This window comes from Pseudactinotalea terrae, assembly GCF_009733845.1.
GTDB classification, from domain to species: Bacteria; Actinomycetota; Actinomycetes; order Actinomycetales; family Beutenbergiaceae; genus Pseudactinotalea; species Pseudactinotalea terrae.
Window position 1 is genome coordinate 282,386 of sequence record NZ_WNXZ01000003.1, and the last position, 57,671, is coordinate 340,056.

Annotated in this window: 49 protein-coding genes and 2 riboswitches (2 of these 51 running past the window's edge); of the genes, 37 read left to right on the top strand and 12 right to left on the bottom strand. The window is 70.8% G+C overall.

The annotated features are described in order from the left end of the window. From GPA03_RS12130 to GPA03_RS12165, 8 genes are all read left to right on the top strand, one after another. Positions 1 to 595, top strand: the 3' portion of a protein-coding gene (locus GPA03_RS12130) for an EamA family transporter (RefSeq protein ID WP_206673534.1). Its footprint begins 257 nt before the window's first position; only the last 595 of its 852 coding nucleotides appear in the window; its start codon lies off the left edge, out of view; the stop codon is at positions 593 to 595. Positions 596 to 769: 174 nt separating this feature from the next. Continuing rightward, entirely contained in the window at positions 770 to 1,546 is a 777-nt protein-coding gene (locus tag GPA03_RS12135) for a CPBP family intramembrane glutamic endopeptidase (RefSeq protein ID WP_241681262.1), read from the top strand. An 82-nt stretch (positions 1,547 to 1,628) separates the two neighbouring features. Further along, entirely contained in the window at positions 1,629 to 2,576 is a 948-nt protein-coding gene (locus GPA03_RS12140; protein ID WP_241681263.1) for a helix-turn-helix domain-containing protein, read from the top strand. Next, positions 2,573 to 3,112, top strand: coding sequence for a dihydrofolate reductase family protein (locus GPA03_RS12145; protein WP_156252275.1), 540 nt, complete (start codon positions 2,573 to 2,575; stop codon positions 3,110 to 3,112). Before GPA03_RS12140 ends, GPA03_RS12145 begins: the two co-directional genes overlap by 4 nt. 503 nt (positions 3,113 to 3,615) lie before the next feature. Then, entirely contained in the window at positions 3,616 to 5,583 is a 1,968-nt protein-coding gene (locus GPA03_RS12150) for an acyltransferase family protein (protein WP_241681264.1), read from the top strand. A gap of 103 nt (positions 5,584 to 5,686) precedes the next feature. Then, a complete protein-coding gene (gene sucC / locus GPA03_RS12155; protein WP_156252277.1) occupies positions 5,687 to 6,865 on the top strand; it encodes an ADP-forming succinate--CoA ligase subunit beta in 1,179 nt (392 codons plus the stop codon). A gap of 20 nt (positions 6,866 to 6,885) precedes the next feature. Further along, entirely contained in the window at positions 6,886 to 7,779 is an 894-nt protein-coding gene (gene sucD, locus GPA03_RS12160; protein WP_156252278.1) for a succinate--CoA ligase subunit alpha, read from the top strand. A 150-nt stretch (positions 7,780 to 7,929) separates the two neighbouring features. Next, positions 7,930 to 9,171, top strand: coding sequence for a cell division protein PerM (locus GPA03_RS12165; protein WP_156252279.1), 1,242 nt, complete (start codon positions 7,930 to 7,932; stop codon positions 9,169 to 9,171). 3 nt (positions 9,172 to 9,174) lie between these two features. On the opposite strand, the gene GPA03_RS12170 is transcribed toward GPA03_RS12165, so the two are convergent. Beyond that, the gene (locus GPA03_RS12170; protein WP_156252280.1) at positions 9,175 to 9,669 is read right to left on the bottom strand and encodes a hypothetical protein; all 495 of its coding nucleotides are present in this window, start codon (positions 9,667 to 9,669) and stop codon (positions 9,175 to 9,177) included. A 71-nt stretch (positions 9,670 to 9,740) separates the two neighbouring features. Here GPA03_RS12170 and purN point away from each other — a divergent pair, with 71 nt between their 5' ends. Beyond that, positions 9,741 to 10,352, top strand: a complete 612-nt coding sequence (gene purN / locus GPA03_RS12175; protein WP_338325732.1) for a phosphoribosylglycinamide formyltransferase — start codon at positions 9,741 to 9,743, stop codon at positions 10,350 to 10,352. Between the two features lie 62 nt (positions 10,353 to 10,414). Beyond that, positions 10,415 to 10,505: riboswitch (ZMP/ZTP riboswitch) on the top strand. 29 nt (positions 10,506 to 10,534) lie between these two features. Continuing rightward, complete coding sequence (gene purH, locus GPA03_RS12180) at positions 10,535 to 12,097, top strand: bifunctional phosphoribosylaminoimidazolecarboxamide formyltransferase/IMP cyclohydrolase (RefSeq protein WP_156252282.1); 1,563 nt, start codon at positions 10,535 to 10,537, stop codon at positions 12,095 to 12,097. 81 nt (positions 12,098 to 12,178) lie between these two features. Here the strand turns inward: purH and GPA03_RS12185 are convergent, their stop codons facing one another. Next, entirely contained in the window at positions 12,179 to 13,411 is a 1,233-nt protein-coding gene (locus tag GPA03_RS12185; protein WP_241681265.1) for an NAD(P)/FAD-dependent oxidoreductase, read from the bottom strand. Between the two features lie 35 nt (positions 13,412 to 13,446). On the opposite strand from GPA03_RS12185, the gene GPA03_RS12190 reads away from it, so the two are divergent. Next, positions 13,447 to 13,746 carry a DUF3017 domain-containing protein gene (locus GPA03_RS12190; RefSeq protein WP_156252283.1) on the top strand — a complete coding sequence of 100 codons (300 nt, stop codon included), beginning with the start codon at positions 13,447 to 13,449 and terminating at the stop codon, positions 13,744 to 13,746. Here GPA03_RS12190 and GPA03_RS12195 read toward each other — a convergent pair. Then, positions 13,718 to 16,279: a glycosyl hydrolase gene (locus GPA03_RS12195; protein WP_156252284.1), complete on the bottom strand. Its 2,562-nt coding sequence runs from the start codon at positions 16,277 to 16,279 to the stop codon at positions 13,718 to 13,720. The genes GPA03_RS12190 and GPA03_RS12195 overlap by 29 nt on opposite strands. A gap of 78 nt (positions 16,280 to 16,357) precedes the next feature. Here GPA03_RS12195 and GPA03_RS12200 point away from each other — a divergent pair, with 78 nt between their 5' ends. Then, the gene (locus GPA03_RS12200; RefSeq protein ID WP_156252285.1) at positions 16,358 to 16,996 is read left to right on the top strand and encodes an HAD-IA family hydrolase; all 639 of its coding nucleotides are present in this window, start codon (positions 16,358 to 16,360) and stop codon (positions 16,994 to 16,996) included. Between the two features lie 15 nt (positions 16,997 to 17,011). On the opposite strand, the gene GPA03_RS12205 is transcribed toward GPA03_RS12200, so the two are convergent. Continuing rightward, positions 17,012 to 18,037 (bottom strand): aquaporin, encoded by a 1,026-nt coding sequence (locus GPA03_RS12205; protein ID WP_162458354.1) that lies wholly within the window; start codon positions 18,035 to 18,037, stop codon positions 17,012 to 17,014. Between the two features lie 151 nt (positions 18,038 to 18,188). Further along, on the bottom strand, positions 18,189 to 20,408 hold the full coding sequence (locus tag GPA03_RS12210) for an NADP-dependent isocitrate dehydrogenase (RefSeq protein ID WP_156252287.1): 2,220 nt from the start codon (positions 20,406 to 20,408) through the stop codon (positions 18,189 to 18,191). A gap of 302 nt (positions 20,409 to 20,710) precedes the next feature. On the opposite strand from GPA03_RS12210, the gene GPA03_RS12215 reads away from it, so the two are divergent. From GPA03_RS12215 to GPA03_RS12230, 4 genes are all read left to right on the top strand, one after another. After that, entirely contained in the window at positions 20,711 to 21,583 is an 873-nt protein-coding gene (locus GPA03_RS12215) for an endonuclease domain-containing protein (RefSeq protein ID WP_162458355.1), read from the top strand. A 187-nt stretch (positions 21,584 to 21,770) separates the two neighbouring features. Next, positions 21,771 to 22,760 (top strand): malate dehydrogenase, encoded by a 990-nt coding sequence (locus GPA03_RS12220; protein WP_156252289.1) that lies wholly within the window; start codon positions 21,771 to 21,773, stop codon positions 22,758 to 22,760. Between the two features lie 164 nt (positions 22,761 to 22,924). After that, positions 22,925 to 23,536: a hypothetical protein gene (locus GPA03_RS12225; protein ID WP_156252290.1), complete on the top strand. Its 612-nt coding sequence runs from the start codon at positions 22,925 to 22,927 to the stop codon at positions 23,534 to 23,536. Positions 23,537 to 23,573: 37 nt separating this feature from the next. Further along, positions 23,574 to 25,037, top strand: coding sequence for an aldehyde dehydrogenase (NADP(+)) (locus GPA03_RS12230; protein WP_241681266.1), 1,464 nt, complete (start codon positions 23,574 to 23,576; stop codon positions 25,035 to 25,037). A 47-nt stretch (positions 25,038 to 25,084) separates the two neighbouring features. On the opposite strand, the gene purU is transcribed toward GPA03_RS12230, so the two are convergent. Beyond that, positions 25,085 to 25,942, bottom strand: a complete 858-nt coding sequence (gene purU / locus GPA03_RS12235) for a formyltetrahydrofolate deformylase (RefSeq protein ID WP_241681267.1) — start codon at positions 25,940 to 25,942, stop codon at positions 25,085 to 25,087. A gap of 76 nt (positions 25,943 to 26,018) precedes the next feature. Between purU and GPA03_RS12240 the strand changes: the two genes are divergently transcribed. From GPA03_RS12240 to GPA03_RS12250, 3 genes are all read left to right on the top strand, one after another. Then, positions 26,019 to 26,558, top strand: coding sequence for a GNAT family N-acetyltransferase (locus tag GPA03_RS12240; RefSeq protein WP_156252292.1), 540 nt, complete (start codon positions 26,019 to 26,021; stop codon positions 26,556 to 26,558). Positions 26,559 to 26,654: 96 nt separating this feature from the next. Then, positions 26,655 to 26,742: riboswitch (ZMP/ZTP riboswitch) on the top strand. Positions 26,743 to 26,780: 38 nt separating this feature from the next. Beyond that, positions 26,781 to 28,064, top strand: coding sequence for a serine hydroxymethyltransferase (gene glyA, locus GPA03_RS12245; RefSeq protein WP_156252293.1), 1,284 nt, complete (start codon positions 26,781 to 26,783; stop codon positions 28,062 to 28,064). Then, a complete protein-coding gene (locus GPA03_RS12250) occupies positions 28,061 to 28,921 on the top strand; it encodes a bifunctional 5,10-methylenetetrahydrofolate dehydrogenase/5,10-methenyltetrahydrofolate cyclohydrolase (protein ID WP_156252294.1) in 861 nt (286 codons plus the stop codon). The genes glyA and GPA03_RS12250 overlap by 4 nt, the downstream gene beginning before the upstream one ends. Before the next feature lie 276 nt (positions 28,922 to 29,197). Here GPA03_RS12250 and GPA03_RS12255 read toward each other — a convergent pair whose 3' ends face one another. Further along, complete coding sequence (locus GPA03_RS12255) at positions 29,198 to 29,974, bottom strand: DinB family protein (RefSeq protein WP_241681268.1); 777 nt, start codon at positions 29,972 to 29,974, stop codon at positions 29,198 to 29,200. 33 nt (positions 29,975 to 30,007) lie between these two features. After that, on the bottom strand, positions 30,008 to 30,451 hold the full coding sequence (locus GPA03_RS12260; RefSeq protein WP_241681269.1) for a MarR family winged helix-turn-helix transcriptional regulator: 444 nt from the start codon (positions 30,449 to 30,451) through the stop codon (positions 30,008 to 30,010). Between the two features lie 56 nt (positions 30,452 to 30,507). Here GPA03_RS12260 and GPA03_RS12265 point away from each other — a divergent pair, with 56 nt between their 5' ends. From GPA03_RS12265 to GPA03_RS12275, 3 genes are read left to right on the top strand one after another with little or no spacing between them, the layout of a single operon-like run. Further along, complete coding sequence (locus GPA03_RS12265) at positions 30,508 to 32,739, top strand: MMPL family transporter (protein WP_338325733.1); 2,232 nt, start codon at positions 30,508 to 30,510, stop codon at positions 32,737 to 32,739. Between the two features lie 56 nt (positions 32,740 to 32,795). Next, entirely contained in the window at positions 32,796 to 33,338 is a 543-nt protein-coding gene (locus GPA03_RS12270) for a TetR/AcrR family transcriptional regulator (RefSeq protein WP_156252296.1), read from the top strand. After that, positions 33,328 to 34,155 carry an exodeoxyribonuclease III gene (locus GPA03_RS12275; protein WP_156252297.1) on the top strand — a complete coding sequence of 276 codons (828 nt, stop codon included), beginning with the start codon at positions 33,328 to 33,330 and terminating at the stop codon, positions 34,153 to 34,155. The genes GPA03_RS12270 and GPA03_RS12275 overlap by 11 nt, the downstream gene beginning before the upstream one ends. Here the strand turns inward: GPA03_RS12275 and galK are convergent. Further along, positions 34,115 to 35,338 (bottom strand): galactokinase, encoded by a 1,224-nt coding sequence (gene galK, locus GPA03_RS12280; RefSeq protein ID WP_241681270.1) that lies wholly within the window; start codon positions 35,336 to 35,338, stop codon positions 34,115 to 34,117. The two genes, GPA03_RS12275 and galK, sit on opposite strands and share 41 nt — an antisense overlap. A gap of 160 nt (positions 35,339 to 35,498) precedes the next feature. Here galK and GPA03_RS12285 point away from each other — a divergent pair, with 160 nt between their 5' ends. The 9 genes from GPA03_RS12285 to GPA03_RS12325 all read left to right on the top strand — a co-directional run bounded on the left by GPA03_RS12285 (position 35,499) and on the right by GPA03_RS12325 (position 46,315). Further along, positions 35,499 to 36,038 carry a 2'-5' RNA ligase family protein gene (locus GPA03_RS12285; RefSeq protein WP_241681271.1) on the top strand — a complete coding sequence of 180 codons (540 nt, stop codon included), beginning with the start codon at positions 35,499 to 35,501 and terminating at the stop codon, positions 36,036 to 36,038. Between the two features lies 1 nt (position 36,039). Continuing rightward, the gene (locus tag GPA03_RS12290) at positions 36,040 to 37,176 is read left to right on the top strand and encodes a YihY/virulence factor BrkB family protein (protein ID WP_156252300.1); all 1,137 of its coding nucleotides are present in this window, start codon (positions 36,040 to 36,042) and stop codon (positions 37,174 to 37,176) included. An 846-nt stretch (positions 37,177 to 38,022) separates the two neighbouring features. Continuing rightward, positions 38,023 to 39,060 (top strand): LacI family DNA-binding transcriptional regulator, encoded by a 1,038-nt coding sequence (locus GPA03_RS12295; RefSeq protein ID WP_156252301.1) that lies wholly within the window; start codon positions 38,023 to 38,025, stop codon positions 39,058 to 39,060. Next, positions 39,057 to 40,337, top strand: a complete 1,281-nt coding sequence (locus tag GPA03_RS12300; protein WP_156252302.1) for an extracellular solute-binding protein — start codon at positions 39,057 to 39,059, stop codon at positions 40,335 to 40,337. Before GPA03_RS12295 ends, GPA03_RS12300 begins: the two co-directional genes overlap by 4 nt. A gap of 2 nt (positions 40,338 to 40,339) precedes the next feature. Continuing rightward, positions 40,340 to 41,260, top strand: a complete 921-nt coding sequence (locus tag GPA03_RS12305) for a carbohydrate ABC transporter permease (RefSeq protein WP_156252303.1) — start codon at positions 40,340 to 40,342, stop codon at positions 41,258 to 41,260. Between the two features lie 68 nt (positions 41,261 to 41,328). Continuing rightward, positions 41,329 to 42,162: a carbohydrate ABC transporter permease gene (locus tag GPA03_RS12310; protein ID WP_156252609.1), complete on the top strand. Its 834-nt coding sequence runs from the start codon at positions 41,329 to 41,331 to the stop codon at positions 42,160 to 42,162. A 3-nt stretch (positions 42,163 to 42,165) separates the two neighbouring features. Next, complete coding sequence (locus GPA03_RS12315) at positions 42,166 to 43,152, top strand: glycoside hydrolase family 130 protein (protein ID WP_241681272.1); 987 nt, start codon at positions 42,166 to 42,168, stop codon at positions 43,150 to 43,152. 32 nt (positions 43,153 to 43,184) lie between these two features. Continuing rightward, entirely contained in the window at positions 43,185 to 45,203 is a 2,019-nt protein-coding gene (locus GPA03_RS12320; RefSeq protein ID WP_156252304.1) for a hypothetical protein, read from the top strand. Positions 45,204 to 45,406: 203 nt separating this feature from the next. Further along, a complete protein-coding gene (locus GPA03_RS12325; RefSeq protein WP_156252305.1) occupies positions 45,407 to 46,315 on the top strand; it encodes a hypothetical protein in 909 nt (302 codons plus the stop codon). Positions 46,316 to 46,633: 318 nt separating this feature from the next. Here GPA03_RS12325 and GPA03_RS12330 read toward each other — a convergent pair whose 3' ends face one another. Genes GPA03_RS12330 through GPA03_RS12340 form a run of 3 tightly spaced genes read right to left on the bottom strand, consistent with a single transcriptional unit; the run spans position 46,634 to position 50,228 of the window. Continuing rightward, positions 46,634 to 47,377, bottom strand: coding sequence for a succinate dehydrogenase/fumarate reductase iron-sulfur subunit (locus GPA03_RS12330; RefSeq protein ID WP_156252306.1), 744 nt, complete (start codon positions 47,375 to 47,377; stop codon positions 46,634 to 46,636). After that, positions 47,374 to 49,536: a fumarate reductase/succinate dehydrogenase flavoprotein subunit gene (locus GPA03_RS12335; RefSeq protein ID WP_241681273.1), complete on the bottom strand. Its 2,163-nt coding sequence runs from the start codon at positions 49,534 to 49,536 to the stop codon at positions 47,374 to 47,376. Before GPA03_RS12335 ends, GPA03_RS12330 begins: the two co-directional genes overlap by 4 nt. Next, on the bottom strand, positions 49,533 to 50,228 hold the full coding sequence (locus tag GPA03_RS12340; protein WP_241681274.1) for a succinate dehydrogenase cytochrome b subunit: 696 nt from the start codon (positions 50,226 to 50,228) through the stop codon (positions 49,533 to 49,535). Before GPA03_RS12340 ends, GPA03_RS12335 begins: the two co-directional genes overlap by 4 nt. 109 nt (positions 50,229 to 50,337) lie before the next feature. Between GPA03_RS12340 and GPA03_RS12345 the strand changes: the two genes are divergently transcribed. The 6 genes from GPA03_RS12345 to GPA03_RS12370 all read left to right on the top strand — a co-directional run. Beyond that, entirely contained in the window at positions 50,338 to 51,441 is a 1,104-nt protein-coding gene (locus GPA03_RS12345) for a mannose-1-phosphate guanylyltransferase (protein WP_156252308.1), read from the top strand. Between the two features lie 59 nt (positions 51,442 to 51,500). Next, positions 51,501 to 52,718 (top strand): amidohydrolase, encoded by a 1,218-nt coding sequence (locus GPA03_RS12350; RefSeq protein WP_156252309.1) that lies wholly within the window; start codon positions 51,501 to 51,503, stop codon positions 52,716 to 52,718. A 177-nt stretch (positions 52,719 to 52,895) separates the two neighbouring features. Beyond that, entirely contained in the window at positions 52,896 to 54,008 is a 1,113-nt protein-coding gene (locus GPA03_RS12355) for a BMP family lipoprotein (protein ID WP_156252310.1), read from the top strand. Positions 54,009 to 54,120: 112 nt separating this feature from the next. After that, on the top strand, positions 54,121 to 55,743 hold the full coding sequence (locus tag GPA03_RS12360) for an ABC transporter ATP-binding protein (protein ID WP_156252311.1): 1,623 nt from the start codon (positions 54,121 to 54,123) through the stop codon (positions 55,741 to 55,743). Beyond that, positions 55,740 to 57,068 (top strand): ABC transporter permease, encoded by a 1,329-nt coding sequence (locus GPA03_RS12365; protein ID WP_156252312.1) that lies wholly within the window; start codon positions 55,740 to 55,742, stop codon positions 57,066 to 57,068. Before GPA03_RS12360 ends, GPA03_RS12365 begins: the two co-directional genes overlap by 4 nt. After that, positions 57,065 to 57,671 carry the beginning of an ABC transporter permease gene (locus tag GPA03_RS12370; RefSeq protein WP_241681275.1) on the top strand. It continues 674 nt past the right edge of the window, so the window shows 607 of its 1,281 coding nt (coding positions 1-607); the start codon lies at positions 57,065 to 57,067; its stop codon lies off the right edge, out of view. The genes GPA03_RS12365 and GPA03_RS12370 overlap by 4 nt, the downstream gene beginning before the upstream one ends.

The following is a 57,671-nucleotide window of genomic DNA, read 5'->3' on the forward strand; positions in this document are numbered from 1 at the left end:
CGGGCTCGCCAGCGGACGCATGATGGTGGTCGCTCCGGTCGCCGCCCTCACCTCGACAGCTGTGCCGGTGGTGGCGGAGCTGTTGAGCGGCCGACCGCCGAGCTCAGCGGCTGCCGTAGGAGTCCTCGCCGCGGCGACGGCGGTCTGGCTGGTCTCCGGCGGCAGTCTGCGCACCATGAAGAAGGGCGAGGGCCGCGACCTCGCGCTCGGCCTGCTCGCAGGTGCGGGCTTCGGCACCCAGTTCACCGCCCTCGGTCAGGTGCCTCCCGAGGCCGGCCTCACCCCGGTGGCCCTCAGTCAGATCGTCTCGGTGATCGGCATCGTCGCGATCGCCCAGGTCCGCCGTGCCCGGTGGTTGCCACGGCGACGATCGGCGGTACCGATGGTCGCCGGGGCGCTCGCCGGCGCTGCGACGCTGCTCTTCCAGCTCTCGGCGCAGTCCGGCGCGCTCACGGTCGCGGCCGTCGTGACCTCCTTGTACCCGGCCGTGACCGTGATCCTCGCGGTCGCCGTGCTGCGTGAGCACATCACTCGGAACCAAGGCATCGGCCTGGCGCTTGCCGCCACGGCTGTCGTGCTCATCAGGTCCGGTTGACGATCTGTGCCTCGGAGGCGTCGGGTCCGGGCAGCATTGCCCACCCGGCAACCATCGGGCACGATAGGGCGCATCGAACAGCGACCAGAGGTACCGGCGAAGAGCCGGGGCGACGGCGAGCCCATCGCGGCTGAGCAGCAGCCCGCCACGTCACCTGTGGCGGCGCGGTGGAGCGTGAAGCTCGTCCCCGCAGCCATGCTGTCGATCTCGGCGTTCTTCCTGTTCGCGCTGCCGATCTGGTACATCGCCTACCCGCTGCTGGTCGGGGCGCTGGTGACGGCCTTCGTCGTCGATCGGGGCCTCGCCAAGGACCTGTTCCTCATCGGGGTGGGCGTCGGCATCGTCTCCTGGACCTCGGTCGAGGCTGACGTCGGCTGGCCATCCTTCATCCGGATCGGCGCCACCCTCGTGCTGGCGGTGTCGGTGCCGTTGCTGATCGACCGCTTCGTCTTCAAGCGCAAGGCGTACGGGTTTCCCTGGCGGAGTCGGGAGAAGAAGACCCGCGGTGAGATCGCCTACCTGTTCGCCGTGCCGTTCCTCGGCTGGGCGCTGCTGCCCTTCTACTTCATCCGGTCAGGTGCGTACCTGAACTGGCCGAACATCACCGACACATCGGAGCTGGTGCGCTTCTTCATCGGCGTCAACGCGGTCGGCACCTGGGACGAGCTCTTCTTTGTCTGCACGTGCTTCGCACTGCTCCGGCGACACTTTCCGGTCTGGCAGGCCAACGTGCTCCAGGCGACGATCTTCGTCTCGTTCCTCTGGGAGCTGGGGTACCGGGAGTGGGCCCCTCTGTTCACCATCCCCTTCGCGCTGCTGCAGGGGTACCTGTTCTCCAAGACCCGCTCGCTCGGGTACGTGCTGATCGTGCACCTGCTCTTCGACGCGATCGTCTTCCTTGCGATCGTGCACGCCCACAACCGCGACTGGTGGCCGATCTTCGTGTACTGACGCCGGGGATGTCGGAGCAGCACCGAGTGCTTGCGCAAGAACTGTCGGGCGCATGATCGCCGTCCAGCTCCATACTCGAACTGTGAACGAGCCAGGCCGTGACCGCATCCGTGAGCTGCTCGACGCCGTTCTCGCCGGCGACGGTGGCGACCGGCTCCAGGACCTGGCGGCCACGGCCTACGCCTCACCGTTCCACTTCAGCCGGCAGGTGAGCCGGGCGGCGGGGGAGCCGCCGGTGGCGATGCGGCGGCGGGTGATGCTCGAGCGTGCCGCGTGGCGGATCCAGCGTGGCGGGTCGGTCACCGACGCCGCCTTCGAGGCCGGGTACGACTCCGTCGACGGGTTCTCGCGAGCCTTCTCGCGCGGCTTCGGCTGCGCGCCGAGCGCGATGCCCGCACGCGGTGAGCGCGGGCACTGGCTGCCGGCGCCCAACGGCATCCACTTCCACTCGCCGACCGTGCTGTACGTCGACGCCGGCGGAGTGCACGAGCAGCCGGCCGGTGAGGTGGTGGCGCTCATGGTGCGGCACGACCTCGACGACACCGACGCTCTGCTCGGCGCCGCCGGGTCGCTGAGCGAGGAGGAGTACCGCCGCGAGCGGATGCCGGGTCACCAGGTGCTGACCTGGTCGGGCGCCGAGACCTCGCTCGCCCACGTGCTGCGACACCTCGCGCTCGACAAGCTCCCGTGGCTCGCGAGCATCGAGGGTGCGGACGAGCCGGATCTGGGTGGGCCGGACGATGCCACCACACTGCGGGCCCGGCACGCCGACATCGCCGCGCGGTGGCTGGCGATGACACGCGACGTCGAGCGCCGCAGCGCCTGGAACGACCGCGTCATCGATGCGATCTGCGACCCTCCCGAGTCGTTCCTGCTCTCCCAGATCGTCGCGCACGCGCTGACGTTTGCGGCGCACCGCCGTCAGCTCGCCCGGTGGATGCTGCAGCAGGCCGGCGCCGACCTGACCGACCCAGTCTTGGACCCCGACCCGATCAACTGGCACCGCCGTGCCGGAGGAGGACCCACGTGACCCGCTACCGCTACAACACCGCCACCACGCTCGACGGCTTTCTCGCCGACGACACCGACTCCCTCGACTGGCTGCTCAAGCAGGACTTCGACGAGAACGGACCCGGGAATTTCGGCGCGTTCATGGCCGGCGTCGGCGCCCAGGTGATGGGCGCCACCACCTACGAGTGGATCCTCGACCACGAGAAGGGCGCCTGGACCTACACGGCTCCCACGTTCGTCTTCACCCATCGCGACCTGCAGCCGGTGGCTGAGAACATCACCATGGTCTCCGGCGAGCCGGCCGACCACCGCCAGGCGATCGAGGCCGCTGCGGGTGAGAAGGACGTGTGGATGGTCGGCGGCGGTGACCTCGCCGCGGCGTTCCAGGCAGCAGGCATGCTCGACGAGGTGATCGTCTCGATCGCGCCCGTCACGCTCGGATCCGGCCGACCGCTGCTCAGCGCCCCGCTGGACCTGCGGCTGGAGGAGTGCGACCGAAACGGCGAGTTCCTCGTGGCGAGGTACGCCGTCGTGGGTCCGCTGGGCAGTCGATGACGACGGATCTCTCACCTCGGTGCGGCCGCTCTGGTGGGGCTGGTGGCTGGGCGTCCATGCGGGGCGGTGTGATGGACGCGGAGTGACCTGTCGGGTGAGGGGTGGTGGCTGGGCGTCCACGCGCCGTGCTGCCGTGGACGCTGAATGACCTGACGCCCGCCCGGCGATCTGACCGGGCATTCATCCTGTTCGGCCGATCTCACATCTCCGGGTCCCCGGACGTCTACAGCGTGTGTCACCGCATCGGTGACCTCTGCTCCGCAGACCGCTGTGAAAGGACGTTCGCCCATGCCTCAGCGCCGCCGGCTCCCGCGACGAGGACTCTGGGATCGAGTGCGACGCGCTCGGCGCCCTGCACCCCTGCGTGAGGTGCTCTGCGCGTTCCCGCGCGTCTTCTCATGAGGTGGTGGCTCAGCCACGGCGTGCGGGTCTCGCGTGTCGGCGCCCCCGGTTGTCGGTCCACCCACCTAGCCTGAGCGCGGGAGGTAACGTCGGTGGCCGTGGTGACCGAAGTGCAGGGAGCCGTCCGCGAGCCTGCGCGCCCACGCACCGCACCACGCCGCCACGGTCGCCGGTTCCCGAGCGGCACCGCCTCCGCGAAGCGCGGTCGCATCCTGGGGCTCGACGGGCTCCGCGCCCTCGCGGTGCTCGGTGTGCTGATCTTCCACCTGCGACCCTCGACCCTGCCCGGCGGCTATCTCGGCGTCGACATCTTCTTCGTGCTCTCCGGTTTCCTCATCACCACCCTGCTCGTCCGCGAGGTGAACGAGCACGGCCGCATCGATCTCAAGGGCTTCTGGACCCGGCGCGCTCGCAGGCTGCTGCCCGCGCTGGTGCTGGTGGTCGTGGTCTCGACCGTGATCGGGCTCGCGGTCGGCGACGACCTGCTGGTCGACATCCGGCGTCAGGTGCTCGGCGCCCTCACGTTCTCCAACAACTGGCTCGAGATCGGCGCCGGGTCCTCCTACTTCACCCACACGGCGCCGCAGCTGTTCGTCAACTTCTGGTCGCTCGCCGTCGAGGAGCAGTTCTACCTCGTCTGGCCGGTCCTGCTCGCCGTGATCCTGGCGGTCACCCGCACGGCGAAGCAGCGGATCGGCCTGGTGCTGGGCCTGGCAGGCATCTCCGCGACCCTGATGGCCCTGCTCGCGGTCGGCGGCGTCACCCGCGTCTACTACGGCACCGACACCCACGCCTTCGGCCTGATGATCGGGGCTGCCCTCGCCCTCGCGCTGTCGAACCCCGAGACCGACCTGCGCCGATTCGCCGCGTGGGCACGGCTCAGGATCCCGCTTGCGATCGGGGCAGGCGTCGGTCTTCTCGCCCTTCTCCTCACGCTCGACGGCGAAGGTGCCTTCGCGTACCGCGGCGGCATCCTGCTCGCTGCCATCCTCACGGCCACGCTCGTGGCCAGCCTCGCCACTGCGCCGGGCGCGCACGACGGGCTGATCCGGGCGTTCTCCGCCCGACCGATGGTCTGGCTCGGCGAGCGCTCCTACGGGATCTACCTGTGGCACTGGCCCGTGCTGCTCATCGTCACCGCGGTGCTTCCCAGCGCTCTCCCCGACTCCCCGACGAGCTGGCTGGTGCGAGCGCTGGCCCTCGTGCTCACCCTGGCGGCGTCAGCCGCCTCCTACCGCTGGCTCGAGCAGCCGGTCCGCAAGCACGGCTTCCGGCAGAGCGTCCGACAGGCGCGCGTCGCACTTCTCGGAGCAGCGCCGCTGCGGCCTCGCATCCTTGCCGGTGCCGCCGCTGTGCTCGTGGTGGTCTTCGGCCTCGCGCTCGCCGTCGCTCCCGACAAGTCCCAGGTCGAGATCCAGCTGGAGCAGGCGGCCCAGGCTCTGGAGAACGAGTCGGCCGCCGTCAACCCGCCCACCGAGCCAGGCGAGGGCGCGGCCACGGGCGAGGCTGCGCCGTCGGGCGAGGCTGCGCCGTCGGGCGAGGTCGTCCAGGAGGCGACAGAGCAACCGAGCGGAGCCACCGTGCCCGCGGGAGAGGAGATCACCGCGTTCGGTGACTCGATGCTCTACGTGGCCTCACCCGCGCTCAAGGCCGATTTCCCCGGCATCGCGATCGATGCGAAGTCGAACCGGCAGTGGCCCGATATCGTCGCTGCGATCGAGACCGCGCTCGCTGCGGGCACGGTACGTGACGTCGTCATCATCGCCGCCGGCACCAACGCGGGCCTGCGGGACCCGGCCCCGCTGGAGCAGGCGCTCGAGCTCCTCGGCCCCGACCGGCGTGTGGTGCTGGTCACGATCTACCACTCCAGCAGCTGGATCGGCGAGAGCAACGAGAACATGGCCGCCGTGGCTGCGAACCACCCGAACGTGGTCGTGGCCGACTGGTACGGGACCATCACGCAGAACCTGGATCAGCTGCAACCTGACGGGGTTCACCCGGACATGGACGGCATGTACCTGTTCTCGGACGTGGTCACCGCGGCGCTCGCGAAGCTGCCTGCGCAGTAGCAGCACGGGCACGATCGGCGCGTTCGCGACGTCACGAAGCGGTCACCGCTGCGCGGTAGGGTCGGGCTGACTTTTGCGGCGCTGATGACGGAGGGCAAGACCCGTGGATCTGTTCGAGTACCAGGCGCGCGACATGTTCGAGAAGCACGGTGTACCCGTGCTGCGGGGCATCGTCGCCACCACCGTGGAAGAGGCAGCGGAGGCTGCCGAAGCCCTGCTGCCGCCCGATGGTGGCGTCGTCGTCGTCAAGGCTCAGGTCAAGACCGGTGGCCGTGGCAAGGCGGGCGGTGTCAAGATCGCCAGGTCCGTCGAGGAGGCCGCTGAGGTCGCTCGAGCCATCCTGGGTATGGACATCAAGGGCCACACCGTGCAGCGCGTGATGATCGCCGAGGGCGCCGACATCGCGGAGGAGTACTACTTCTCGGTGCTGCTGGACCGGGCGAACCGCAACTACCTGGCCATGTGCTCGGTCGAGGGCGGGGTGGAGATCGAGCAGCTCGCCGTCGAGCGCCCCGAGGCGCTGGCCAAGGTCGCCATCGACCCGATCGTGGGAATCGACGAGGCCAAGGCGCGCGAGATCGTCGAGACCGCCGGCTTCGCGGCCGAGCTCCAGGAGCCTGTCGCGAAGGTCATCCGCACCCTGTGGACCGTGTTCACCGCCGAGGACGCCACGCTGGTCGAGGTGAACCCGCTGGTGCGCACCGGTGCCGGTGACATCGTGGCGCTCGATGGCAAGGTCACGCTCGATGACAACGCCTCCGAGGTCCGCCACCCCGACCACGAGGCGCTCGAGGACAAGGCCGCCACCGACCCGCTCGAGGCGAAGGCCAAGGCCAACGGGCTCAACTACGTCAAGCTCGACGGCGAGGTCGGCATCATCGGCAACGGCGCCGGCCTCGTGATGAGCACCCTCGACGTCGTGGCCGGGGCAGGCAAGAAGCACGGCGGCGTCAAGCCCGCCAACTTCCTCGACATCGGCGGCGGCGCCAACGCGCAGGTGATGGCCAACGGCCTCGACGTGATCCTGCACGACCCGCAGGTCAAGAGCGTGTTCGTCAACGTCTTCGGCGGCATCACCGCCTGCGACGAGGTCGCCAACGGCATCGTCGGAGCCCTCAACATCCTCGGTGACGAGGCCACCAAGCCGCTGGTCGTGCGCCTCGACGGCAACAACGTGGACCTGGGCCGGGCGATCCTGGCCGAGGCTAACCACCCGCTCGTCACCCTCGCAGAGACCATGGACGGCGGCGCCGACAAGGCTGCCGAGCTGGCCAACGCCTGAACCCGGAGATAAGCACAGACATGTCGATCTACCTCAACAAGGACTCGAAGATCATCGTCCAGGGCATCACGGGCGGGATGGGTGCCAAGCACACCGCCCTGATGCTCGACTCCGGCGCCCAGATCGTGGGTGGTGTGAACGCGCGCAAGGCGGGCACCACGGTCACGCACAAGGACCACGACGGGAACGACGTCACGCTGCCCGTGTACGGCACCGTCAAGGAGGCGATGGCCGAGACCGGCGCGAACGTGTCGGTGCTGTTCGTGCCGCCGGCCTTCACCAAGGACGCCGCCATCGAGGCGATCGACGCCGAGATGCCCCTGATGGTCGTCATCACCGAGGGCGTGCCGGTGCAGGACTCGGCCGAGGTGTTCGCCTACCTGCAGGGCAAGAAGACCCGCATGATCGGCCCCAACTGCCCCGGCATCATCACCCCGGGCGAGTCGCTCGCGGGCATCACGCCGCACACCATCACCGGCAAGGGCCCGATCGGGCTGGTCTCGAAGTCGGGCACGCTGACCTACCAGATGATGTACGAGCTGAAGGACCTCGGGTTCTCCACCGCCATCGGCATCGGCGGCGACCCAGTGATCGGCACCACGCACATCGACGCCCTCGAGGCGTTCGAGCAGGACCCCGAGACCGAGGTCATCGTCATGATCGGTGAGATCGGTGGCGACGCCGAGGAGCGCGCCGCGGCGTACATCGCCGAGCACGTGACCAAGCCGGTCGTCGGCTACGTGGCGGGCTTCACCGCCCCCGAGGGCAAGACGATGGGCCACGCGGGCGCCATCGTGTCCGGCTCCGCCGGCACCGCCCAGGCGAAGAAGGAGGCGCTCGAGGCCGCGGGCGTCAAGGTCGGCCAGACGCCGAGCGAGACCGCCTCCCTGGTCCGCGAGATCCTCCACGGCTGACGCCACAGCCCAGCTTTCGATCGATCCGAGGGTGGAGGCCGCCCGGCCCGCGCGGCGGACCGGACGACCTCCACACCGGTGAGCACCAAGGGCTGGGCACGTCGGTGTGTCGGCAGGCGGATCCGCCGCTGAACGCCGACGATGGGGGAGATGTCCACCACGCTGCCGCCGAGGATCCCGCCGCGCGTCGTCGAGCACGACGACCCCCGGGAGCCCAGGCGCGTCCACTGGCGTCCGCCGGCGCAGACCCTGCGGGGTGCGCTCGCCGGGGCTGAGGCAGCGATCGGGTCGTGGCTGGTGGTCGCGGTCGTCGCGATCGCCGGGTACGTGGCCACGGCTGCTGCTCCCGAGCTCGGCGCGGCCACCTGGGTGGATGCTGCGCGCGTGGGGTCGGCGATCTGGCTCCTCGGCCACGGCGGCGCGCTCGAGCTGACCGGTGTCTCGATCACCCTGGTGCCGCTCGGGGTCAGCCTGGTGGCGCTCGTGGGGATGGCGACCTCCTTGCGGCGCGTGCGGCCTGCCACCTGGTGGCCCGTCGGCGCGGCCGTGCTCTGCTACACCGTCCTCGCGGCCGGGTTCGCGGCGCTGGCCGCGACTCCGGGCTCCTGGCGCGGCGTGCTCGGCGCTCCCGTGCTCGCGGCGCTGGGGGCTCTCATCGCGATGCGCGGCCGCGTCCCGGCCGGCACGAGGACGGCGCTCGACCGGGTACCGATGCCCGTGCGGGTGGGCCTGGGGGCCGGTGCGGTCGGTGCTGCGCTGCTGCTCGCGCTCGGCCTGGCCACGGTGATCGCCGCTGTCGCCGCGGGATTCCCGCGCGTGATGGAGCTGCACGCCGCGCTCGTGCCCCACGGCGTCTCGAGCGTGATCATGGTCCTCGCCCAGCTCATGCTGCTGCCCACGCTCGTCCTCTGGGCGGTGGGCTTCCTGACGGGGCCGGGCTTCGCCGTCGGCGAGGGGACCTCGTTCTCGCCGGGCGGCATCGACGCCGGGCCCCTCCCGGTCGTGCCCGTGCTGGGTGCGCTGCCCGAGCCGGACAGCCTCGTGGGCTCGCTGGGCTTCATCGTGGTGCTCGGCGTGCTGGTCGGCGCCGTCGTGGGGCTCTGGGTGCGACGGCGCGCGGCCCCCCTCGCCCAGACCGCGATCGCGGTGGCCGTCAGTGCCCTGACGGCGGCGCTCGCGATCGCGGCGCTGGTCACCCTCTCCTCGGGGTCGGTGGGACCGGGTCGGATGGCCGAGGTCGGACCGGATGCGATGGCCGTCGGTGTCGCGGTGGTCTGGCAGATCGCGCTCGGTGCGGCGGTCACGGCCCTGGCGGTTCACCCTGAGACCCGGGCCGTGCTCGGCCGCGTCGGCGGGGCCGTCGGCTCCTGGTGGGCGGGCGTCCGCTCCTAGCCCCTAGCTCCGCGCCAGGTTCCTTGCCTCGTCCCACTCCTGGTCGCAGCGCTCCTGCGCGGTGATCGTGACCGCGCGCTCGCGGCACTCCTGGTACGCCACCTGCTCGTCCCAGTAGATGGTGAGCTGCGTCGTCGTCCCCACCGTGGTCAGGCAGGTGAGCATCAGCCCGCCGATCAGCATCGGGGAGAGCATCCCGGGCCAGCGGAGCTTGCGGACCCTGCCCAGGGTGCGCACACCGAACACGAGCGTGCCGACCCCCACGAGCGGCGCCAGGAGCTGCCACGGCACGGGGAGGTTGCCCGCGAGCAGGGTGGCCATCATCATCAGCCCGAACAGCATCGTGCTGCCTGTCACCGAGCGGACCTGCTCGGGCGTCAGCTCGGGCGGCGGCTCCTGGGCACGCTGGGGCGGCCGCTTCTGCCACTGGCCCTGAGGCGGCTGCTGCCTGGGCGGACGGGGCTTCGTCGGGTCCGGCGGTGCGTACGGGTTGGTCACGGCGCTCTGTCGTCGGCGGATGGTTGACGACGATTCTTCCACGCCGACGGGCTCGTCTACGCTTGGCGTCCGTGTCCACCCCGACCCGCGTCGTCGTTCTCGTCTCCGGTGCCGGCAGCAACCTCGCAGCCCTGCTCGACGCCGCCCGCGACCCCGGCTACGGCGTCGAGATCGTCGCAGTCGGTGCGGACCGCGACTGCGGCGGGCTCGGCCTCGCCGACGAGGCGGGTGTGCCCTCCTTCGTGGAGCGCGTCAAGGACCACGACACCCGCGAGGCGTGGGATGCGGCGCTGACGGCGCAGGTCGCCTCGTACGCCCCCGACCTCGTGATCAGCGCGGGGTTCCTCAAGCTCGCGGGCGAGACGTTCCTCGGCGCCTTCGGCGGGCGGTACCTCAACACCCACAACGCGCTGCTGCCGGCGTTCCCCGGCATCCACGGCCCGCGCGACGCGCTCGCCTACGGGGTCAAGATCACGGGCGCCACCCTGTTCGTGGTCGACGCAGGGATCGACACGGGCGTGATCGTCGCCCAGGTCGCGGTGCCGGTCCTCGAGGGCGACGACGTCGACGCCCTCACCGAGCGCATCAAGGTCGCCGAGCGAGACCAGCTCGTCGAGTGGGTGGGCAAGCTCGCCCGTGAGGGGTTTCGTATCGACGGGCGGCAGGTTGTGCTCGGGGGCTGACAGCTCGCGCTGTGCGAGCAGGTCGGGACCAGCCGTCGCGTCTGGCGGGCGGTAGACTGCCCGAGTCCGATCGTGACTGGCGTCGAGGTGGAGCACCACCTGGGAGCGGTCGGAGGCTCTGCCTGACGCGCGCCGATCGCCTGGGTGCGCCGGTGTCCGCAACCGAACCAGGAGAGCCCTCCATGACCGACGTCGTCCCGATCCGCCGCGCCCTCGTCTCCGTCTACGACAAGACCGGCCTCGAAGATCTCGCCCGTGCGCTGCACGCGGCGGGCGTGTCCATCGTCTCGACGGGGTCGACGGCGTCCCGGATCGCCGCCGCCGACGTGCCTGTGACCCCGGTGGAGGAGCTCACCGGTTTCCCCGAGTGCCTCGACGGCCGCGTCAAGACGCTGCACCCGCGCGTGCACGCCGGCATCTTGGCCGACCGACGGCTGCCCGAGCACGTGCAGCAGCTGGCGGACCTCGAGGTCGAGCCGTTCGACCTCGTGATCGTCAACCTCTACCCGTTCACGCAGACCGTGGCCTCGGGGGCGTCGCAGGACGAGTGCGTCGAGCAGATCGACATCGGCGGCCCCTCGATGGTGCGCGCGGCGGCCAAGAACCACCCGAGCGTGGCCGTGGTCGTCGACCCCGCTCGGTACCGCGACGTCGTCGACGCGGTGGAGCGCGGAGGCTTCAGCCTTGCCGAGCGGACGGCGCTCGCAGCCGAGGCCTTCCGCCACACGGCGAGCTACGACGTCGCGGTCGCGAGCTGGCTGGGCGGCGTGGTCGAGCCCGAGGAGGCCCTGCCCACCTGGACCGGCTCCACCGGGGTGCGCTCCGCCGTCCTGCGCTACGGGGAGAACCCGCACCAGCAGGCGGCCCTGTACACGGATGGGACCGGCGCCGGGCTGGCCGGCGGACGCCAGCTCCACGGCAAGGAGATGAGCTACAACAACTACGTCGACGCCGATGCCGCGTGGCGGGCTGCGCACGATCACGGCGACGCCCCCACGGTCGCGATCATCAAGCACGCGAACCCGTGCGGCATCGCCGTCGGGGAGAGCATCGCGCAGGCGCACGCCCGGGCTCACGCCTGCGACCCGGTGTCGGCGTTCGGCGGCGTGATCGCCACCAACGGGACCGTCGACGAGGCCACCGCGAACCAGATCAAGGGTGTGTTCACCGAGGTCGTGGTCGCGCCGGGCTTCACGCCCGAGGCGGTCGAGATCCTCACCCAGAAGAAGAACATCCGGCTGCTCGAGGTGACCGCCCCGCCGAGCAACGCCCTCGAGCAGCGGCAGATCTCCGGTGGCCTGCTCGTGCAGCAGGTGGACCGCGTCGACGCCGAGGGCGACGACCCGACCACCTGGACGCTCGCCGCCGGTGAGGCAGCGGACGAGGCCACGCTCGCCGACCTCGCGTTCGCGTGGCGCTCGGTGCGCGCCGTGAAGTCGAACGCGATCCTGCTCGCCCGGGACGGCGCCTCGGTGGGCATCGGCATGGGCCAGGTCAACCGGGTGGACTCCTGCGGTCTGGCGGTCGAGCGCGCGAACGGTCACGGCGAGGAGCGTGCGCGCGGTGCCGTGGCTGCCTCCGACGCGTTCTTCCCGTTCGCCGACGGACCGCAGATCCTCATCGACGCCGGTGTGCGCGCGATCGTGCAGCCCGGCGGCTCCGTCCGTGACGCCGAGGTGATCGAGGCCGCCCAGGCCGCCGGCATCACGCTCTACCTGACCGGCACCCGCCACTTCTTCCACTGATCGCCACACCCCGATTTCAACGCACGTTCGACACAGGCGGACGTGCGGTGAAATCGCAGGTGTGTCGGATGTGCGTTGAAATCAGGTGGGGAGGACGGCGGAGCGCAGGGGGGTGGCAGGGTCGGCGGCGAGGGCCAGGTCCAGGCTCGGGAGGGACTCGCCACGCAGCAGCTTCCTGATGGCCGCCACTTCACGCGGGAGGTCGACGACGACGGCACCCACCAGCCGCTGGCCGCTCAGGTGCAGCTCGCTCCAGCCGGTCTCGCCCGCTCGGAAGATCCGCCGCGTGCCGGGCTCGCCCTCGCGGACGAGGCGTCCGAGCACCTCGAGGTGGTGCCCCAGCTGGTCGGAGAACACCTCGGGCGCGGGCTCCGTCGACGGCAAGGGGAGTCCGAGGATGCCGGCGGCCACGAGCGCGGGGTCGCGCAGTGCTGTGAACCAGTGCCCGCCGGGGACCGGACCGAAGTGCAGCGTCTCCCGGACCGCGATGTCACCCACCGCCCAGAGGCCGGGCACCGAGGTGCGGCCGGCCCGGTCGGTGGGCAGGTGCCCGCTCGCGAGGGTCGGTGCCAGGTCCGCGAGCCACCCGGTGGCGGGGCGCACCCCCACGGCCGAGAGGACGACGTCCCCGCTGACCTCGGTGCCGTCGTCGAGCGTGACGGTGCCGCCCGCCACGTCGGTGACGATCACGTCGGTCCGCAGCTCCACGCCCGCCGTCGTGTACCACTCGCGGGTGCGCTCGCCGGTCGCCTCGCCGAGCTGGCGCCACAGCGGCGCCGACCCGGCCTCGAGGACCGTCACGCGGATCCCCGCGGCGGCGGCCACGCCGGCGACCTCCGCGCCGATCCACCCGGCGCCGATGACGATCACGTGCCGCCCCGGCCGGACCTGGTCGCGCAGGTGCGCGGCGTCGTCGGCGTTGTGCAGGGCCACCGCGTCCGGCCAGGGCCGTACGGGTACCGAACCGGTCGCGGCCACCACCGCGTCAGCCGTGAGCTCACCCTCGTCGGTGGTGAGGACGAGAGCGTCCCCGGCCCGCCGGATCCCGCTCGCCGCCCGCCCCAGGTGCACGGCGTCGGCCAGCTCCAGGTGGTCGTGCCCCAGGTCCTCGGCCAGCCACAGCGGCTCGGCGCGCGAGAGCAGCTCCTTCGACAGCGGGGGGCGGTCGTACGCCGGCCGGGTCTCGGAGCCGACCCAGGTCAGCTCGCCAGCGAAACCCAGCCCGCGCAGCTCGGCGAGCGTGCGCAGCCCGGCCAGGCCGCCTCCGACGACGACCACGCGATCCGGGACGCCCAAGGGTTCATCTGTGGTCACCTCGACAACCTATCGCCGGCGATAGGGTCGACCCCGTGCCGACCGAGGATCAGACGCTGGTGACGCCCCGTCAGCGCACCCGGATCATGATGTGGCTCGCGCTCGCGGCGATCATCGCGACGGCGGTGGTTGCGTGGGTCGTCGCCGTCAAGGTCGCGCTGCTCGTCCTCTCGGGCGCGCTGCTCGCGTTCGCGCTCGTGCGCGCCGTGAGCCCGGCACCCGGGCCGTACGGCATCTCGATCCGCTCCCGGGCCTTCGACATCACGCTGATGGTCGCGGCCGCGGTGCTGATCGCGGTGGTGACCCTCAGCCTGCCGATCGCGGAGCTGGGCTGAGCTCCAGCACCGGCGCCGCGAGCAGCCCGGACGCCACGCCCTCGAGCGCGCGGTCGAGCTCCTGCATCACGAACCGGCGCCCGTAGCGCTCCTCGGTGCGCTGCACCAGGGCGTGGATCTCGCTGTCGTGAGCCAGCGCGTTCGCTGCCGTGTTGTGCACGGTGATCTCGATCGTGTTCACCCCCGCCCGCACGGCGTCGCTCACATCCACCCGGTACGGCGGCGCCACCGCGAACCCGCACTCGACGCCGTTCACCCGCACCCGTGCGACCTCGCCGACCGGAGGGCGCACCCACGCCCGGTAGGCCGGCCCCACCTCGCCGCGCTGCGGGCTGCGGCCCTCGTCCAGCGACGTCACCGGGCGGAGGTCCAGCACCGCCTCGCCCGCGCCTGGGAGCTCGACCGACAGCGAGTACGTCGCGCTTCCCGAGTAGTCCGCCCGGGTGTCCTCCCAGCGGTGCGGCAGCGTCACGGGCTCCGCCGCCGCCCCCTCGAAGGCACACTGCCAGCCCTCGGCGAGCGTCACCTTCTCGCGGAGAGCGGGCGTGGCCACCGCAACCTCGGCCACCTCGGTACCGCTCACGAGGATGGTCGCCTCGTACGGCGAGAGCTCGACGGCGACCGGTCCGGTGCCGGACCCCGTCACCTCTCCCGTGGCCGGGTGCCAACGCTGCCACGCACCCTCGATCGCCAGGGTCGCCTGCTGCGAGGTCGAGGAGGTGTTCGCGAGCATCCGGACGTCGAGGTCCCCGATCCGGCGGTGCACCACACCGATCTCGCTCTCGATCTCGCCGAACGGCGCCGCGACGGCGCGGCGCAGGGCTGAGGCGAGCTCCGCCGTCGAGGTGTCAGCCGCCCCCGGGATGCTCACCGAGGAGTCCACGGTCAGCACCGTCGAACCCGCGTGCGCCGCGCGCTCGAGCCAGGCGCGGGTGGGCTCGGGGAGCGTGCGCGTGCTCGGGACGAGGACCAGCGCGGGCGGTTCCGGGGCGGCAACGGTGACCACCTCGTCGTCGAACAGCCGGTAGTCCAGGCCCGCGCGGCGGATCGGCCCGAGCACCTCCGGCCCGATGGTGCGGCTCGCCTCCTTGAAGCAGTCCACCGAGCCGCCGATCGCGGCGGCGGACTGCGCGAGCACGTCTTGGGTCGGCACGTACACCGCGACGTCCGCGACCCCCACGCCCTGCCGCAGCAACCAGCTCAGGCGCGTCAGGTGCGCCGTCACGCTGGGCATCGCGGGCCACCACGGGTTGCGGTCGTCGAGGCAGCCGGCGGCGTAGAAGAACCAGCCGAGCCCGGGTGCGTCGTGGGGCGAGTACGGCCAGCCGTGCCCGATCAGCAGCGTCACGCCGTTGAGCAGGTGCTCGTGCGCCTCGCCGAGCAGGTCGAGCGGCGTGGCCCGGAACGAGGGGGAGTGCACCCAGGTCCAGGCCTCGGCCGAGACCACCTCGCGGCCGTAGTGGTGCGCCGCCGAGGACGCCCAGCGCGTGGCGGTCAGCTCGGTCCAGCCCCAACCCTCACCCTCGAAGGCGTCCGCGAACCGGTAGCTTGACAGCGTCGCCGGCGGGGTGCCGTAGCCCTGCAGCCGGAACGGCACGCCGCGCTCCGCCGCCCAGGTCTGCACCACCTGCACGAACCGCTCCTCGTACAGGTCCACGAGCGTGCGGTGGTAGTCGGCGCGGAAGCGATGCGCCTCGTCGCCCTCCGGCTGCAGCAGTCGCGGCAGCTCGGGCAGCATCGGGTAGCCGCGGCGACGCTCGAACTCGGCCGCCAGCTCGGGTGTGAAGTCCGCGTGGTACACCTCGAGGCTGTCGCAGAACACCGAACCCACGAGCTCGGAAGAGACGGCGTCGAGCATCGGGTCGGCGACCGCACGCAGGTGAGCGAGCGTGGCCGTGGCGCTGTAGTGGTCGAGCACCGGCCCCTCGGCACCGGCCGCCGCGCGCTTGACCTGCTGCCCGGTCAGGCGTGACCAGGCGAGCAGCACGTGCCGCGTGCCCGACCCGTCGGGAACGGTGACCCGCCAGCCGGTGCTCGTCCGCTCGAGGGCGAGCTGCTCGAACGTCTCGATCCGCTCGCCCGCCACCCCGGGCGTGACGTAGGCGCCCACGAGCTCATCCCCGGGCCAGGCCGCCGCCAGGTCCAGGGTGTGCGAGCCGATCGCCACGTCGTGCCGTTCCCAGCGCAGGCCGCGCGCCGCGAGCTCGGCGGAGATGTGCGGTCCGCCGTAGGACCAGCCGCTGCCCAGCGTCAGGTCGAACCGTAGCCCCAGCTCCTTCGCCCGCTCAGCCGCCCACCTCAGGTCGGCGAGGAGGGCCGGGGAGCCGAGCTCCGCCGTCGCCTCCTCCAACGGGTAGACGAACGAGACCTCGACGCCTCCGAGGCCCGCCTCGGCCATCGCGACGAGCTCGCGGTCCAGCTCCGCACGCTCGACCGCCGGGCCGAACCACCACCACCGCATCATCGGTGCCGCGTCGGGGTGGTCCTCACGCAGCGCGGCGCGAAGCTGGTCGGCAGTGACGATCTCGCTCACGAGCACGATCCTCCCCGACGGCGCAGCTCGCCGGGGATGGCTTGTCACGTGTTGCTGCTGATGAGGCAGGATCGTCTCGTGCACGCCATCATCTGGGACTTCGGCGGAACGTTGCTCGACACCTACCCGGACGTCGATCGTGCCCTCGCGCTGGCCGCGTTCGGGAACACCGACGAGGGACGCCTCGCGGAGGTCGCCGCGCTCACGCGGGTCTCCAGCGGGCACGCGATCACCGAGCTCTCCGCGCGCACCGGCGTGCCCGAGGCCGAGCTGCGAGCTGCGTACGACGGCGTCAAGGAGCTCTGGGAGAGCACGCCGGCACCGGTGATGCCCGGTGCGCGCGAGGTGATGGCCGCGCTGCGGCAGGCCGGTGGGCTCAACCTCGTGGCGACCCATCGCGACCGTGCCAGCGCCGAGCTGCTGCTCGCCGCGACCGGGCTGCCGGTCGACGACATGATCTGCGCGCCCGACGGCTACGCCCGCAAGCCCTCACCCGAGATGGCCGAGACCCTGCTGGAGCGGCACGAGCTGGACCCGAGCGAGGTGCTCACGATCGGGGACCGGCCGGCCGATCTCGAGTCCGGCCGAGCCGCGGGGATCGCGGGCTTCCTGCTCGTGACGCCCGGGATCCCGCTCGATGCCGGCGACGCCCGCACGATCGGTCACCTGCGCGAGGTGCTGCCGCTGGTCGCCGGTGAGGGCGACCAGCGGCTCTAGCTGCTGGCGAGCGGGTCAGTCCCGCTGCTGCCCGGCGATGAACTCGTCGCCGTCCTCGTCGTCGTCCTCGTCCTTGCGGGAGTCGTCGTCGCTGTCCGGGTCGACAGCCTCCAGCGTGTCGCCGTCGGGTCGCTCGAGGTCCTCCTCCGGGAGCGCCGTTGCTGCGGAGGGGCCGACAGCGACGACGTCCTCGTCGTCATCGTCCTCGTCCCAGTCGTCGTCGTCATCCTCGTCCCAGGCCGCCTCTGGGGCGGTGGCCCGCTGGATCAGCAGCGCGACGAGCCCGGCGATCACGCCGCCGAGCAGCGGCGCGACCCAGAACAGCCACAGCTGCTGGATGGCCCACGGCTCGGCGAAGAGCGCGGTGCCGGTGGCGCGGGCGGGGTTGATCGCAGCGTTGGTGACCTGGGCGGCCACGAGGATCGCGATGGTCAGCGTGGCGCCGATCGCGAGCGGCGCACCGGGGTGCGGGCGTCGCGTCGCGGCGAGGACCACGGCCACCAGCACGGCGGTCGCGACGGCCTCGATCACCAGGGCCTGCGCCGTCGAGAAGGTCACCTGACCCTGCGAGAGCGCGGCGATCGGGGAGTGGTCGCCGAACCCGTTCGCCGTCCCGCTGATGAAGGTACCGACATCGCCGATCCCCAGGGCGGTGGGCAACGCGCTGGGCGTGATCACCCGCAGCAGCCCGCCCGCGGCGACCGCGCCGAGCGTCTGCGCCACGATGTAGGGGACCAGGTCGGCCCAGCTGAGGCGACCCGCGATCGCGGCCCCCAGGCTGACGGCCGGGTTCAGGTGTGCGCCCGAGACCGAGCCGAACGCGACGACCATCGCCGTCAGCGCGAGCCCGCCGGCCAGCGCGATGTGCAACGGGGTGGAGCTCGCGCCCAGCGTGCCGAACGCCGCGGTCACGATGATGGCGGTCACGAGCACGAAGGTGCCGAAGAGCTCAGCGGCGACGCGCGGGAGCAGCGACGGCTCGGGAGCCGGCTGCTCGAAGGCGTCCAGGTCCAGGTCGGCCTGTTGGGGCTGCGCGGTCATGACGATCCTCTGCTCGGGTGCGTGGGCCGCCGAGCATCTTCGCACCCCAACCTGAGCAGCGCCCGAACGTGAGCGGGTCCGCTCGTGGTGCGGGCCGCCGTCGGGCATCATCCCGACGGCGGCCCGCCCGTGATCGGGGGCTCGCCCTGGCTCAGGCGAGCGTGGCGAGGATCCCGTTCAGCGTGGCCGAGGGGCGCATCACCGCATCGACCTTGGCGGGGTCCGTGCGGTAGTAGCCGCCGATGTCGGTGGGTGAGCCCTGCACCGCGAGCAGCTCCTCGACGATCGTCTGCTCGTTGCTCGCGAGCGACTGCGCGACCGACGCCATCAGGGCGGCGAGCTCGGGGTCCTCGGTCTGCTTCGCCAGCTCCTGCGCCCAGTACAGACCGAGGTAGAAGTGGCTGCCGCGGTTGTCGATCTGGCCGACCTTGCGGGCGGGCGACCTGTTCTCGTCCAGGAGCGTGCCGGTGGCGCGGTCGAGCGTGTCCGCGAGCACCTGGGCGCGCGGGTTGTCCGTGGTCTGGGCCATGTGCTCGAGGCTCACGGCCAGGGCGAGGAACTCCCCGAGGCTGTCCCAGCGCAGGTAGTTCTCCTTGACGAGCTGCTGCACGTGCTTGGGAGCGGAACCGCCGGCGCCGGTCTCGAAGAGGCCGCCGCCGTTCATGAGCGGCACCACGGAGAGCATCTTGGCGCTGGTGCCGAGCTCGAGGATCGGGAAGAGGTCGGTGAGGTAGTCCCGGAGCACGTTGCCCGTGACCGAGATCGTGTCCTCGCCGCGGCGGATCCGCTCGAGCGAGAACGCGATCGCCTCGACGGGGGACTTGATGCTGATCTCGAGGCCCTCGGTGTCGTGATCACCCAGGTAGGTGTTGACCTTGGTGATGAGGTTCGCGTCGTGAGCGCGGCCGGCGTCGAGCCAGAACACCGCCGGGGCGCCGGTGGCGCGCGCCCGGGTGACGGCGAGCTTGACCCAGTCCCGGATCGGGGCGTCCTTGGTCTGGCAGGCGCGCCAGATGTCACCGGCGTGGACCTCGTGCTCCAGCAGCGTGGCGCCGGAGGAGTCGAGCACGCGCACGACGCCGTCGGCTGCGATCTCGAAGGTCTTGTCGTGGCTGCCGTACTCCTCGGCCTTCTGCGCCATCAGACCGACGTTCGGGACCGAGCCCATCGTGGTCGGGTCGAAGGCGCCGTTGGCGCGGCAGTCGTCGATGACGACCTGGTAGATGCCGGCGTAGGAGGAGTCGGGGAGCACCGCGAGGGTGTCGGCCTCCTCGCCGTCCGGGCCCCACATGTGGCCGGACGTGCGGATCATCGCGGGCATCGAGGCGTCCACGATGACGTCGGAGGGCACGTGCAGGTTCGTGATGCCGCGGTCGGAGTCGACCATCGCGAGCTCGGGGCCGTCGGCCAGACCCTGCGTGATCGCCGCCTTGATCTCCGCCCCCTGAGGGTGGTCCTCGAGGCCGGCGAGGATCGCGCCCAGACCGTCGTTGGGGGAGAGGCCGGCCTCGGCAAGCGCGGCGCCGTAGGTCTCGAAGACCTGGGGCAGGAACGCCCGGACGGCGTGGCCGAAGATGATCGGGTCGCTGACCTTCATCATCGTGGCCTTGAGGTGCACCGAGAAGAGCACACCCTCGTCCTTGGCGCGCTGCACCTGCTCGGCGAGGAACGACTGCAGGGCCGCGGCGTCCATCACGGTGGCGTCGACGACCTCACCCGCCAGTACGGGCAGCGACTCCTTGAGCACGGTGACGGTGCCGTCGGGGGCGGTGTGCTCGATGCGCAGGGTGTCGTCCTGCTCGAGCACGACAGACTTCTCGTTGCTCGCGAAGTCGTGGGCGCCCATCGTCGCGACGTTGGTCTTGGACTCCGGGGTCCATGCTCCCATCGAGTGGGGGTGCTTGCGGGCGTAGGCCTTGACCGACGCGGGCGCGCGGCGGTCGCTGTTGCCCTCGCGCAGGACCGGGTTGACGGCGGAGCCCATGACCTTGCCGTACGCGGCGCGGGTGGCCTTGTCGGCCTCCGTGACGGCCTCCTCCGGGTAGTCCGGGAGCGCGTAGCCGAGAGCCTGGAGCTCGGCGATCGCGGCCTTGAGCTGCGGGACCGACGCGGAGATGTTCGGCAGCTTGATGATGTTGGCCTCGGGCGTCGTCGCGAGGTCGCCCAGCTCGGCGAGCGCGTCGGGGACCCGCTGCTCGGGCGTCAGGGCATCGGGGAAAGCAGCCAGGATGCGGCCGGCCAGCGAGATGTCACGGGTCTCCACCTCGACCCCTGCCTGATGGGTGAAGGACTTCACGATCGGCAGCAGCGACGCCGTCGCGAGCGCAGGCGCCTCGTCCGTGTAGGTGTAGATGATCGTCGATTCAGGCACCGGTGCTCCGTTTCCGAGGTTCATTGATGTCTTGATATCAAGATATCTGGGTCTGACGATGGCTGCTCCCCATACTGCCGTGTGACTCCTCACCCCGGCGAGACTGGCCACCCGCGAACCGGTCCTTGGAAGGAAGCTGGCGCCAGATCGCCTGCCATGGCCTGGAGAGGGAGTCTCGGGGCTTCTGGCGCCAAGATCGTTCCGGTTGGCGGTTGTCCACAGGGGCCCCGTCGATGCACCGCCGTCCACAGCACCCTCTGATCGGTGAGCGGCGACGTCCACGATGTCGCGAGCCTGCGCACATGGCTGCTCCCAAGATCCTGCTCCCGCCCTTGGTCCGCCGCGGCGAAGGCATCGTCAGTCCTGCCACGGTCTCCCGACACGTCGCCGCGGGTGGGCTGGTGCAGGTCCTCCCGGGCGTCCATCTGCGGACAGACGTCGCGACTGTTCCCGCATGGCGCGCAGCTGCTGTATCGGCGTGGCGCCCCAACTCTGTGCTGCTCGGAGAGATCGCGGGTCACCTGACCTTCTGGCGCGAGCTCAGGCCCGCGACGATCGAGGTCGCGCAGCACTCCACGCTGCGCCGGTCCGGCTTCCGTTTCGTGCGACGCGAGATCCCGCACGACCTGGTGATCTACCAAGGAGCGACGCGGCTGACGGCTCCGGCGATGACGGCACTCGACCTCGCCGTGGCCACCGATGGGGAGTCCATCGACAACGTGCTGCGCGCCAAGATGGCCCGGATCCAGGATCTCGAGGCGGCGCTGGCGTTGACGCCCGGTCGGCTGGGGAACCGGGATCGCCGCCGGTTGCTCATGGACTCCCGCGCCGAACCCTGGTCGGTCGCCGAGCGCCTGTCGCACAAGATTCTGCACGCCGCCGGCATCACCGGGTGGAAGGCGAACCGACCCATCGTGCTCGATGGTCACAGGTACTTCCTCGACATCGCGTTCTGGCCGATCCGGCTGGTGATCGAGATCGACGGCCGCCAGTTCCATATCGGCGCTGATGTCTTCGAGAGTGATCGCCTGCGACAGAACGCCCTCGTGCTGCGGCGCTGGACGGTGCTCCGCTTCACCTATCGGCGACTGGTCGAGGAGCCGGACCAGGTGCTTGCCGAGGTTCGGGCAGGCATCGAGCTTGCTCGGCTTCGGAAGCGCCTGGAACGTTTCTGACGCCAGCGCGCCGCCGACGCCTGTTCTGAGCCTGGGCAGCGATCCTGGCGTCAACGTCGTTCCGCTTCCGCGGCGGAAGGTCTGCTCCGGGAGGTGGCAGGATGGGCGGCATCAAGAGCAGGCTGACCTCAACGGCTCGGGAGCTGGCGCATGACGCCCCACGAGCCGAGAACGGGATGACACACGCATGAGCAACGCCCCCGTCACCGTGACCGTCACCGGCGCTGCCGGTCAGATCGGCTACGCGCTGCTGTTCCGGATCGCCTCCGGGCAGCTGCTTGGCCCGGACACCCCCGTGAAGCTGCGCCTCCTGGAGATTCCGCAGGCGGTCAAGGCTGCCGAGGGCACCGCCATGGAGCTCGACGACTGCGCCTTCCCGCTGCTCGCGGGCATCGACATCGCCGACAACCCGGCAGCGGGCTTCGAGGGCACCAACGTCGCCCTGCTCGTGGGCGCCCGCCCGCGCGGCCCGGGCATGGAGCGCGCCGATCTGCTCGAGGCCAACGGCGGCATCTTCAAGCCGCAGGGCGAGGCGATCAACGCCGGCGCCGCTGACGACATCCGGGTGCTCGTGGTCGGCAACCCGGCCAACACCAACGCGCTGATCGCGCAGCAGCACGCGCCGGACGTCCCGGCCGAGCGCTTCACCGCGATGACCCGCCTCGACCACAACCGCGCCCTGTCGCAGCTCGCCGCAAAGACCGGCACAGGCGTCAACGACATCAAGCAGCTCACGATCTGGGGCAACCACTCCGCGAGCCAGTACCCGGACATCTTCCACGCCACCGTGGCCGGCAAGCCCGCGGCCGAGGTCGTGAATGACCAGGACTGGCTCGAGAACACGTTCATCCCGACCGTGGCCAAGCGCGGCGCGGCCATCATCGAAGCCAGGGGCGCATCCTCCGCCGCCTCGGCCGCCAACGCGGCGATCGACCACGTCCACGACTGGGTCAACGGCACCCCCGAGGGGGACTGGACCTCGGTCGCACTGACCTCCGACGGCTCCTACGGCGTTCCCGAGGGTCTGATCTCCTCGTTCCCGGCCCGCTCGGTGAACGGCGCCTGGGAGATCGTCCAGGGCCTGGAGATCGACGAGTTCTCCCGCGGCCGGATCGACGCCTCGGTCGCCGAGCTCGGCGAGGAGCGCGACGCGGTCAAGGGTCTCGGCCTGATCTGAGCAGGTTCACGCCACCTGACCCCAAGGGCGCAAGCGTGACCGCAGGGCGCGGCTGTCCGCGCCCCCGCCGGCATGCTTTCGCCCGTTCGGCAAGCGGCGCCCGTGGGCAGAACTCCACCGGCCGGGCGTGATCGGCACGAACTGTGCGGCACTACCCTGGCGGCATGGCCCAGCGATTCAACGCCCCTCCGGGATGGAACGTCCCGCCCGACTTCGTGCCCACCTCCGACTGGCAGCCGGACCCCTCGTGGCCGCCGGCTCCCGAAGGGTGGAACTACTGGGTCGATGACGCAGCCCAGCCCGCCCCCGCCTACGGCGCACCGAGCGACCAGTCCTACGGCACGCCGGGGAACCAGCCGCACGGCAGCCCCGCCGATCAGGGGACGACGCCGTACGGTTCGGCCTCGGTGCCGAACTCGCCGTACACGGCGCCCGCGGGCGCGTACGGGTCGACGGCGCCTGGGAGCGCACATGCAGCCCTGGCGCAGCACCAGGGAGCGTCCGGCAAGCGGAACATGCTGATCGGTATCGGCGTCTTCGTCGTCGCGATCGTGGTCTGGGTGGTGAGCTACTCGGCGGCCGGCCCTGGCGACCGCTACTTCGCGCCCTGGTACTTCGTCCTGATCGGCATCATCCTGACGATCCGCGGCCTCGTCGACATGAACAAGGCCAAGAAGGCGGAGGCTGCGCAGCTCGGCTACGGTCAGGGGAGCGCCCCTCCGGGATTCACGCCGCCTGGGACCACACCTCCCGGGCAGAACCCTCCCGGCTTCTAACCGCCGTCGGCGCCGGCCGATCAACCACGGAGCAGTCTTGACGGACACGATTACCCCTGCCGAGACCACCCTCGAGGAGCTGGACGCGATCGTCGCGGCTGCCGCCGAGGCAGCGGGCCGGATGGCCGTAGCGAGCCCGAGCGAGCGTGGCGCCTGGCTGCGCGCGGCCGCCCGCGCGCTCGAGGCGCAGCGCGATGTGCTGGTGCCGTTGGCGCAGGAGGAGTCGCACCTGCCCGAGGGCCGGCTGTCCGGAGAGCTGAGCCGCACCACGGGCCAGCTGGAGCTGCTCGCTGCCGAGGCGGAGTCCGGTGCGGTCTGGGACGTCGTCATCGACCACGCCGACCCCGACTGGAAGCCGGTACCGCGGCCCGATTTGCGCCGCGTGACCGTCCCCCTGGGGCCTGTCGCGGTGTACGCCGCCAGCAACTTCCCGTTCGCGTTCAGCGTGGCGGGCGGTGACACCGCCGCGGCGCTCGCCGCGGGCTGCCCGGTCGTCGTCAAGGCGCACCCGGGTCACCCGAGGCTGTCGGTCGCCGTCGCGGAGATCGTGGCAGCAGCGCTCGCCGAGGCGGGGGCCCCCGGCGGGCTCGGGCTGGTGCACGGGTTCGACGCCGGTATCGCGCTCATCAAGCACCCGGCCATCCGTGCCAGCGCGTTCACGGGGTCGATCGGCGCCGGCCGGGCGTTGTTCGACCTCGCCGCCGGCCGCCCCGAGCCGATCCCGTTCTTCGGTGAGCTCGGCAGCGTCAACCCGGTCGTGGTGACCCCGGCGGCGTCGGCTGCGCGTGGTGCCGAGATCGGCGCCGGCTACGCGGGTTCGCTCTCGCTTGGCGTGGGCCAGTTCTGCACGAACCCAGGGATCCTGCTCACGCCCGCGGGCTCGGAGGTGATCGGTGCCGCCGCAGAGGCGCTCGCCTCGGTCCCGGCCGCGCCGATGCTCAACGAGCGGATCGCCGCCGGCTACGCCAGCGGCCTGGAGGAGCTGCGCGGCGTGGAGGGTGTGCGCGTCGTGGTGGACGGGTCCACGGGCGATGCGCCCACCCCCAGCCTGCTCGCCGTCGACATCGATCGGTTCACCGAGGTCGAGCGGCTGCGCCAGGAGTGCTTCGGCCCGGTCTCGATCGTGGTCGAGTACCAGGACCCTGCCGACGTGGTCGCGCTCGCCGGCACGTTCGACGGCCAGCTCACCGCCACCGTGCACGGCGAGCCGGGCGAGGAGGTCTCGGCCGAGCTGGTCGGCGTCCTCTCCGCTGTGGCCGGCCGCGTGGTGTGGAACGACTGGCCCACCGGCGTCGCCGTGACCTACGCGATGCAGCACGGGGGCCCCTACCCGGCCGCCACCACGGCGGGCACCTCGGTCGGCACCGCTGCCGTGCAGCGCTTCGGCCGGCCCGTGGCCTACCAGGACGTGCCGCAGGAGCTCCTGCCGCCGGCGCTACGCGACGACAACCCCTGGCACCTGCCCCGCCGCGTCGACGGCGTCTGGGAACACCGCCCCTGACGGTTTCGACACGATTCCGGACACCTCCGGGATCGTGTTGAGACCGGCTAGCGGAAGACGACGGTGCGGTGGCCGTCGAGGAGGACGCGGTGCTCGGCGTGCCACCGTACGGCGCGCGCCAGGACCCGCCGCTCCACGTCCTGGCCGATGGCGACCAGCTCGTCGACATCGTCGGCGTGGCTGACCCGCTCCACGTCCTGCTCGATGATCGGGCCCTCGTCGAGCGACGCGGTGGCGTAGTGGGCGGTCGCCCCGATGAGCTTGACCCCTCGATCATGCGCCTGCGCGTAGGGCCGTGCGCCCTTGAACGAGGGCAGGAACGAGTGGTGGATGTTGATGACCCGACCGGCCAGCTCCGTGCACACCCGGTCGGACAGGATCTGCATGTAGCGGGCCATCACGACCAGCTCGACGTCGAGCTCGTCCACGAGCGCCAGCAGCTGGTCCTCAGCCGCATCCTTGGTGGCCTTGGTGACCGGCACGTGGTGGAACGGCACGTGATAGAACTCGGCGATCGGCGCGAGGTCGGTGTGGTTGGAGACCACCCCCGCGATCTCGATCGGGAGGCGGCCCGAGCGCTGCCGGAACAGCAGATCGGTGAGGCAGTGCGCCGTCGTCGAGACCATGATGAGGGTGCGCACGGGGCGGGCGACCTCGTCGAGGCTCCACGTCATCGAGAACTCCGCGGCCACGGCAGCGAACGCGCCCTCCAGCTGCTCGCGCGGCGCGCTCGACTCGGCCTGCACCCGCATGAAGAACAGCCCGGTGTCCGGGTCGCCGAACTGCTGCGACTCGGTGATGTTGCCACCCAGGCCCGCGAGCGCGCCGGTCACGGCGTGCACGATGCCGGGTCGGTCGGGGCAAGAGAGGGTGAGCACCCAGTGGGTCGGATCGATGCTGGTCACCCGGCCGAGGGTAGGCGATCCGTGCCACGGCGCGCTGATCGGCCCAGCTGCCGCCCGGAGGTGGAAGGATATGAACATGGCCGAGACCGAGCTGAGGATCGACGTTGTCGAGGACGCCGATGCGGGGGAGCTGCTCACGGTGCGGCGTGCTGCCTTCGTCACGGAGGCGCAGCTGTACGACGACCCGCACATCCCCGCGCTGACCCAGACCCTCGACGAGCTGCGGGAGGATCTCGCCCGCTCCGACGTGGTCACGCTGGGTGCCTGGGTGGGCACACGGATGATCGGGTCCGTGCGGGTCGGCCTCGAGGAGGACCGGGCGCTGCTCGGCCGCCTTGCCGTGGTTCCGGACCTGCAGGGCCAGGGGATCGGCACCAGGCTGCTGATGTCGGTGCTCACCTACCTGCCCGAGGACACCAAGGAGGTCTGGGTCTTCACGGGCCAGGACTCCAAGCAGAACCTCAGCCTCTACGCCAAGCACGGCTTCGAGCACCAGTACGACCAGAACGCCGGCGACCTCACCTACGCCTACCTGCGCAAGATCCTCGGCGAGGCCGAGGTCGACGAGCAGATCGATGAGGACGCTGCCGACGGCGAAGGCACCGAGCCGAGCTGATCGGGCACCTCTCGTAGCCCATCGCCACCGCAGCCCGAGCGCTCCAGGTGAGCGCCGCCGTCGGGCATGGTCCGGACGGCTCCGAGCAGGGTAGGCTCGATGCGTCGCGACTGGCGAAGGTGGTGCACCACCGGGGAGCGACGGTTCCACGCTTGATCTGAGGTCGCCCGCCTGGGCCGCAGATCGCCACGGAAACCCGCCCAGTCACACGGAGGAAGAGCCATGAGCCACCCCCATCCCGACGCACCGCTCGCTGACGTCGATCCTGAGATCGCCGCCGTCCTGGAAGGCGAGCTCGGCCGCCAGCGCGACACGCTGGAGATGATCGCCAGCGAGAACTTCGTGCCCCGCGCCGTGCTCCAGGCCCAGGGCAGCGTGCTCACCAACAAGTACGCCGAGGGCTACCCCGGCAAGCGCTACTACGGCGGCTGCGAGCAGGTCGACATCGCGGAGAACCTCGCGATCGAGCGGGCGAAGTCGCTGTTCGGCGCCGAGTACGCGAACGTGCAGCCGCACTCCGGTGCCACGGCGAACGCCGCGGTGCTGCACGCGATGGCCAAGCCGGGGGACCGCATCCTCGGCCTCTCGCTCGCGCACGGCGGCCACCTGACGCACGGCATGAAGATCAACTTCTCCGGCAAGCTCTACGAGGTCCACGCCTACGGCGTCGACGAGCAGACCCACCGGGTGGAGTACGACGCGCTGCGCGCCGCCGCGATCGAGGCCCGGCCGCAAGTGATCATCGCCGGCTGGTCCGCCTACCCACGCCACCTCGACTTCGAGGCGTTCCGCTCGATCGCCGACGAGGTCGGCGCGCTGCTGTGGACCGACATGGCGCACTTCGCCGGGCTGGTCGCCGCGGGGCTGCACCCCTCGCCGGTGCCGCACTCGGACGTGGTCTCGACCACCGTGCACAAGACCCTCGGTGGCCCTCGTTCGGGTCTGCTGCTCTCGCGTGACGCGGGGGCCTGGGAGAAGAAGCTCAACTCGGCCGTGTTTCCGGGCCAGCAGGGCGGCCCGCTCATGCACGTGATCGCGGCCAAGGCTGTCGCGTTCAAGGTAGCCGCCGGCGAGGAGTTCAGGGACCGGCAGCAGCGCACCCTCAGCGGCGCCAAGATCATCGCCGAGCGGCTGATGGACCCGGCGGTGGCCGAGGCCGGCGTCTCGGTGCTGACCGGCGGCACCGACGTGCACCTGGTCCTGGTCGACCTGCGCAACTCGCCGCTGGACGGTCAGCAGGCCGAAGACCTCCTTCACGGTGCCGGCATCACGGTCAACCGCAACGCGGTGCCGTTCGACCCTCGCCCGCCGCGGGTCACCTCCGGCCTTCGCATCGGTACCCCGGCGCTCGCAAGCCGTGGCTTCGGCGACGCCGAGTTCACCGAGGTCGCGGACATCATCGCCGGGCTGCTCCGCGAGGGTCAGGGCGCCGACCTCGAGGCGGCACGCGCCCGGGTCAAGAAGCTCACCGACGAGTTCCCGCTGTACGAGGGCCTGCAGCAGTGACTGCCCGTCTCCTCCCGGGCAAGCCGGTCGCCGATGCTGTCCTCGCAGCGCTCGGACCTCGGATCGAAGCCCTGACGGCGGCCGGGCACCAGCCTGGCCTCGGCACCATCCTCGTGGGTGAGGACTCGGCGAGCGCCGGGTACATCCGGATGAAGCAGGGGAAGGCGGCGGAGCTGGGACTCACGTCGCCGCACATCCACCTGCCGCAGGACGCCACCCAGGCCGATGTGCTGGCAGCGATCCGCGAGATGAACGATGCGGCCGAGGTGGACGCGGTGCTCATCCAGCACCCGACGCCGAAGCAGATCGACTTCGACGCCGCGCTGCTCGAGCTCGACCCGGACAAGGACGTGGACGGCCTCCACCCGGTCAACATGGGTCGCCTCGCGTTGGGCATGCCCGGGCCCGTACCGTGCACGCCCGCCGGGATCGAGGCGCTGCTCGCCCACCACGAGATCCCCGTGGCCGGCCGTGAGGTCGTCATCCTGGGCCGCGGCACCACGCTCGGGCGCCCGCTCGCGCTGCTGATCTCGCAGAAGCGGGACACGGCCAACGCGGCCGTGACGGTGGTCCACACCGGTGTGCCGAACTGGGCCGACTACACGCGCCGTGCCGAGATCGTCATCGCGGCCGTGGGCGTGCCCGGCATCCTGCAGCCCGAGCACCTCACGCCCGGGGTCACGGTCGTGGGTGGTGGAGTCCGGTACGAGGGCAAGCGCCTGCTGCCCGACGTCGACGAGCGGTGCGCCGAGGTCGCCGGTGCCATCACGCCCCGGGTGGGCGGGGTGGGCCCCACCACGATCGCGATGCTCTTCAAGAACGCCGTCGACGCCGCAGAGCGCCGCCGCTCCGCCTGACAGCCAATCCCGCTGCCAGCCCCCCCGTCGACCCCTCGTGACCCACGGCTGCGGGTCGAGGTAATCGGAGACTCTCTCGCGGCGTGCAGGGCGAGAGCTCGATGATGAGCGTCGTGGAGATCTGTCGGGACGCCGTCGGGCCGATGCTCCGAGTTTCCTGCGCGGGGCTGGGCGCGCCGGGGGACGACGGGGTGCGACTGGCAGACGCCCGCGCCGGCAGCACACCCATCCGGTGAACCGCCGGCACCATCCCGCTCGGTCGTCGAGGTTCCGCGGCTACTGGGCGCCAGCGTCGGTGGCCACCTGCTGGAGTCGCTCGACGTACTCGGCCCACCACCGGGCGTCGTGCTCGGGAAGGTTCGAGCCGCCGTCGCGCAGCCCCGCAGCGCCGTCGATCAGCTCGCGCACGATGTCGGCGTGGCCGGCGTGCCGAGCGACCTCGGCGGTCACGTGCACGAGGATCTGGGCGAGCGTGACGTCGCCCCGGTCGCCCCACCACGGCACGTGGCCTGGAGCGTCGAGGGGGAGCGCGTCGATCGTCGCATCGGCGTGCGCCCACACCCGTTCCGCGAAGGCGCGTACCGAGGCCACCGACTCCTCCGGCCCGGCGTACATGTCGGCGTTGTCCTCGGCATCCTCGGCTGCCCACGGCAGGACCTCCGGGAACGGCCGGTCGAACACGAGCCCGAAGTACTCCGCCTCGACCGTGGCGACATGCTTCAGCAGCCCGAGCAGGTTGGTACCGGTCGGGGTCATCGGCCAGCGCGCGTCGCGCTCGCTGACCCCATCCAGCTTCCACATCAGCACCTCGTGCTGCCGCGACAGATAGTTGTGAAGGTGGTTCTTGACATCGCCGGGTGTCTCGTGCGCGTCTGTGCTCTCGATCTCGAGGCTGCCCACCTGCTGGTAGCCCGAGTCCATCAGGGGAAACGATGCCGGTTGTCTCAGGTCGAGCTGGCCCAGCGCGCCGGCCCAGTAGCGCAGGATCCTCCCTGCTTCGGATGCCGGCTCGGCGCCGAGGGCATCGAGGTCGATGTCGAGAGTGATTCGCATGCCACCGATGCTGTCACGGCCCTCCGACACCGTTCACAGGAACCGCAGCAGCAGCTCTCGCAACCGGGCCTCGTCGTCCGGCGAGAGCTCGTGCCGCACGATCGAGTCGACCGAGCCCGCGTCGTCGAGCTCCTGCATCACGCGCCGGCCGGTCGGTGTGGCGGCCAGCAACCTGACCCGGCGGTCGTCGGTGTGCCGCTCACGCGTCACGTACCCATGGCGTTCGAGCCCTGCCACGATCCGGCTCGTCGTCTGCTCGGTCACCCCGAGCGCGGCGGCCAGCTCCCGCTGCGACAACGGCCCGGCCATGAGGATCGCGAGCGCGGGCAGCGAGGCGTGGTTGAGGTTCCACCCCGCCAGGTAGGCGTTCCAGCCGTTCTCCATGCGGCGCGCGGCTGCGGACAGCAACCGCCCGGTCGGCCACTGGGAGGGGTCCACGTCGACGCCGTGTCGATCGGGTGACTGCGCTGTGCTCACCTGAGGCATTGTGCCGGGAGTTGCCTGCAAGCGGGGAACCGTGCAAAATACTCAGCGTGCTGAGTGAATCTGAGGCCCCCGACCACCGCGAGGGCGGGGCGCGTCGCAGCCGCGGTGCGCTGCGCTGGCTCGTCGTCTCCATCGCGCTCATCGGGTGGTTCGCGATCGCTGCGTTCGGGGGGATGGCGCAGGGAACGCTCTCGCAGGTGCAGGAGAACGATGCGGCTGCATTCCTGCCCGCCAACGCCGAGTCGACGCGTGCGGGCGAGCTCGCCGCCGAGTTCACCGAAGGCACCTCGCTGCCCGGTCTCGTCGTCATCACCTCCGACGACGGCGCTGCCCTGGGCGAGGAGCAGATCGCCGCGATCCAGGCCTTCGCCGAGAGCATCGGCGGCCTCGAGCTGCCCGGTGGCGAGGTGGTCGAGGACGTCCTCACCGGCCCTGTCGCGGTCGTGCCGTCCGAGGACGGCGAGGCGATCATGCTGCCCGTCTCGATCGATGCCACGCAGGCCGATCGGCTCATCGGTGACGACGAGGAGCGCGTGACGGTCGCCGTCGTCGAGAGCATCCGTACCGAGGCTCCCGCCGCGCTCGAGGGGGTCGACGTGACCGCCTGGGTCAGCGGCCCTGCGGGCTACGTCGCCGACCTCGTCTCCGCCTTCGGCGGCATCGACGGCCTGCTGCTGCTCGTCGCGCTGGTCGTGGTGCTGGTCATCCTCGTCATCGTCTACCGCTCGCCGCTGCTGCCGTTCGCCGTGATCTTCACCTCCGTGTTCGCGCTGTGCCTGGCCGCGCTCGTGGTGAAGCCGCTCGCAGGCAACGACGTGCTCCAGCTCAACGGCCAGAGCCAGGGAATCCTGTCGATCCTCGTGATCGGCGCGGCCACCGACTACTCGTTGCTGCTCGTGGCCCGGTACCGCGAGGAGCTGACGAGGCACCGCCGTCCGAGTGCCGCGATGCGCGCTGCCTGGCGCGCCTCGCTCGAGCCGATCGCGGCGAGCGCCGGCACCGTGATCGCCGGGCTGCTGTGCCTCATGCTCTCCGACCTCGGCTCCAACGCCAGCCTCGGCCCGGTCGCGGCGATCGGGATCGTCGCGGCATTCCTCGGCGCACTCACCTTCCTGCCGGCGCTCCTGCTGCTCGCGGGCCAGCGCAGCCGGGTCGTCTTCTGGCCGCGGGTGCCGCACTACAGCGCCGCAGGCGACGAGCCCGGGAAGCCCGGTCTGTGGCAGCGGGTGGCCGATGCGGTGACCCGCCGGGCGCGCCCGGTCTGGATCATCACGCTGCTCGGGCTGCTCGCGCTCGCCGCCTTCCTTCCCACGTTGCGCGCCGACGGCACGGGTGAATCCGACGTGTTCCGGGGCGAGGTCGAGGCTGTCGCGGGCGAGGAGGTGCTCGCCGCGCACTTCGAGATCGGCCAGGTCGAGCCGATCCAGGTGTTCGTCGCCGAGGACGCCGCCGCGGCGGTGGTCGACGCGATGGACGGGATCGACGGCGTCGCCTCCGCCGCCGTATACACCGGCGAGGCCGCCGCCGGACCACCGAGCGAGGAACCCGCCGAGCCGGTCGTCGTCGACGGGATCGTGATGGTCGAGGTCGTCACCGAGGCGAGTGCCGAGAGCCGGGAGGCGATCGGCGTGGCTGCCGACGTGCGGGAGGCGGCCCACGCCGCGGCGCCCGACAGCCTGGTCGGTGGCGCGGCCGCGGAGCGGCTCGACACCCAGGAGACAGCTGCCAGCGACCTCCGCACGATCGTGCCGGTCGTGCTGATCGTCATCTTCCTCATGCTCGTGCTGCTGCTGCGGGCGATCGTGGCGCCGCTGCTGCTGCTCGTCGCCAACGTGGTCTCGTTCGCCGCGACCATGGGCCTGTCGGCGGTCGTGTTCAACCATGTCCTCGACCTGCCCGGCGCCGATGCCACCGTGCCGCTGTACGGGTTCGTGTTCCTCGTGGCGCTCGGCATCGACTACTCGATCTTCCTCATGACCCGGGTGCGCGAGGAGTCGTTGCAGCACGGCACCCGGGAGGGGGTGCGCCGCGGACTGGCGGTCACCGGCGGCGTCATCACCTCCGCCGGGCTGGTGCTGGCGGCGACCTTCTCGGCACTCGGTGTCATCCCGCTGCTGTTCCTGCTCCAGATCGCGTTCATCGTGGCGGTCGGCGTGCTCATCGACACCTTCGTGGTGCGATCGCTGCTGGTGCCTGGCCTCGTGCACGACATCGGTCGCGCGGTCTGGTGGCCCTGGGTGCGCCGCATCCCGCGTGACGAGGCCTCGTCCCAGGGATGAGCGCCGGCACGATGGCCGGAGGTGCCGCGGACCGGCGATCCGCGTACGCTCCATCCATGCCGGATCGCCGTACGCGGATGCTCGACGCCGCCCTCGCCATCGTGGGAGAGAGCGGCACGAGGGGGCTCACCCACCGCGGGATCGACCGTCGCCTGGAGGTGCCGGACGGGAGCACCTCCAACTACTTCCGCACCCGCCGCTCGCTGCTGGTGGGCACGATGGAGCGGCTGCAGGAGGTGGACCAGGCCACGCTCACGGAGATCCACCGCGGGTTCAAGAAGATCGACGACGTCGGTCTCGCTGCTGCGCTCGCCGAGTTCGCGGTGCGTCAGTGCCGGCCGTCCGCGATCACGCGCGCCCGTGCTCGCTTCGCGCTGACGCTCGTGTTCCCCGAGCGCCTCGGCGGGACGCTGCGAGCCTGGCTGAAGCTCGGCGTCGCGAACCTGGGGCACGCCAACCCGGACGCCCTGACCCGAGCGCTGCTCGCCTACACCGAGGGCGTCATCTACCAAGCGATCCTCGACACCGGCGGCAAGGGCACCGAGCTCGACCGAGACGAGGTCGCCTGTCACGCCCTCACCTTGATCCGTGGGGTCTGAGCCGCTCACCGTCGCCACCGTCAACGTCAACGGGATCCGCGCGGCGTTCCGGCGCGGGATGCCCGCTTGGCTGACGGCGAGCCAGCCCGACGTGCTGCTGCTGCAGGAGGTCCGCGCACCCAGCTCGATCCTCACCGAGCATCTCGGGCCCGACTGGCACCTCGTGCACCACGAGGCTCCGACCGCCGGGCGCGCCGGCGTGGCGATCGCCTCCAGGCTCGCGTTCCAGGCAGTGCGGCTCGGGCTGCCCGGGGAACCGACCGAGAGCGTGGGTCGCTGGGTCGAGTCCGATCTCCTCATGCCCGACGGCGAGACCCTCACCGTGATCTCGACCTATGTCCACACCGCGACCGCGCGCACGCCGTCGATGGCGGTCAAGCTCGCCTTCCTCGAACGAGCTACCGCGAGGCTGGCCGAGCTGGCCGAGGGCCGTGCGGTGCTGGGCGGCGACCTCAACGTGGCCCACGACGAGCGGGACATCAAGAACTGGAAGGGCAACCGTGGCAAGTCGGGCTTCCTGCCGCAGGAGCAGGCGTACCTGACGCGCTGGCGCGAGCTCGGCTGGGTCGACGCCGCGCGCACCTACGCCGGTGATGTCGAGGGGCCCTACACCTGGTGGTCCTGGCGCGGCCGCGCGTACGACAACGACGCGGGGTGGCGCATCGACTACCTGTGGTGCTCGGCCGCGCTCGCGCCGTCCGTGCGTGAGGTCACGGTCGACCGCGCGCCCGGCTATGAGGGTCGCTGGTCGGACCACGCCCCCGTGAGGGCTGTGCTCAGCCAGCGCGACCCGCTGGGCCGCCGGGCGTCGCGATGAGGAAAGCGGGCTCGGCGTGCCCGGCATCGTGGAAGGCCTGCACGACGGCGGTGCTCACCGCGTGCCCCTGACCCGCCTCGATCAGGGCGATGGCCGAGCCGCCGAACCCGCCGCCGGTCATGCGGGCACCGAGGGCGCCAGCGGCACGTGCGGCCTCGACCGCCAGGTCGAGCTCGGCGCAGGAGACCTCGTAGTCGTCACGCAGCGAGGTGTGCGAGGCGTCCATCAGCGGGCCGACCTCGCGCACCTTCCCGGCCGAGAGCAGGGCCACGAAGCCGCGGACCCGGTCGATCTCGGTGACGACGTGCCGCACCCGAGCCCGGGCGACATCGTCCTCGAGGCGGGGGAGGGTGACGTCGAGGTCGGCGAGATCGATCTCGCGAAGGGTCTCGACCCCCAGTGAGGCGGCGGCCGCCTCGCAGGTGGCGCGGCGCTGCGCATATTGACCGTCGGCGTGCGCGTGCGGCGCGCGGGTGTCGATGACCAGCAGCTCCAGGCCGGCGGCCGGCAGGTCGAACGGGAGGTGCTCGACGCTGCCGTTGCGGCAGTCGAGCAGCAGGGCGTGCCCCTCACGGCAGCGCAGCGACGCGGACTGGTCCATGCCGCCCGTGTTGGCGCCGGCGATCTCGTTCTCGGCCCGGATGCACGCCTCGACGAGCAGGGCGCGTGCCTCATCGGTGTCGACGCCGGAGCCCACCCAGTCGGGGTGCTCGGCCAGCGGGACCGCGATCGAGCCCTCGAGCGCGGCAGAGGAGCTGAGGCCCGCGCCGTAGGGGACGCAGGACTCGACAGCGGCGTCGAACCCGGTGACCGGCTGCCCCGCCTGCTGCAGCGCCCATGCGACGCCGACCACGTACGCAGCCCAGCCCTCGACAGCACCGGGAGCGACGTCGGCGAGCCGACCCTCCCACGGCGTCGACTCCCGACCCGAGACCAGGCGCACGACGTCGTCGTCCCGGCGACGGAAGGCGGCGAAGGTGCGGTGGGGGAGTGCGATCGGGAGCGCGAGACCGCCGTTGTAGTCGGTGTGCTCCCCGATGAGGTTGACGCGCCCGGGGGCGAACCAGACGCCGTCGGGTCGCTCGCCGAAGACCTCGGTGAACGTGCTGCTTGCACGGGCGGCGCCATCGGCAGCGGACCAGGAGTCGACGAGCTCGGGCGTGGGCTGATCGGTGTAAGGCACGGGTCCATTGTGGCCGTTCTGGCAGATGCCGGGCACCACGGCGTCCGAGGAGCGGGACACGATTGGCGCGGAGAACAGGTCGGACCGGGCAAGATGGGGGGATGCTCGCCGCCGCGCCCTGCTCGTCCGAGGGTCTGATCCGATGAGGGTGCCGCCGAGGGTGGGTTCGCAGATCAGCATCGGCGTGGCGATCGCGGTGCCCGCCCCCTACTCCGAGTCGCTGACGCGGGCGCGGATCGATGCCGGCGATCCCGAGGCACTCGCGATCGACCCGCACATCACGCTGATGCCGCCGACCGTGATCGAGCCCGATCAGCTCGACGCCGTACGGGTGCACCTGCGCGAGGTCGCGGCCGCGCACGCGCCGTTCGTGGTCGCGCTGTCGGGGACCGACACGTTCCGGCCGATCTCGCCCGTGGTGTTCGTGGCGGTCACCGAGGGTGCCGAGGGATGCGCCGAGCTGCACGGCTCGGTCAACACGGGCCCGTTGTCGCAACCGATCCGGTTCCCGTACCACCCGCACGTGACGATCGCGCACGACCTCGACGACGCCCGGCTCGACGCCGCCGGGCTGTCACGCGCCGACTTCCAGGCCCGCTTCCCGGTCGCGCAGTTCGCGCTCTACGAATACGGTGACGACGGGGTGTGGCGCGAGGTCGAGACGTTCTTGCTCGTGACGCACGACGACCCAGGGGGCTGAGATGAACGATCAGGCCGAAGAAGCAGCGAAGCGCTCCGACGACGACGGCGCCGTCGAGGCGGCGAAGACGCGCCTCGCCCGGCTGCTCGAGTGGTGGAAGCAGACCCGCGTCGCTCGTGGCCTCGCCCGCTACGGCGCCACCAACGGGGCGTTGCTCACCGGAGGCATCGCCTACTCGGCGCTGTTCTCGATCTTCGCGGGACTTGCCGTCGCGTTCTCGATCTTCATGGCGATCGTGGGCGACAACGAGGGGATGCAGGAAGCCGTTCTCGCGGCGCTCGACTCCGCGCTGCCCGGCGTGGTGCAGTCCGAGACCAACTCCGACGGGATGCTCACGCCCGAGAGCCTGCGCTTCAGCGGCGGGGCCTCGTTGCTGACCGGCGTCATCGGGTTCGTGGTGCTGATCAACGCCGCGATCTCGGTGATGGCCGCGCTGCGGGCGGGTATCCGTGCGATGTTCGGGATCGTCACCACCTCGGAGAACGCCGTGGTCGCGAAGCTGCGCGACCTGGCCGGGTTCGTGGTGCTCGCGCTCGCGGTCGTGCTGACCGCCGGGTTGGGGATCGCGGTGGGGACCGCGGGTACGGCGATCGCCGACGCTGTCGGGCTCGGCGACAACCCTGCGGTGCAGGTTCTGCTGCGGATCGCGGGATACCTGGTCGCGCTGGCCGTGGACCTCGGGGTGGTGGTCTTCCTCATCCGCGGCCTGGCGGGCGCTCGACCGCCCCGCAGGGATCTGCTGACCGGTGCGCTGGTCGTCGCGGTCGCCGCCGGTGTGATCCGGTTCCTCGGGACCTCGATCGTGGGCGGTGCGGCCAGCAACCCCCTGCTCGCCCCGTACGCCGCGATCATCACGCTGCTGCTCTGGGTGAACTTCATCGTCCGGATCCTGCTGATGGTGTGCGCGTGGACGGCGAACCCGCCCGCGGTCCCGGAGGTCGAGCCGGGCCAGCTCACGCACGAGGACGAGGCCCCCAACTACGTCACCGAGACCGATCCCGACACGCTGGCGTGGGACCACGACCCCAGCACCGGTCGCATCCGCCCTGCTCCCGCTCCCGATCCTGAGCGCGAGGAGTACTGGGGCGGCCTCATCGGCTGGATCAAGCGCAAGTACCGCGGCTTCCGCGACGCCTGACCTGCGCGGCGTGGTCCCGCCGTGGCGTGACTCCTGACCGCACGTGAGTGCCGGTCCCACACGTGAGTGCCGGTCCCGGACGCTGACGGGACCTGACCGAGCGCACCTCCGTTCCGGTGGGACGTCGTCACGGTGACCGGGATGCAGATGTGGGACCCCGAGCGCGTGATCAACCGCGTGCGTGCTGCGTTGACCCCGCGCAGGCGAGACTCTCCCGCCCGTCAGCCAGGAATGGCGCCGCCACTTCCCGACCCGCCGCCGCCCGTCTTGACCTCGTGGGTGGACGCGACACCGCTGTGCGTCCCGCACGACTGGCCGTCGACGTTGCGCAGTTGACACCCCGGTGGGTTCCGCAACACCTACGGTGCTGCGGCGTTGCGGTTGTGACACCTGGGTGGGTTCCGCAACGCTGACGGTGCTGCGGCGTTGCGGTAGTGACACCTGGGTGGGTTCCGCAACGCTGACGGTGCCGGGGCGTTGCGGTTGTGACACCTGGGTGGGTTCCGCAACGCTGACGGTGCCGGGGCGTTGCGGTTGTGACACCTGGGTGGGTTCCGCAACGCTGACGGTGCCGGGGCGTTGCGGTCGTGACACCTCGGTGGGTTCCGCAACACCTACGCGGAATCCGCTTGGGGTGATCCCCGGGCCACCGGGTGCACCGCCAGCACCCCAAAGCGCTTTCCCGAGCTGCAGCGGGCGGGCTCGAGCCGGCTGCGCCGAGGCGGTGCGCGGCGGCACGCTGCTCAGCCGGACCCCGTGCTGATCTCCGGCCGAGATCATCAAACCGGTTGACCTCATCGTCAAACCGGTTTAGCGTCGACTTTGCCGTCACCACGAGGGAGTGTTGTGAGCAGACCGACGATCGGGGACGTGGCCGCCGCCGCAGGTGTCACGAAGGCCACCGTCTCGCACGCGTACAGCGGGAAGCGACCCATCTCGGTCGCGACCAAGCAGCGTGTCTTCGCCGCCGCCGAACAGCTGCAGTGGGTGCCGAGCTCGAGCGCACGTGCGCTCGCCACCCGCCGGGCCAACGCCGTCGGGATCATCCTCGCTCGCGACCCGGACATCCTCGCCTCCGACACCTTCTTCCCGGCGTTCATCGCCGGAGTGGAGTCGGTGCTCGCCCGCCAGGAGGTCGCGCTCGTCATGCAGGTGGTCACCAACCGCACCGCCGAGGAGCGCGCGTATCGGGCGATGGCCCATGGCCGCTCCGACGGCGTGATCCTCCTCGACCTGCACCGCAGCGACTGGCGCGTGGGGTTCCTGCAGGATCTGCGCATCCCCGCGGTGCTCCTCGGCGCGTACGACGGCGAGACCTCCTTCTCGCGCGTCCGCACCGACGATGCCACGCCGGTGAAGGAGCTGATCGCCCATCTGCGGGCTGCGGGGCACGAGCGCATCGCGCACGTGGCCGGCCCGCTCGACTACGTGCACTCCTACGTGCGGGCCCGCGCCTACCTCGAGGAGACGGGCACGCCCGAGCTGTTGCGCGAGGGTGACTTCACCGCCGGGAGCGGCCGCGACCTCACCGCCGAGCTGCTCAGGCTGCCCGACCGGCCGACCGCGATCGTGTACGCGAACGACACCATGGCGATCGCCGGCTACTCCCACGCCCGCGCCCACGGCCTCGACGTCCCGCGCGATCTCGCCGTCGCAGGGTTCGACGACGACCACCTCTCCGGCCATCTCAGCCCGGCGCTGACCAGCGTCTTCACCGATCCACGACGGCGCGGTGAGGTCGCAGCAGAACGTCTGCTCGCCGACATCGCCGGCGACCTGCACCGCGAGGTCACCGTCGACTGCACCCGGCTCGTGCTGCGCGAGAGCACCGCGGCCGCTGCCCCCACCACCGCTCGCCCCCTGCTCACGAAGGAGCTCCCATGAAGATCATCCGACCTGTTGCCCTGCTCGGCGCAGCAGCCCTGCTCGTCGCCGGTTGCTCCGGTGGCGGAGGCGGCGGTGACGACGGCGGCGAAGGCGTCGAAGCGACCGGCCCGATCGACATCTGGCTCTCGAACAACGAGCAGGAGGTGGCCTGGGGGACCGCCGTGGTGGACGCCTGGAACGCCGAGCATCCCGACGAGCAGGTGACCGCGCAGGAGATCCCCGCCGGGTCGTCGTCGGAAGAGGCGATCACGGCCGCCATCACAGCGGGCACGGCACCCTGCCTGGTGTTCAACATCGCGACCGCAGCTGTCTCGGGCTGGGTGCGTCAGGGAGGGCTCGTCGACCTCACCCAGTTCGACGACGGGGCCGACTACATCAACGAACGAGGCGGCGACAGCGCCGCCTCGTACATGACCGACGACGGCTTCTACCAGCTGCCTTGGAAGTCCAACCCGGTGATGGTGATGTACAACAAGACGATCTTCGCCGACGCCGGCCTCGACCCCGAGAACCCCGGCATGGAGAGCTATGACGACTTCCTGGCCGGCGCCCAGCAGATCGTCGACTCCGGTGCCTCGCAGAGCGCGATCTGGCCCTCGCCCACGAGCGAGTTCTACCAGCCGTGGTTCGACTTCTATCCGCTCTACATCGCCGAGACCGGCGGCACGATGCTGGTCGAGGACGGCGAAGCCACCTTCGACAGCGACGAGGGTCGCGCGGTCGCCGAGTTCTGGGCGCAGATCTATGCCGACGGGCTCGCGCCGCAGGAGGCCTCGACCGACGACGCGATGTCGGTCGGCACGACCGCGATGCAGCTCGCCGGCCCCTGGGCCATCGCTTCCTACGCCGAGACGGTCGACGTGGGATTCATGCCCGTGCCTACCAGCAGCGGGTCCGAGGACGTGTTCACCTTCGCCGACTCCAAGAACGTCTCGATGTTCACCTCGTGCGAGGCGCAGGGTACGGCGTGGGAGTTCCTCAAGTTCGCCACCAGCGAGGACAGCGACGGCCAGCTGCTGGAGCTGACCGGGCAGATGCCGCTGCGGACCGACCTCGCTGCCACGTTCCCCGAGTACTTCGAGGCCAACCCGAGCTACGAGGCGTTCGCCGGCCAGGCCGAGCGGGTCGCCGACGTGCCGAGCGTGCCGAACTCCGTCGAGACGTGGCAGGCCTTCCGTGACGGCTACTCCGCCGCCGTCATCTTCGGCACCGCCCCGGTCGACGAGTTCCTCACCAGCACGGCCGAGACGATCAACGGCCTCGTGGCGGAGTAGCGATGACCACGGCTCCCACAGCCGGCCAGGACCGGGTGCGCGCCCAACGCCGGGGGTGGTTGGGCGCGCAGCCGATCGGGTCGCTGTTCACGCTGCCGTACCTGGTGTTCGTGCTGACGATCTTCGCCTACCCGCTCGGGTTCGCCGTCTACATCGCCTTCCACGACTACTTCTTCACCGCTCCGGGCGTCGAGGTGCCGAAGCCGTTCGTCGGGTTCGACAACTTCGCGGCCGTGCTCACAGACGAGCGGGTGCTCGAGTCGTTCCGCAACACCGCGGTGTTCCTGGTCATCAACGTGCCGCTGACGGTGGTGCTCTCGATGGTGCTCGCCACCGCCCTGGACTCCGGCGTCCGGTGGGCCTCCGCGTACCGGATCGCGTTCTACGTCCCGTACCTGACGGCGAGCGTCTCACTCGTGGGGGTGTGGATGCTGCTGTTCTCCTCGGGCGGGCTCATCAACAGCGTGCTGGGACCGTTGGCGCCCTCGCCGTCGTGGCTGATCAACTCGACCCTGGCGATGCCCACGATCGCGCTGTACGTCACGTGGAAACAGCTCGGCTTCTATATCCTGCTCTACCTCGCGGCGCTGCAGAACGTGCCGAGGGAGCTGCACGAGTCGGCGATGACCGACGGCGCGAACGGCTGGCAGCGGTTCCGCGCCGTCACGATCCCGGGGGTCCGCGCGGCCACCACGCTGGTGCTGATCCTCGCCATCATCACGGGCGCCAACCTGTTCACCGAGCCCTATCTGCTGACGGCGGGCGGCGGTCCCGACGGCGCCTCCAGCACCCCGGTGCTCCTCATCTACCAGCAGGGCATCCAGCAGCAGAACCCGGATACCGCCGCGGCGATCGGGATGCTGCTGGTGATCGTGGTCGGGCTGCTGTCGCTGACCGCCAACCGCCTCACGAGGGAGAGCTGATGTCCACCAAGCGACCTTCCTCTGCGCCGCTGCCTTCCGCCGAGCGACCTCGCGCGAGGGCCGGAGCCATGCGCCGCACGCGCCTCACCTGGCTGCGCTACGTGGTGCTGACGGTGGCAGCGCTCGTGTTCGCGTTCCCGTTCTACTTCATGCTGATAGGGGCGTTCCAGGAGAACCCGACCAACACCCCGGACAGCATCTTCCCGACCTCCGGGTGGACCACCGGCAACTTCGCGGCGATCGACTCCCGCATCGACCTCGTCGGCTCGTTGCTCAACTCGCTGGTCTTCACCGCCGGCGTGCTGCTCGGCACCGTGGTGTTCGGGCTCCTCGCGGGCTACGCGATCGCGCGACTGAACTTCCGGGGCCGTGGTGTGACCTGGGTGCTGATGCTGCTCGTGCAGATGGTGCCCTTCCAGCTCCTGATGATCCCGCTGTACGTGCAGATCACGCGAGGCTACGGGCTGGGGGACACCTATCTCGGCATGATCCTGCCGTTCGCGATCAACACGACCGCCGTCTTCATCTTCTCCCAGTTCTTCCGTGCACTGCCGAAGGAGATGTTCGAGGCCGCCAGGATCGACGGCGCGGGTGAGCTCCGGCTGCTGGTCTCGATCGCCGTCCCGCTGGTGCGACCCGCACTGGTGACGGTTCTGCTCGTCACCTTCATCGGTCCGTGGAACGAGTTCCTCTGGCCGTTCCTCATCACCAAGGACGCCACGATGCAGCCGCTGGCGGTGTCCCTGGCGAACTACATCTCCAACGTCGCGCAGTCCACCGCCAACCCCAACGGCGCGATCCTCGCGGGCGCTACCGCGCTCGCTTTCCCCGTGGTGGTGCTGTTCTGCCTGTTCCAGCGCTATTTCACCGCCTCTGACCTCGGCGCAGCCGTGAAGGGCTGAAGGATGACCTCAACGACCATGTTCGACGACGCGCGGTTCCCGCTGGGCCCGTTCGTCCCCTACGAGGGCAACCCGATCCTGCGACCCCAGGGTGGGACGTGGGAGTCGGCGAACCTCTACAACCCGGCCGCCCTGGTCGAGGGCGACGAGGTGCTGCTGCTGTACCGCGCGCACGCCGAGGACATCGTGTCCCACGTCGGCCTGGCGCGCAGCCGCGACGGCCTGCACTTCGAGCGCGAGGCCGAGCCGATCCTGTCGCCGAGCGAGGACTACGAGCGGTACGGGTGCGAGGACCCGCGCATCGCCGTCATCGACGGCACGTACTACCTCACCTACACCGGCTGGGACAGGCGCAGCGCACAGCTGTGCCTGGCCACCTCGACCGACCTGCGCACGTGGACCAAGCACGGTCCGTTGTTCGAGGACTTCGACACCTTCGCGACCATGGACCCGCGAGGCTTCAACTGGTCCAAGGCCGGTGTGATCGTGCCGGTGCAGATGCAGGGGAAGTGGTGGATGTACTTCGGTGAGGGCGGTATCTACTGGGCCACCAGCGACGACCTGATCCACTGGACGCCCGGCACGCCGGACACCGAGCCGATGTACGCCCCGACGCCGGGGACCTTCGATGCCGACCTCGTCGAGATCGGCACGTCGCCGGTGCTCACCGACAACGGCCTGCTGGTGATGCTGACCAACGGTGCCACCCGCCTGGTTCACGACGACGGCACGGTCGATGTCGACTACCGGTGCGGTCAGATCGCGATCGACCCCGACGACCCCACCACCGTGATCGCACGCATGCAGGTGCCGTGGCTGCGACCGCAGACCTTCGAGGACCGGCACGGGCTGGTCTCGAACGTGACGTTCGTCGAGGGGCTCGTGAAGTTCCACGGCACGTGGTTCGCCTACTACGGCCAGTCCGACACCACACTCGCAGTCGCGGTCCACGACCCGGCCGAGCCCTGGGGCGCCTCGCTGCGCCACTGACCCCCTTTCGCACCATCCGACGAGAGACGACGATGACGACTCGACGTACGTTCCTGACCCTGTCTGCAGCACTCCCGGCCACCGCCCTGGTGGCGCCCGGCATCGCGACCGGGGCTCCGCCGTCGGACACCCCGGTGGGCGGAGGGAGACGGAACAGGCTGACGAACCTGGACCACCTGCGGTTCCTGCTCGAGGAGGTACCACTGGTGGCGGACGGCACGCACACGACGTATCGGATCGAACACGAGCCGACAGCCCTGGCACCGTGGACGTACGCCGACGCTGACGGCGCCGAGTTCCGGCGGATCGGTGGCGGTGCGCTCGACCCCGAGACCGGCTACTACTCGCAGGGCGCGTACAACGCCGACGACATCTCACGAGCTGCCGTGGTGTTCCTGCGGGCCTGGCGTGCGCGGGGCGACCGGGGCAGCAAGGAGCACGCCTACCAGCTGCTGCGCACGCTCACGTACCTGCAGAACGACAGCGGTCCGAACGCGGGCCGGGTGGTGCTGTGGCAGCAGTCCGACGGCACGCTCAACCCGAGCGCCGAGCCGGTGGAGCTGCCGGACCCGTCGGACTCGGCGGAGTCGTACTGGCTCGCGCGAACCGTGTGGGCGCTCGGCGAGGGGTACGCCGCCTTCCGGCGCAGTGGCGAACGGAGGTTCGCGGACTTCCTGAAGGAGCGCCTCGACCTGGCCGTGGCGGCGCTGGAGGCGGAGTCGCTGTCGCGGTACGGGAGCTGGGTGACGAGCGACGGCGTCGACCTGCCGGACTGGCTCATCACCGGCGGTGCGGACGCGACGGCGGAGGCGATGCTCGGGCTGGTCGCGGCGCTGGAGGTGGGTCCCAAGGACCGCCGGCTGCGGCGTGCGCTCGACCGGTACGGCGAAGGGGTCGCGGCGATGGGGACCTCGCGGTCAGGTGGCTGGCCGTTCGGCGCCGTGCTGCCGTGGACCGGATCGCTCGGGTTCTGGCACGCGTGGGGAGGTGCAGCGCCGGAGGCGTTGGCGCGTGCCGGGCGTGCGCGCCACCAGCGTGAGTGGGTGCGGGCCGCGATCGCGGACGCCGGGACCTTCACGCCCCAGGTTCTGGCCAGCGGGGGACCCAGCAACGCCTGGGCGCCGGTGCCGGCGGAGGCGCAGATCGCCTACGGCGCGCACGGGCGGGTGGCGGGCCCGCTCGCTGCTGCTGAGGCCGGCGGCGGACGCGGCCTGCGGGTGGTCGCCGGGCTCGCGGCGGGCTGGTTCTTCGGTGCGAACACCGCCGGCATCCCGACCTACGACCCTGAGACCGGTGTGACGTTCGACGGCGTCGAGACCGACGGCCGGGTCAACCGCAACTCCGGGGCCGAGTCCACGATCCACGGTCTCCTGACGATGCAGCTGCTCGACGCACACCGTGACGTCGCTGCGCTCGCCACCTCGATCACGGGGTACGCGAGCTTCGACGGACTGCAGGTGCTCGACGCCGCTGCGGGCACCCTGAGCGCCGGCTGCACGATCGTCACGCCCGACGGCGGCGCCTGGACCGGGGAGGGCAACCTCGTGGGCGGGCACTACGTGTCGGTGCCAGCAGGGGAGTGGGTCGAGCTGGACGTGGACGCGGCCGCGGGCAGCTGGGCGCTCCCGCTCGCGTGGCGCACGGCCGAGGAAGCGGGCGACGCGGAGTGGGCGGTCGTCGACGGTCCGGTGCTGGGGACCTCGGTCAACGGCAGTACCGGCTCCGCAGGCCTGACCGAGGCGGAGGGGAGCCTGATCCCGCAGCAGCTGGAGCAGCCCTTGCCCGGCGGCGTGGTGCGGTTGCGGTGCACGAGTCGGGGGGAGCTGCGGCTGAACGCGCTGCTCGTGCGCCCGGCCGTGGCGACCGCCCACTACACGACCACCGATGGTGACGCCGTTCTCTACGCCGGCGCGACGCCGTCGGGCACCGAGGTCCCGGCGCTCGCGCCGGGCACGGGCCGCAGCTACGACGCCGACGGCGACCCGCATCGCCGCGTCACCGCCGGTTCCACCGTCCCCGTCCTTGCCGGAGGATTCACGATCACGACGTGAGGCACCAGTCAGCCTCGATCGCGCCGGCTCCCACGCTGGTGTTGCGCGATCTGGTGCTGTGGTCAGCTCCGCAACGCGGATGGGCCGAGCCCGTTGCGGAACCGCCTTTCGTGCTCCTTGGGCAACGTGCCTGGGTACGACACGGGCCTGCTTGCCTGTGGACAGCCCCAGCGAACAGCGACCACTCTTCGTCACGATGTCCCATGCCTTTCGATCCGACGCAGCCGTTCACACGCGCTCAGGGTGAGGCGGCCGGTCTCAACTGGCGGCACTTCAGCGGCCCGAGGTACCAACGGCCGCTGCGTGGCGTCTACATCGAGGCCGGCGTGGTGCTGACGCCCGCAATCCGCGCGCGTGCGGCTCTCCTGGTGGTCGGAGAGAACGGCGCGATCTGCGGGGTCAGCGCAGCTGACATTCGCGGCCTGCCGGTGCCGGTCTGCGAGGACACGCACGTGCTCGTGCCGCGCGGCGCGCCACGCGTCCGGATGCGGGGGATCGTGACGCACCAGGGCACGCGGAAGCTCAGCCAGCACCGCGGCATCCCGGTCACTGCGATGAAGGACACCTTCCTCGACGTCGCCAAGGACTACCCGCTCGTCGACGCCGTCGTGCTGGGTGATGCCATGGTGCGGGAGGGCTACGTCAGTCCGCGTCAGCTGGTGGCTGCGGCGGCAGGAGCCCGAGGACGAGGCGCCGAGCGCGCGCGCCGCGCCGCAGGGCTCGTCCGTGCGCGAGTGACGCTCCCGCAGGAGAGCAAGTTGCGGCTGCTGTTGATCTCCAGCGGGTTCCCGGAGCCGGAGACCGGGGTAGAGGTGGAGGCGGCCGGACGCCGACGCGAGCTGGACACCGCCTACCGCGAGTGGCGCGTGGCAGTCGAGTACGACGGGCGCCATCACGTGGAGCGCGACCTGCAATGGAGCGAAGACATCGAACGCCGGGAAGAGCTCAACGGTGACCAGTGGAAGGTAGTGACGGTGACGGGTATGCAGATGTGGGATCCCGAGCGTGTCATCGCCCGCGTCCGGGCAGCGTTAGCAAGCGTGGGCGCGCCCCTGCCTGCGGTGAGTCAGGAGTGGCGCCGCCACTTCCCGACCCGCCGCCGTCCTTCCTGACCTCGTGGGTGGACGCGACACCGCGGGGCGTCCCGCACGACTGGCCGCCGACGTTGCGCATGTGACACCTGGGTGGGTTCCGCAACACCCACGGTGCCGCGGCGTTGCGGTTGTGACACCTGGGTGGGTTCCGCAACACCCACGGTGCCGCTGCGTTGCGGGAGTGACACCCCGGCAGGTTCCGCAACAGGACGGCACTCCTGCGCGCCTTCGTCACACGCGAAGGCGCGCCGCCTACGAAACGGGGCGCCACCGCCGTCGTCCCAGCCTCGTCACCGGAGGTGACGAGCGACCGGGGCGACGATCAGTACGAAGAGATCACACCCGGTGCCACAGGGCGTGGCGCATGTCCTTGTTGAGGGTGGCGATGACGTCCTGCGGGATCTCCTTGGGGCAGACGGCGGTGCACTCACCGATGTTGGTGCAGCCGCCGAAGCCCTCGAGGTCGTGCTGGTGCACCATGTTGAGCACGCGGGTGTAACGCTCGGCCTGACCCTGGGGGAGCTCGGCGAGGTGGGTGATCTTGGCCCCGAGGAACAGCGAGGCCGACCCGTTGGGGCAGGCGGCCACGCACGCGCCGCAGCTGATGCACGTGGCGGCATCGAACGCGCGGTCGGCGTTCTCCTTCGGGACCGGGCTGGCGTGCGCGTCCGGTGCTGCGCCGGTGTTCACCGACACGTAGCCACCGGCATCGATGATGCGGTCGAAGGCCGAACGGTCCACGGCAAGGTCGCGCAGCACCGGGAAGCCGGAGGCGCGCCACGGCTCGATGGTGACGACATCGCCGTCGGAGAAGGAACGCATGTGGAGCTGGCAGGTCGTGGTGACCTCGGGCCCGTGCGCGACGCCGTTGATCATCAGGCCGCACATGCCGCAGATGCCCTCACGACAATCGGAGTCGAACGCGACCGGCTCCTGCCCCTCGGCGGTGAGTCGCTCGTTGAGGACGTCGAGCATCTCCAGGAACGACATGTCCTCGGAGACGTCGGTGATGGGGTAGGTCACCATCTCGCCCGCAGCGGAGCCGTTCGGCTGGCGCCAGATCTTGAGGGTCAGGTTCACTTGTAGCTCCGCTGCTTCATCTCGATGAACTCGTACTCGAGCTCTTCCTTGTGAAGGATCGGGGCGCCGGACTCGCCACCCCACTCCCAGGCCGCCACGTAGGCGAAGTTCTCGTCGTCGCGCAGGGCCTCGCCCTCGGGCGTCTGGGACTCGGCGCGGAAGTGGCCGCCGCAGGACTCGCGGCGGTGCAGCGCGTCGATGCACATCAGCTCGCCCAGCTCGAAGAAGTCGGCCACCCGCCCGGCGCGCTCGAGGGCCTGGTTGAGCGAGTCGTTGGTACCGAGCACGCGCACGTCCCGCCAGAACTCCTCACGGAGCGCCCGGATCTTCTCGATCGCGGTGCGCAGCCCCTCGGCGCTGCGCTCCATGCCGCAGTACTCCCACATGATGTGGCCGAGCTCCCGGTGGAAGCTGTCCACGGATCGGGAGCCGTTGACCGAGAGGAAGTGGTCGATGCGCTCCTGCACGTTCGCGCGAGCGGCGCGCACCTCCGGGTCGTCCTCGCTGACCTTGGGGAACGGGCCGTCGGCGAGGTAGTCGCGGATCGTGTTCGGGAGCACGAAGTAACCATCGGCCAGCCCCTGCATGAGCGCCGAGGCGCCGAGCCGGTTGGCTCCGTGGTCGGAGAAGTTCGCCTCGCCGGCCACGAACAGCCCGGGTATCGAGGACTGCAGGTCGTAGTCGACCCACAGCCCGCCCATCGTGTAGTGCACGGCGGGGTAGATCCGCATCGGCGTGGCGTAGGGGTCCTCGCCCGTGATCCGGGCGTACATGTCGAACAGGTTCCCGTACTTCGCCTCGACGGCGGAGCGTCCCATGCGCTCGATCGCCTCGGCGAAGTCGAGGTACACGCCACGCCGCTGGTCGCCGACCATGGGGCCGACGCCGCGGCCCTCGTCGCACATGTTCTTCGCCTGCCGCGAGGCGATGTCGCGGGGGACGAGGTTGCCGAAGCTCGGGTAGATCCGCTCCAGGTAGTAGTCGCGGTCCTCCTCGGGAATCTCCCGCGGGTCCTTGTCGCAGTCCTCGGCGTTCTTCGGCACCCAGATGCGGCCGTCGTTGCGGAGCGACTCGCTCATCAGCGTCAGCTTCGACTGGTGCTCGCCCGAGACCGGGATGCAGGTGGGGTGGATCTGCGTGTAGCAGGGGTTCGCGAAGTGCGCACCCTTGCGGTGCGCGCGCCACGCCGCCGTGACGTTGCAGCCCATCGCGTTCGTCGAGAGGAAGAACACGTTGCCGTAGCCACCGCTGGCCAGCACGACGGCGTCGGCCAGGTGGGTCTCGATCTCACCCGTGACCATGTCGCGGGTCACGATGCCCCGGGCCTTGCCGTCCACGACGACCAGCTCCAGCATCTCGTGCCGTGCGTGGGTCTTCACGGTGCCCGCGGCGACCTGCCGCTCCAGCGCCTGGTAGGCACCGATCAGCAGCTGCTGGCCGGTCTGGCCACGGGCGTAGAACGTGCGCGAGACCTGCACGCCTCCGAAGGACCGGTTGTCGAGGAGGCCGCCGTACTCACGCGCGAACGGCACACCCTGCGCCACGCACTGGTCGATGATGTTGGCGCTGACCTCGGCGAGCCGGTAGACGTTGGACTCGCGCGCGCGGTAGTCGCCGCCCTTGACCGTGTCGTAGAACAGCCGGTAGACCGAGTCGCCGTCCTCCTTGTAGTTCTTCGCGGCGTTGATGCCGCCCTGCGCGGCGATCGAGTGCGCCCGGCGCGGGGAGTCCTGGTAGAAGAACGCGTCGACGTGATAGCCGGCCTCGCCCAGCGTCGCGGCGGCGGACGAACCGGCCAGCCCGGTGCCGACCACGATGACGCTGAGCCGGCGCCTGTTGGCGGGGTTCACGAGCTTGGCGTTGAAGACGCGCTCGGTCCAGCGCCGCTCGATGGGGCCCGCGGGTGCGCTGGTGTCCGCGAGCGGGTCCCCGGTCGTGTAGTAGCCCGCCGCGTCGTCGTGATCGGCCGGGTCGGCGACCGGGCTCGAGACGGGCGCCGTGACACCGGCGGCCGCACCCTGCGAGGGGTTCTCGTTGGCCACCTCGGCGGGTGCGAGCTCCTCGGCCTGGCCCACGGGGTCCGACGAGGCGCCCATCGCCGTTCCGTGCGGTGCCTCGTTCTCGTTGGTCGCCATCGGATCCTTCTCTTGGTGGCTCATGTGGTGACGATGCCGAGGAGCACGCCCAGCGGCACGAGCGCGAACCCGCCGGCGATGACGATCGCGAGCACGAGCCCGACAGCGTGCGAGATGCGGTAACGCCGGCGGTTGTCGGTCAGTCCGAGGGTCTGCAGCATGCTGAACGCACCGTGGCGGATGTGCATCCCCAGCGCGAGCATCGCCAGCAGGTAGATGACGGCGACCCACCAGACCTGGAAGCTGCCGACGAGCCGCAGGTACGGGCTCTCGGGGTCCCCGCCGGGGTTGATGGTGTGGGTCGTCAGATGAAGGATGTGGAAGATCACGAAGGCGAGCAGCGCGACGCCGCCCCACCGCATCGTCCGTGAGGCGAGGGTGGCGGTGACAGCCTTCTTGACGGCGTAGCGCTGCTCGCGCGCCTTGGCGGCACGGGCCCAGAGCGCGAACGCGGCCGCGGCGTGCCCGACCAACGAGGCCACGAGCACCACGCGCAGGATCCAGAGCAGGCCACCGTAGGGGAGCATCGGGGTCAGCAGCTCACGCAGGTGGTGCGCGTACTCGTCGAAGGCCTGCTGGCCGCTGAACGCCCAGAGGTTGCCGTACATGTGCAGCAGGACGTAGCCGACGAACACCAAGCCGGTGACCGCCATCAGCAACTTGAGCGCAATCGTCGTCGCCTGGCCGCTGCGACGTCCGGGGGCGGTTGTGGTCACCAGCACACCGTATCGCCATCCGGACACTGCTTGGTGTCGCGCGAACGAGCGATGCCCGAGCTCGGAAGGTCGCATCGATCGACTCCCGCCAGCGCCCTACTGTGGTCCGATGACCGAGCCCAGCGCCTTCTACGCAGTGGTCCCGGCGGGCGGCGCAGGGACGCGCCTGTGGCCGCTCTCGCGTGCGGGCAACCCCAAGTTCCTGCTGGACCTCACCGGCAGCGGCCGGTCCCTGCTGCAGCAGACCTGGGACCGGCTGCGCCCGCTGGCCGATGGTGTGGTCGTCGTCACAGGAAGCCGTCACGCCAACGCGGTCGCGGCTCAGCTGCCCGACCTCGGCGCGGAGGGTCTCCTGGTCGAGCCCTCACCCCGCGACTCGATGGCTGCGATCGGTCTGGCCGCCGCCGTGCTCACGCAACGGCTCCCGGGGGAGGACGTGGTCATCGGGTCGTTCGCGGCCGACCACGTGATCACCGAGTCCGAGGCCTTCGCGACGGCGGTGCGCACCGCCGTCGAGGTCGCTCGCCAGGACCTCGTGGTGACGATCGGGATCGAGGCCGATCACCCCTCCACCGCCTTCGGGTACGTGGAGATGGCAGACCCGGTCGCCGAGGTCCCGGGCTCCTTCACCGTGGCTGCGTTCACCGAGAAGCCCGATGCCGAGACGGCGGCCGCCTACCTCGCGACCGGGCGCTACCGCTGGAACGGCGGGATGTACGTGGCCCGCGCGCGGGTCCTGCTGAACCACCTGCTGCGCTACCAGCCCACCATGCACGCCGGCCTGCTCGAGATCGCCGCTGCGTGGGACTCGGCGGCCCGCGACGAGGTGACCGCGCGCGTGTGGCCGAGCCTGACCCGCATCGCGATCGACCACGCGATCAGCGAGCCGCTGGCCGCCGAGGGCGGCATCGCCGTCGTCCCGGCCTCGCTCGGATGGAGCGACGTGGGGGACTGGCGCTCGCTCGCCGATCTCACCCCTGCCGACGACGGCGGAGCTCGCATCCTCGGGGATGCTCGCCTCGTGCGGGGGCTGGGTGCCGAGGGCGCGATGGTGGTGCCCGGATCGGGGCGCACGGTCGTGGTCCTGGGCGTTCCGGACGCGGTGGTGGTGGACACCCCGGACGCGCTGCTGGTCAGCACGCGCGAGCGGGCGCAGGACGTCAAGAGCATCGTGGATGCCCTGGCTGCCGACGATCGGCGCGACCTGCTCTGAGCCGGGGCGAGCCACGGGACCGCCCGGAAGCGAACCGGTGGGCGCACTACTCTGGCCGCGTGCCTGCCCTCTCCGACATCGACCTGTCCGCACTGATCACCGAGCGTGCTGCCCTGCTCGAGGCGGAGCTCATCGAGATACGGCGCGACATCCACGCTCATCCCGAGGGTGCGCGCATGGAGCACCGCACCACCGACGTGGTCGCGGCGCGGCTCGAGCGTGCCGGGCTCTCCCCGAAGCGGTTCGAGGGCACCGGCCTGATCTGCGACATCGCGCCCAGCGGTATGGACAGCACCAGCGCGCGAGCGATGCGCCGGGTGATCCTCCGCGCCGATCTGGACGCGCTGCCGCTGACGGAGACGAGCGGCGTCCCGTTCGCAGCCACGAACGGCTACACCCACGCGTGCGGGCACGACGTGCACACCACGGTCGTGCTCGGGGCCGGGCTGGTGCTGGCCGAGCTGGCCCGCGAAGGGCTCCTGCACACCGCGGTGCGGCTGCTGTTCCAGCCCGCCGAAGAGGTGCAGCCGGGTGGTGCGAACGACGCGATCGCGTCCGGGGTCCTCGAGGGGTACGAGGAGATCTACGCGCTGCACTGCGACCCGAAGACCGACGTGGGGCAGATCGGCTCCCGCATCGGCTCGATCACCTCGGCCTCCGACACCGTGACGGTGACGCTCAGCAGCGCCGGCGGACACACGTCGCGCCCGCACCTGACCGGTGACGTCGTGTTCGCGCTGGGACAGATCATCACCCAGGCACCGGCCGTGCTCGGCCGCCGCATCGACCCGCGCGCGGGCGTCAACCTCACCTGGGGCGCGGTCGAGGCAGGGAAGGCACCGAACGCGATCCCGGCGCGGGGCGTCGTCACCGGCACGCTGCGCTGCCTGGACGAGAACGCCTGGCAGCGCGCGGAGGACCTGTTGCGCGAGGTGCTCGGGCAGGTCGTGGCGCCGTACGGCGTCGAGATCGCTGTCGACATCACGCGGGGCGTCCCGCCGGTCGTCAACGACGAGCCCTCCGTGACCCGCCTGGAGAGCGCGGCTCGGAGCGTTGTCGGCCCGCACGCGGTCGTGCTCACCGAGCAGTCGCTGGGCGGCGAGGACTTCGGCTGGTACCTCCAGCACATCGACGGCGCGATGGCGCGCCTGGGGGTGCGCACGCCCGGAGGCCGCAGCTACGACCTCCACCAGGCCGATCTCGTCGTCGACGAGCGCGCGATCCTCCAGGGTGTCAGCCTGCTGAGCGGCGTCGCCGTGCTCACGAGCGACGGCTGAGGGCTCCCGCGGGCAGCGTCAGGTACCAGTTGGATAACAAACGTCCCGGCGTCTCACGATGTAACACTGGCGTGACCTGGGCGGGGTTATCGTCGCGCAACGCCGTTCGGACTCACCGTCCCGGCAAGGGGGCCCTGGTACCACCATGCCCGGGCGCGACCACGACAGGAGAAGCACGTGAAGAAGTCCATCCTTGGTGCGGCGACGATGGCCGTCGCCGCGCTCACGCTGGCCGCCTGCGGCCAGGCCCCGGCCGATGACCCGACGACCACCGATGGTGGCGGCGAGGAGACGAGCGCCGAAGGCGGCGAGACCAGTGACGTCAAGGCCTGCCTGATCTCCGACGCGGGCGGCTTCCAGGACCAGTCCTTCAACCAGGCCGGTTTCGAGGGCCTCGAGCGCGCCGAGTCCGAGCTCGGTGTGGAGATCAACTCCATCGAGTCCGCCAGCGACGCCGACTTCGCCCCCAACATCGACGCGATGATCCAGGACGGCTGCACCTACATCGTGGGCGCCGGCTTCCTGCTCGAGAACGCGATCCAGGCGGCTGCCGAGGCCAACCCCGACATCAACTTCGGTCTGGTGGACTCCGGCTTCTCCGACGACGACTTCAACCCGATCGAGCTCGACAACGCCAAGCCGCTGCTGTTCAACACCTCCGAGGCAGCCTTCCTCGGCGGCTACGTGGCCGCCGCGATGAGCGAGACCGGCACGATCGCCACCTACGGCGGCATGGCGATCCCGTCGGTGCAGATCTTCATGGACGGCTACGTCGACGGCGTCGCCCAGTACAACGAGGACACCGGCTCCGCCGTCCAGCTGCTCGGCTGGGACAAGGAGGCCCAGGAGGGCGACTTCACCGGTGACTTCGACAACCAGGCGAACGGCCAGAACCTCACCAACACGTTCCTGGCGCAGGGCGCCGACATCATCCTGCCCGTGGCCGGCCCCGTGGGTCTCGGCACCGGCGCGGCGCTCGAGGCCAACGGTTCCGGCGCGATGGTCTGGGTCGACTCCGATGGCTACCTCACCACCGACTACGGCTCGCTGATCATCACCTCGGTGCTCAAGGAGATCGGCGCCTCGGTGTTCGACTCGATCGAGGAGCAGGTCAATGGCAGCTTCTCGAACGAGCCGTACGTCGGAACGCTCGAGAACGGTGGCGTGAGCCTGGCCGAGTTCCACGACTTCGAGGGCCAGGTCCCGCAGGAGGTCGTCGATCGCGTGGGCGAGCTGCAGGAGCAGATCATCTCCGGTGAGCTCGTGATCGAGTCGCCGAACGCACCCTGACAACCAGCTGAGCGAACGTTCTCCGGGGTGGCCGTCCGCGGTCACCCCGGAGTCGTCTCGGGGCAGTAGTGTCCGTGGTCACCACCGGTGTGGGTGGTGGGAGGGAGAACCGGTGAAGCTCGAGCTTCGCGGGATCACGAAGAAGTTCGGTGATTTCGTCGCCAACGACGCGATCGACATGGTCGTTCAACCCGGCGAGATCCACGCGATCCTGGGTGAGAACGGCGCCGGCAAGAGCACGCTGATGAACGTGCTCTACGGCCTGTACGAGCCCGACGGCGGCGAGGTCGTCATCGACGACGTCCCGGTCCAGTTCTCCGGCCCGGGGGATGCGATGGCCGCGGGTATCGGCATGGTGCACCAGCACTTCATGCTGGTCCCGGTGTTCACGGTGGCCGAGAACATCATCCTGGGCCAGGAGCAGACCGGCTTCGGGGGCCTGCTCGACCTGCAGGCCGCGCGCCGACTGGTCCGCGAGACCTCCGAGTCGCTGGGCTTCACCATCGACCCCGACGCCAAGATCGAGGACCTGTCGGTCGGCGCGCAGCAGCGCGTCGAGATCGTCAAGGCACTCTCTCGGCAGGCGGAGGTGCTCATCCTCGACGAGCCGACGGCGGTGCTCACCCCTCAGGAGACCGACGAGCTCATCGAGATCATGGGTAGGCTGAAGCAAGCCGGCACCTCGATCATCTTCATCACCCACAAGCTGCGCGAGGTCCGTGCCGTCGCCGATGCGATCACCATCATCCGTCTCGGCAAGGTCGTGGGCGATGCCGATCCCAGCGCGACCGAGACCGAGCTCGCCTCGCTCATGGTCGGGCGCTCGGTCAGCCTCGGCGTCGACCGCGCACCCGCGCAGCCCACCGACGTCGCCCTCGCTGTCACCGGGCTCACCGTGCGTGACAGCAAGGGCATCGAGGTGGTCAAGGACGTCACCCTGGAGGTCAGGCGGGGCGAGATCGTCGCGCTCGCGGGCGTGCAGGGCAACGGCCAGACCGAGCTGACCGAGGCGATCCTCGGCGTCGGACCGACCACGCGCGGCACGATCGAGCTTGACGGTCGGGACATCTCCCGCCTCGGCGTCCGGGACCGTCTCGACACCGGGCTGGGCTTCGTGCCGGAGGACCGCACGACGTCGGGGGTCGTGGCTGACCTGTCGATCACCGAGAACCTGGTGCTCGACCTTGTCGGTGCCCGCCCCTACTCCGCCTACGGAGCGCTGGACATGGGGTTCCTGAGGACGAACGCCGAGCAGCGGGTCGAGGAGTTCGACGTCCGCACCACCTCGATCGACCGCGCGGTCGGCACGCTCTCGGGCGGCAACCAGCAGAAGGTCGTGCTCGCGCGTGAGCTGTCCCGCGAGCTCAGCCTGCTGGTGGCCTCGCAGCCCACCCGCGGCCTCGACGTGGGGTCGATCGAGTTCGTGCACAAACGGATCGTGGCGGAGCGGGATCGAGGGGCCGGCGTGCTGATCGTCTCCACCGAGCTCGACGAGGTGCTCGCCCTGGCCGACCGGATCGCGGTGATGTGCGGAGGTCGCCTCGTGGGTGTGGTGGACGGCGGTGAGGACCGGGATGTGCTCGGACTCATGATGGCCGGCGTCCCGGCCGACGAGGCACGGGCACAGGCAGCCGAGCACCACACGGTGCTCGGCGTGGCCGATATCGACGTCGATCCCGCGGCTGCCGTGGAACCGGTGCCGCACCCGGGGCAGGACCAGGAGGGCACGCCATGACGCAGGACGAGGGGCCAGAGAAGCGCGGCGCCGCCGGCGAGCCTGTCGAGCCGCACGACGGCGAGAGGCGTGCGGACCGGGATCCGGCGGACCCGGAGAACCTGCAGAGCCGCGACGACGACCAGCCCGCACCCGCGTTGACGACCTCGTCCCGGATGCAGGACGCGTTGCGCTCCATGATGTCCTCCTCGGTGCTGATCACCGTTGGCGCGGTGGTGCTCGCGCTCGCTGTCGGATCGGTGCTGATCCTGGCCGGAGATACCGACGTACAGGCGACTCTCGGCTACTTCTTCCAGCGGCCGGGCGACTTCTTCGGCGAGGCGTGGCGGGCGATCAGCGAGTCCTACATCGCCCTGTTCCAGGGTGCGATCTACGACTCCGAGGCCACCACACCGGAACGGCGGATCCGGCCGCTCACCGAGACGTTGACGATCGCTGCGCCGCTGATCTTCGCCGGCCTGGGGATCGGCCTGACGTTCCGGGTGGGGCTGTTCAACATCGGTGGTCAGAGCCAGCTCGTGCTCGGCGCGGTGCTCGGCGCCTGGGTGGGCTTCGCACTGAACCTGCCGCCGTTCGTGCACGTGGCGCTCGTGGTGCTCGCCGCAGCGCTCGGTGGTGCGATCGCCGGTGCGATCCCCGGTGTGCTGAAGGCGCGGTTCGGGGCGCACGAGGTGATCTCCACGATCATGCTCAACAACACCTCCAGGTACTTCCTGCTGTGGTTGCTCGGGACCGGCGCGTTCATCAGCGCCACCCCGCAGGTCTCGCCCGGGCTGGCCGAGACCGCGCGGTTGCCGCTGCTGCTGGGTGGCAGCTTCCGGCTCCACCTGGGGTTCGTGCTGGCGCTGCTGACCGCGGTGGCCCTCTGGTGGCTGGTCGAGCGGTCGGTGCTCGGGTTCCAGATGCGCGCGGTGGGTGCGAACCCCGAGGCTGCCGGCACGGCCGGGATGAGCGTCCGCAAGATCCTGGTGGTCTCGATGGCGCTCTCCGGGGCGCTCTGCGGGCTCGCGGGAGCCATGCAGGTCGCGGGCACCGAGGGCAAGCTGACGAGCTCGGTCTACGGGACGATCGGTTTCGACGCGATCACGGTCGCGCTGCTGGGTCGCAGCCGCCCGTTCGGCACGGTGCTCGCCGGGATCCTGTTCGGTGCGCTCGCCGCCGGTGGCCGCATCATGGCCTCCCGCGCCGGTACCGAGGCCGAGCTCGTGACCGTGCTGCAGGCGGTGATCGTGCTGCTGATCGCCGCGCCGCCACTGGTGCGGTCGGTGTTCCGGCTCCCTGAGCCGGGCACGAGCCGCCGTCGGGTGAAGGAGGCGACAGCGTGAGCGCGGTCCAGGTGGACAGCCACGTCGAGGTGGCGGCCCCGCCGCCGCCCGGTTTCGTGCGGTCGTTGGTGGGCTACGGTGTGATCGCGCTGGTGGCGGTGGTGCTGGCGCTGACGGCACCCTCGGGGATCTCCAAGATCCAGCTCACCGCCGGGAGCGAGTTCTTCCAGATCCCGCAGCTGGACCTGCCCGCCGCGCTCGCGGTCGGCGTGCCGGCGATCGGGGCGGCGGTGATCGCGACCGTCGCGCTGGTCACCCAGCTCCGCAGCCGGAGTAGCGCTCCGCGGTGGATGGCGATCCTTGCGGGCACGCTGCTGCTGCTCGGGTTCCTCGCCCACCTCGTGGCAGGGAAGAGCGGTGTGCTGCCGCTGACGGGCCTGCTGACGAGCACGCTGTTCCTGGCGACGCCGCTGATCTTCGGCGCACTGGGCGGCGTGGTGTGCGAGCGGGTCGGCATCGTCAACATCGCGATAGAGGGCCAGCTCCTCGCGGGCGCGTTCGCCGGTGTCGTGGTGGCCTCCATCGCGGGCCAGAACCCGTACGTGGGGCTGATCACCGCGCCGATCGCGGGCGTCGGGGTCGGCGCGCTGCTCGCCTGGTTCT

Bases quoted from the DNA above. Each gene is read 5' to 3' on its own strand.
- sucD (WP_156252278.1), top strand. From the start codon at position 6,886: ATGTCGATCTACCTCAACAAGGACTCGAAGATCATCGTCCAGGGCATC.
- GPA03_RS12165 (WP_156252279.1), top strand. From the start codon at position 7,930: ATGTCCACCACGCTGCCGCCGAGGATCCCGCCGCGCGTCGTCGAGCAC.
- purH (WP_156252282.1), top strand. From the start codon at position 10,535: ATGACCGACGTCGTCCCGATCCGCCGCGCCCTCGTCTCCGTCTACGAC.
- GPA03_RS12205 (WP_162458354.1), bottom strand. From the start codon at position 18,037: ATGACCGCGCAGCCCCAACAGGCCGACCTGGACCTGGACGCCTTCGAG.
- GPA03_RS12215 (WP_162458355.1), top strand. From the start codon at position 20,711: ATGGCTGCTCCCAAGATCCTGCTCCCGCCCTTGGTCCGCCGCGGCGAA.
- GPA03_RS12220 (WP_156252289.1), top strand. From the start codon at position 21,771: ATGAGCAACGCCCCCGTCACCGTGACCGTCACCGGCGCTGCCGGTCAG.
- GPA03_RS12225 (WP_156252290.1), top strand. From the start codon at position 22,925: ATGGCCCAGCGATTCAACGCCCCTCCGGGATGGAACGTCCCGCCCGAC.
- GPA03_RS12240 (WP_156252292.1), top strand. From the start codon at position 26,019: ATGGCCGAGACCGAGCTGAGGATCGACGTTGTCGAGGACGCCGATGCG.
- glyA (WP_156252293.1), top strand. From the start codon at position 26,781: ATGAGCCACCCCCATCCCGACGCACCGCTCGCTGACGTCGATCCTGAG.
- GPA03_RS12255 (WP_241681268.1), bottom strand. From the start codon at position 29,974: ATGCGAATCACTCTCGACATCGACCTCGATGCCCTCGGCGCCGAGCCG.
- GPA03_RS12270 (WP_156252296.1), top strand. From the start codon at position 32,796: ATGCCGGATCGCCGTACGCGGATGCTCGACGCCGCCCTCGCCATCGTG.
- GPA03_RS12290 (WP_156252300.1), top strand. From the start codon at position 36,040: ATGAACGATCAGGCCGAAGAAGCAGCGAAGCGCTCCGACGACGACGGC.
- GPA03_RS12300 (WP_156252302.1), top strand. From the start codon at position 39,057: ATGAAGATCATCCGACCTGTTGCCCTGCTCGGCGCAGCAGCCCTGCTC.
- GPA03_RS12305 (WP_156252303.1), top strand. From the start codon at position 40,340: ATGACCACGGCTCCCACAGCCGGCCAGGACCGGGTGCGCGCCCAACGC.
- GPA03_RS12310 (WP_156252609.1), top strand. From the start codon at position 41,329: ATGCGCCGCACGCGCCTCACCTGGCTGCGCTACGTGGTGCTGACGGTG.
- GPA03_RS12315 (WP_241681272.1), top strand. From the start codon at position 42,166: ATGACCTCAACGACCATGTTCGACGACGCGCGGTTCCCGCTGGGCCCG.
- GPA03_RS12320 (WP_156252304.1), top strand. From the start codon at position 43,185: ATGACGACTCGACGTACGTTCCTGACCCTGTCTGCAGCACTCCCGGCC.
- GPA03_RS12325 (WP_156252305.1), top strand. From the start codon at position 45,407: ATGCCTTTCGATCCGACGCAGCCGTTCACACGCGCTCAGGGTGAGGCG.
- GPA03_RS12335 (WP_241681273.1), bottom strand. From the start codon at position 49,536: ATGAGCCACCAAGAGAAGGATCCGATGGCGACCAACGAGAACGAGGCA.
- GPA03_RS12345 (WP_156252308.1), top strand. From the start codon at position 50,338: ATGACCGAGCCCAGCGCCTTCTACGCAGTGGTCCCGGCGGGCGGCGCA.
- GPA03_RS12365 (WP_156252312.1), top strand. From the start codon at position 55,740: ATGACGCAGGACGAGGGGCCAGAGAAGCGCGGCGCCGCCGGCGAGCCT.